The 40723-nt window shown below is 32.1% G+C and carries 34 protein-coding genes; 12 read left to right on the top strand and 22 right to left on the bottom strand.

The features are described 5' to 3' along the window. Nucleotides 1-87: 87 nt before the first annotated feature. From ACVC08_RS13345 to ACVC08_RS13265, 17 genes are all read right to left on the bottom strand, one after another. A complete protein-coding gene (locus tag ACVC08_RS13345; protein ID WP_452602383.1) occupies nt 88-3018 on the bottom strand; it encodes a DEAD/DEAH box helicase family protein in 2931 nt (976 codons plus the stop codon). A gap of 466 nt (nt 3019-3484) precedes the next feature. After that, on the bottom strand, nt 3485-4696 hold the full coding sequence (locus ACVC08_RS13340) for a hypothetical protein (protein WP_452602382.1): 1212 nt from the start codon (nt 4694-4696) through the stop codon (nt 3485-3487). Nucleotides 4697-4739: 43 nt separating this feature from the next. Then, entirely contained in the window at nt 4740-5171 is a 432-nt protein-coding gene (locus ACVC08_RS13335) for a hypothetical protein (RefSeq protein ID WP_452602381.1), read from the bottom strand. Between the two features lie 183 nt (nt 5172-5354). Further along, entirely contained in the window at nt 5355-5777 is a 423-nt protein-coding gene (locus ACVC08_RS13330) for a hypothetical protein (RefSeq protein ID WP_452602380.1), read from the bottom strand. Between the two features lie 4 nt (nt 5778-5781). Then, a complete protein-coding gene (locus tag ACVC08_RS13325) occupies nt 5782-6177 on the bottom strand; it encodes a hypothetical protein (protein WP_452602379.1) in 396 nt (131 codons plus the stop codon). A gap of 323 nt (nt 6178-6500) precedes the next feature. After that, nucleotides 6501-8966: a galactose oxidase-like domain-containing protein gene (locus ACVC08_RS13320; RefSeq protein ID WP_452602378.1), complete on the bottom strand. Its 2466-nt coding sequence runs from the start codon at nt 8964-8966 to the stop codon at nt 6501-6503. Between the two features lie 242 nt (nt 8967-9208). Continuing rightward, nucleotides 9209-9760: a hypothetical protein gene (locus tag ACVC08_RS13315; RefSeq protein WP_452602377.1), complete on the bottom strand. Its 552-nt coding sequence runs from the start codon at nt 9758-9760 to the stop codon at nt 9209-9211. A gap of 13 nt (nt 9761-9773) precedes the next feature. Continuing rightward, complete coding sequence (locus ACVC08_RS13310; protein WP_452602376.1) at nt 9774-10205, bottom strand: hypothetical protein; 432 nt, start codon at nt 10203-10205, stop codon at nt 9774-9776. A 25-nt stretch (nt 10206-10230) separates the two neighbouring features. Further along, nucleotides 10231-11307, bottom strand: a complete 1077-nt coding sequence (locus ACVC08_RS13305) for a M15 family metallopeptidase (RefSeq protein ID WP_452602375.1) — start codon at nt 11305-11307, stop codon at nt 10231-10233. 305 nt (nt 11308-11612) lie between these two features. Further along, nucleotides 11613-13445, bottom strand: a complete 1833-nt coding sequence (locus ACVC08_RS13300) for a Xaa-Pro dipeptidyl-peptidase (RefSeq protein ID WP_452602374.1) — start codon at nt 13443-13445, stop codon at nt 11613-11615. Nucleotides 13446-13538: 93 nt separating this feature from the next. Continuing rightward, nucleotides 13539-14231: a helix-turn-helix transcriptional regulator gene (locus ACVC08_RS13295; RefSeq protein WP_452602373.1), complete on the bottom strand. Its 693-nt coding sequence runs from the start codon at nt 14229-14231 to the stop codon at nt 13539-13541. Between the two features lie 183 nt (nt 14232-14414). After that, nucleotides 14415-14792, bottom strand: coding sequence for a VOC family protein (locus ACVC08_RS13290; RefSeq protein WP_452598411.1), 378 nt, complete (start codon nt 14790-14792; stop codon nt 14415-14417). A 166-nt stretch (nt 14793-14958) separates the two neighbouring features. Beyond that, complete coding sequence (locus ACVC08_RS13285; protein WP_452602372.1) at nt 14959-15429, bottom strand: ASCH domain-containing protein; 471 nt, start codon at nt 15427-15429, stop codon at nt 14959-14961. After that, nucleotides 15429-15863, bottom strand: a complete 435-nt coding sequence (locus ACVC08_RS13280; RefSeq protein WP_452602371.1) for a hypothetical protein — start codon at nt 15861-15863, stop codon at nt 15429-15431. Before ACVC08_RS13280 ends, ACVC08_RS13285 begins: the two co-directional genes overlap by 1 nt. After that, nucleotides 15860-16198 carry a PadR family transcriptional regulator gene (locus tag ACVC08_RS13275; protein WP_452598408.1) on the bottom strand — a complete coding sequence of 113 codons (339 nt, stop codon included), beginning with the start codon at nt 16196-16198 and terminating at the stop codon, nt 15860-15862. Before ACVC08_RS13275 ends, ACVC08_RS13280 begins: the two co-directional genes overlap by 4 nt. A 120-nt stretch (nt 16199-16318) precedes the next feature. Next, on the bottom strand, nt 16319-17341 hold the full coding sequence (locus tag ACVC08_RS13270; protein WP_452602370.1) for a succinylglutamate desuccinylase/aspartoacylase family protein: 1023 nt from the start codon (nt 17339-17341) through the stop codon (nt 16319-16321). Nucleotides 17342-17346: 5 nt separating this feature from the next. Next, nucleotides 17347-18774 carry a hypothetical protein gene (locus ACVC08_RS13265; RefSeq protein WP_452602369.1) on the bottom strand — a complete coding sequence of 476 codons (1428 nt, stop codon included), beginning with the start codon at nt 18772-18774 and terminating at the stop codon, nt 17347-17349. Nucleotides 18775-19331: 557 nt separating this feature from the next. Between ACVC08_RS13265 and ACVC08_RS13260 the strand changes: the two genes are divergently transcribed. After that, a complete protein-coding gene (locus tag ACVC08_RS13260; protein ID WP_452602368.1) occupies nt 19332-19637 on the top strand; it encodes a hypothetical protein in 306 nt (101 codons plus the stop codon). An 85-nt stretch (nt 19638-19722) separates the two neighbouring features. Here the strand turns inward: ACVC08_RS13260 and ACVC08_RS13255 are convergent, their stop codons facing one another. Together ACVC08_RS13255 and htpG are read right to left on the bottom strand one after the other, a co-directional pair. Beyond that, entirely contained in the window at nt 19723-20184 is a 462-nt protein-coding gene (locus ACVC08_RS13255) for a hypothetical protein (protein WP_452602367.1), read from the bottom strand. A 148-nt stretch (nt 20185-20332) separates the two neighbouring features. Further along, nucleotides 20333-22243, bottom strand: a complete 1911-nt coding sequence (htpG, locus tag ACVC08_RS13250) for a molecular chaperone HtpG (RefSeq protein ID WP_452602366.1) — start codon at nt 22241-22243, stop codon at nt 20333-20335. A 315-nt stretch (nt 22244-22558) separates the two neighbouring features. Here htpG and ACVC08_RS13245 point away from each other — a divergent pair, with 315 nt between their 5' ends. Continuing rightward, nucleotides 22559-23566, top strand: a complete 1008-nt coding sequence (locus ACVC08_RS13245; protein WP_452602365.1) for a 3-oxoacyl-ACP synthase III family protein — start codon at nt 22559-22561, stop codon at nt 23564-23566. A gap of 45 nt (nt 23567-23611) precedes the next feature. Beyond that, nucleotides 23612-23887, top strand: coding sequence for a hypothetical protein (locus tag ACVC08_RS13240; protein ID WP_452602364.1), 276 nt, complete (start codon nt 23612-23614; stop codon nt 23885-23887). 404 nt (nt 23888-24291) lie between these two features. Here ACVC08_RS13240 and ACVC08_RS13235 read toward each other — a convergent pair whose 3' ends face one another. Both ACVC08_RS13235 and ACVC08_RS13230 read right to left on the bottom strand, forming a co-directional pair. Beyond that, a complete protein-coding gene (locus ACVC08_RS13235) occupies nt 24292-26133 on the bottom strand; it encodes a cystathionine beta-synthase (RefSeq protein ID WP_452602363.1) in 1842 nt (613 codons plus the stop codon). A 321-nt stretch (nt 26134-26454) separates the two neighbouring features. Continuing rightward, nucleotides 26455-28926: a TonB-dependent receptor domain-containing protein gene (locus tag ACVC08_RS13230; protein WP_452602362.1), complete on the bottom strand. Its 2472-nt coding sequence runs from the start codon at nt 28924-28926 to the stop codon at nt 26455-26457. A gap of 111 nt (nt 28927-29037) precedes the next feature. Between ACVC08_RS13230 and ACVC08_RS13225 the strand changes: the two genes are divergently transcribed. Further along, nucleotides 29038-29400 carry a CoA-binding protein gene (locus ACVC08_RS13225; RefSeq protein ID WP_452602361.1) on the top strand — a complete coding sequence of 121 codons (363 nt, stop codon included), beginning with the start codon at nt 29038-29040 and terminating at the stop codon, nt 29398-29400. Here the strand turns inward: ACVC08_RS13225 and ACVC08_RS13220 are convergent. Beyond that, complete coding sequence (locus ACVC08_RS13220; protein WP_452602360.1) at nt 29387-30847, bottom strand: sodium:solute symporter; 1461 nt, start codon at nt 30845-30847, stop codon at nt 29387-29389. The two genes, ACVC08_RS13225 and ACVC08_RS13220, sit on opposite strands and share 14 nt — an antisense overlap. 222 nt (nt 30848-31069) lie before the next feature. Between ACVC08_RS13220 and ACVC08_RS13215 the strand changes: the two genes are divergently transcribed. The 8 genes from ACVC08_RS13215 (at nt 31070) to ACVC08_RS13180 (ending at nt 40674) form a co-directional block, all read left to right on the top strand. Next, a complete protein-coding gene (locus ACVC08_RS13215) occupies nt 31070-34063 on the top strand; it encodes a VPS10 domain-containing protein (protein ID WP_452602359.1) in 2994 nt (997 codons plus the stop codon). A gap of 113 nt (nt 34064-34176) precedes the next feature. Next, on the top strand, nt 34177-34794 hold the full coding sequence (recR, locus tag ACVC08_RS13210; protein WP_452602358.1) for a recombination mediator RecR: 618 nt from the start codon (nt 34177-34179) through the stop codon (nt 34792-34794). A 17-nt stretch (nt 34795-34811) separates the two neighbouring features. Beyond that, nucleotides 34812-35909 (top strand): glycosyltransferase family 2 protein, encoded by a 1098-nt coding sequence (locus ACVC08_RS13205; RefSeq protein ID WP_452602357.1) that lies wholly within the window; start codon nt 34812-34814, stop codon nt 35907-35909. Nucleotides 35910-36023: 114 nt separating this feature from the next. Continuing rightward, nucleotides 36024-37334 (top strand): dihydrolipoamide acetyltransferase family protein, encoded by a 1311-nt coding sequence (locus ACVC08_RS13200; RefSeq protein WP_452602356.1) that lies wholly within the window; start codon nt 36024-36026, stop codon nt 37332-37334. Between the two features lie 361 nt (nt 37335-37695). Next, the gene (locus ACVC08_RS13195) at nt 37696-38469 is read left to right on the top strand and encodes an exonuclease domain-containing protein (protein WP_452597476.1); all 774 of its coding nucleotides are present in this window, start codon (nt 37696-37698) and stop codon (nt 38467-38469) included. 2 nt (nt 38470-38471) lie between these two features. Next, the gene (locus ACVC08_RS13190; RefSeq protein ID WP_452597477.1) at nt 38472-39083 is read left to right on the top strand and encodes a fumarylacetoacetate hydrolase family protein; all 612 of its coding nucleotides are present in this window, start codon (nt 38472-38474) and stop codon (nt 39081-39083) included. Then, the gene (locus ACVC08_RS13185) at nt 39083-39424 is read left to right on the top strand and encodes an Hpt domain-containing protein (RefSeq protein ID WP_452597478.1); all 342 of its coding nucleotides are present in this window, start codon (nt 39083-39085) and stop codon (nt 39422-39424) included. Before ACVC08_RS13190 ends, ACVC08_RS13185 begins: the two co-directional genes overlap by 1 nt. Then, entirely contained in the window at nt 39424-40674 is a 1251-nt protein-coding gene (locus ACVC08_RS13180; protein WP_452602355.1) for a competence/damage-inducible protein A, read from the top strand. Before ACVC08_RS13185 ends, ACVC08_RS13180 begins: the two co-directional genes overlap by 1 nt. Nucleotides 40675-40723 lie beyond the last annotated feature (49 nt).

Below are 40723 nucleotides of genomic sequence, written 5' to 3'. Positions count from 1 at the left end.
CTTTTGCATAACTAAGCTCTACAGCTTTATGTTTAAATTCTTTGGTGTAAAAATTTCGTGGTTTTGACATTGTTATTTTATTAAAGTTTATAAATATATAAACTCGCTTCTTACTGTCCTGTCAAATATAGCATGTCCATTCTGTTTTGTTCTGGTTGGTAGTTTACCGTTTTCTTTAACCCAAGCTTCAACTTTAGCAAACGTCTGTTCCCAAGTTTCAAAGAATCTATCAAGATTTAATTCTCGAACTTTTTTAGATTGATAGTCAGAAAGTTTTCCTTCTTCTAAATCTCTTTTATGACGATAAACCCAGTTATATTCATTCCTGCCAATTTCATCAGCACTTATTGATTCACGACCTTGCAATAAAGCTTGGATTTTATTAAAATATGTTGTCCAAGCATCTGTTTTACCTTCAAAATTGAATTGAAGTTCAGTCATTTTGTCAAACCAATAATTGCCTAAATCATTTTCTCTATATCTTTTTCTAATTGTTTGGCAAAAGTTAGATAGTTTACTTTCTCTTGATTTTTTGTTACTACGGTTATATTGTGGCCAATTATTAGAGTTTTGTGATTTCCAATTTACTAAGTCATCATAAATTGGAATCCATTTTTTTCGACTTGCTGGCCCTTGAAAAAGGTTATCTATTTTTTGGAATTTATTTTTCTGTTCTTGGGAAATTATTTTTTTATCCTTAATACAATTTTGTTGGTATTTATACCATTTTACTAAGCTGTCATCATCAATACCTTTGCAAGGTGGGAAAATATTTTTTTTAGAATATTCTTGAAAAGTCTCAAATGCTTTATCCCATTTGTAATCAATAATGTTCCACGCAAAATTAATTGAGCTTAATTTTTTTATTTCATCAAATTTTAGCTGTCCCTTTTTTCTTTTATTTCGTTGTTGTGATACCCAAGCATATAAGTCTTTATTGTCTTTTTTACTTGGATAGTCATTATTGAGTTCTAAATAGTTTTGTAATTCTAAAAACCATATATCCCAATTATTTGAGGTTTTATAAATTATTTGGTCAAATAATGACTCTCGCAATTTATCTTCAAAACCGATAAGGTGTAAAGAATCAATATCTTCATCAAATGAGGAAATTATGTCAATTTTCTTAGAGCCTTTTTTTCCTTTACCAAATGCAATTGAGTTTATTTCATCTTGTAATCGTTCATCTTGGTCACATAATGAACGAATCACTTGTAATAGGTTTTTAAAAGAACCCTTACTAATAGAGTTCTCAACTTCATCATTGTTTGAGTGATAAATTGGTACCACGATATAGCCTAACTTTTTACCTTTCTTTTTTCTTAAAGCTCTACCAACAGCTTGAATAATATCAACTTTTGAGTTTTTTGGGTCAGAAAAATATACAAGGTCTATTGTAGGTACATCAACACCTTCTGTCAAGCATCTTGCATTGGAAATTATAGCTTTGTTTGAATTCTTGAATTCATTTAGTATTTGATTTCTTATGCTTGTTGCTTGTGTACCATCTACTGAAAATGAAGTAGTCTTATTGAAAAGTTTAGAATGTCTTAAAGCAAATTCTTGCGCTAGTTTAACTCTTGAATGAAATGTTAAAGCGTGATTAGCTAAATATTTATTCATTACATAGTCTAGTGCATAATTATTTGCGACTTCATCAATGGAAATATTGTTGTCAACATATCTTCGTTCTTGAAGATAGTTTGCTAACTGTAGGTCATTTACTCCAATCGCTACTATTTTATAATCTACAAGGATATTTTCATCAATTGCATCTTTAAATGACATTCGATAGAATTCTTCCCCAAAAGTTTCTGGGTCATTCATATCGTGTGTGTACTTTAAATCGTCTCCTAACTTTTTCTTAATTGATTCTTTTACGATTCTAGGTGTAGCTGTAGCGTAAAGCCTTCTTTTTGCAGGGATTTTTGAATTGTTGTGAACAAGACCAAAAACTCCTTTACTTATTCCTGCTGTCTTATGTGCTTCATCACAAAAAACAAAGTCAAATATTATTTCTGTGTTTTCTATCGCTTCTGAAATAGAAGGAAGAGACTGATAAGTTGAAAAAATAACTTTTTCCTCTGTATCGTTTTGCAAAAACGATATAATTTCATTGGGTTCAGTTGTTACGTTTCCACCAATCTCATAGGTATGTGTTACTATTGAATCCGTATTGTCTTTGTCAATATCCTTTTCCGAACAGACACATAGATATTGATATTTGGTTTTACGTTGCTTTGACCATTCATTTTTAATTTGCCTGAGTAAAGCAAGAGAAGGAACTAAAACTAAAGTTTTATTGCATTCTAATTTTTCTTTTATCCAAAGTGAAGTAAATGTTTTCCCTGCTCCACAAGGAAGAATGAGTTGGCCTCTTGTTTCTTCACCTTCTGTAAACCATTGAACACATTCATTGATAGCTTTTTGTTGGTGGTCTAAGGGTTTAAAAAATACTCTTTCTTTAAGTTCTGCATTTTTTAATAGTTGACGAATATTAGTAAAAACAATTGGTTCAATTTCTAATAAATGACCAATACTAAAAAATGAAAAATTGTCCTGTCTTGATAATGAAACCTTGTCTAGTGAAGCACAATTTGAAAAGACTATATAACCATCAGCTTTAGGGCAATAAGCAAATAGATTTGAAATTTTATCTGAAGACCAATTCAGTTTGCTTGTCTCATCATTTTTGAACTTACATTGTACTGCAATGTATTCTTTATTAGTTGTTTTAAGTAGTAAGTCAATTCCGTATTCAACGCTACCAAGGTCTAAACTATTTTTTACATCTAAAGGAATTTCATCATAGAGCCATACTTGAGAGTAAAGTCCATCGACTTCTGGTGCTGTTAGAAAATAGTACTTTGTAAAAACTTCAAATATTTTTCCTGCTGTGGTGTCTTTTATTCCTTTTTCTCTATCATCAACATTATATTTCGAAAGTTCTGCTTTTAATTCAGTCCAACATTTTTTTTCTTCAATTATGTCGGTTAATATTTTCTTGTATTTAATCATCTTTTAGCGTTGGCTAAAAATAGCTCTTTTGGTTTTTTAAGCGTTGGCTTTTGTGTTGGAAAAACCAAATGTGCTATTTGTGCGGTTGGCTTTTCGTGTATGAAACACAACGTTAGTATATAAGTACCTACTCAAAAAAGTACTGATAATCGCCTTAAAATAGGAGGTTATCAGTACTTTTTGTGTTTTTTTAACATAACCAGAAAATGGGTGGTTATACGTACCTTTTAATAATTATTTAAAGGTCTAACTTTTCTTAGACCTATACAATACGTATATCTACGTATATTTTTTAAACGTTGTGCAATATAAGTTGTATGTAAATAATAGCCTTACGGTAATCCGTAAAACAAAAAACACTCTAATGGGCCACTAGCTGCAAGCTAGCGGTAGCGGGGCTTGTAGAAAATTATTTTATGTGAAATTATAGGCTTGTGCAACGGTTACCGGTCTTAGCTGTAGTTTTTTATAATTCGCTAGTTACTTTTATTAATTTCTCATCTTTATATTCTCCAATTCCTTTAAATATCATCGCTTTTCCTTCATCCATACTTTTTGTGAAAGATGTGTTTTTATAATCGTCTTTTCCTCTTGCGTAAACTTTAATATTAGAAATAGAGCCTTCTTTATCTGTGAAATAAGCTGAGCCATTCCCACTATTTGTATTAAATTGATAAACTTGAAATTTATATTCTTTTGGACTGTCATCAATACGTTTAATTGGCTCAGATTCGAATTCGCTTACATCAAACATTTTGCTTTTTATTGATGGAATAAAAGAGTTGTCAATTACTCCAAACGGTATATCTGAATCATCTAAAGTACTTTGTTCAAATTTTAGTTCTTTAAAGCTACCATCATAATTTATTTCTTCAATTTGAGTTGCAGAATAATTTATTAAATCAATAAGTTTTTGCTCAACACCACCTTCGGGAAGAACGTATTTTTCCTGATATATAATTTCTAATTCCTTTTCTAATTTTTGAAAATCTTCGGATTCGACATTTTCAGATTTGAACACAGAATTATCTTCTTGAGGAAGTTTGTTAAAGAAATATTTGAAATAGTTGGAGAGAAAACCGCTTATTTTGTCTGTAGAATTATCAACTATTTTTAACTGTTCAGGTTCATTAATTTCTACACGAAAATTTATTTTAAAACTTCCTGCTTTAAGTGCTTCAACATAGATTTTATTTTCAAGGTCAAAATCATTTAGAAATGATGTAGACGATTTTAAGAAATCTGAAAATTGAGTACTGACATTAGACAACTCTTTAGCTTCTGCTTTATGAGAATCAGCAAGACCTCCTAATAAACTAACAGCATATGAAAAAGAAGATTCTTTTATAAAATCTGGGCAAAATGAATTATCTAATGGTAAAAAATCATTTGGAATTTCATTAATAGAAACTAAATTTTGGTCTATTTCCTTTAGTCCATAATCTAAATCTACTATAAAAACACTTTCGTTAGTGTTTAAAAGACTTCTTAAACTTACTTTCTGATTAATGAAATCACTATACTGTTTTTCAGATACAAGTATATGAATATATCTTAAAAAACCTTCATCATCATCTTCAAACATTATAAAGCACAATAACCTGTTTTGATATTGATTTTTTCCTGTGTAAATAATATCATTATCTCCATCATTGAAAAGCACACGTTTATTTTCCACAACTTTGTGGAAATTTTTTAAGAGTGATTTATGTTTTTTAACTTCAAACATTTTCTAATGGAATTGTATCAGCTACTTCAACTAATTCTTTTGTAAAGATATCAGATTTATAGAAATCGCAATGTAGTGGATTATTATTACTTGGGGTTAATTTTATTTTGCCACTTTTTTCTTTGAAAGTCAATATGGCACAAAAAGGTTTGTATTTGGGTGATATAGGAAAAAGCGATTTATAAATTTTTAATGTTTTCTTTATTTCGACTTCGGTTTTGACTATAGAAATTGATTTAGACTTTAAAGAACAAGCCTCATTACAATCTTTATATTCTGTACGACCTTTTTCCCAATAAGTTTTAAAATCAACATCTCGAATTTTACTTTTATTTATTTTTAGTGCAAATTTTGTTTCATAGTCTTCAAATGTATCTTGAAAACAATCACAAGGTGTTGCATTAGTTATGTTTTTAAATGTCATATTTTCAATGTTGTTGGTCAAATTACAGCTAACGGTCTTGTATATGAAAAGTAGCGGGTTTTTAAGCACTAACTTTTCGATTTATAAGTAACCTTTATTTTATTATTTATCTTTAGTTTAAGCACTTAAACCGCTATTTTTTATATACGTTGTTACCTGTAGTTTTTTTGTATCGCTTTTAAGTCAGAAATCCCTCACAACCAAATTTTTATGGTTATCAATTTTTTCTTCCATTTCTGAAATAAATGCTCTTGCTATTTTTTCTTGTTCGAACAGACTTAAATTTCGAACATTTAAAAAACTCCTTTTATGAATAAGTTCCTTTTGAAAATATTTGTATTTCCAAGTTATTGCTAATACACCTTGGCTATATAAAAATTCTATCATTTGATTTCCAGAAATAGGATGTATAAGGTATATGTGCTTCTTATCATATTCCTTTATCACCCCTTCTTTATTAAAAGCTACATTATTAATTGAATTAATTATTACATTGAATTTTTCTTCTAATTTTCTTCCAGCTAAATCTTGGCTGTCTTTAGAATTTCCTATCAGTGATGAACTAATAAAAACAACAACTATTGCGATTATAATACCCCAAATCATATTATTAAATTTTGTTTAGTACTTCTTTAGGTAATTGATTTTCTAATTCATAAAATGAATTTCCTTTTTCTAAAATATCTTCTACAACACTTTGATAGCCAATATGATTTGCAATTAATTGAATTTGGTCAATTGTTTGGGAATACCCCATAATTAATGGAATTCTTCTCTTTTCAAATGTTGAAACCATTATTTTCATATCCATTGACCAATTGTTTTCCTCTATTAAATCGATTACATTTTTTCTTCCGATGTATGCGAGTATAAAAATATCCTCTTTAAAATCAGAATATTCGTAACTTTTTTCAATTTTTGGAATTATATCTTTAATCATTAAATTTAATCCATCAATGGATTTAGCAACTTTCGATAAATCTTTTCCACTTTTAAATAGTCTCATTTAGTTTGTTTTTCTAATTACAGGTAACGTTAGTATATAAGTACCTACTCAAAAAAGTACTGATAACCGCCTTAAAATAGGAGGTTATCAGTACTTATTGTGTTTTTTTAACATAACCAGTAAATGGGTGGTTATGCGTACCTTTTAATAATTATTTAAAGATCTAACTTTTCTTAGACCTATACAATACGTATATCTACGTATATTTTTTAAACGTTGTGCAATATAAGTTGCTTGTAAATAATATTCTTACGGTAATCCGTAAAACAAAAAACACTCCTGTTACAGAAGTGTTTTTTATACATTTTATAAGTAAAATTAAATCAAGGTTTATCCGCTTTATCATCAAAACGTATCATTTGTGAGTGCGAGGGTTTGCCTTTAGAATCTATAAAAAAGAGCATGTAATACCCAGGAGGAATCAATTCGTCTTTCATATTTGGTGTACTAAAACTTACGGTGTTACCATTGATACTATTAATATCTAGGTTAACATAAAATTGTCCGTTATCCCAGTTATGGGTAAAAGAAGCCAATTTTAATAAGACGACTTCTGGCTTTTTATTGCCTTTTTGCTTCGGTAAACCGTTTACAGTCATACCATAATCTTGTTTACTTGCTAAAAGGTAATACGGTTTGTTACCATACTCGGCTTTAAATTGGGTTCTAGATTGGGTTCTACGTTGCATACCTGTTATTGTTACAATTCTAGTAGAATCTAAATGTGTGTATGGCGGTGAGAATATCTCGGCAGTCCAGTTTTCGGTAGGTGTGGTTTGCATTCCTTTTTGTGCCTTAGCCATTTGTCCATCTCTGTAAAAATAAGTGTCTATATCTATTAAATCTAAATTGGGTTTAGGCTGTCCGTTTCTATGTTGTTGGTCTGGATTTGGGAAAATTTTTTGTACTGATGCTCTGGCGCTATTTCCTCCAGATACCCACACACGTCCATTGGGTAATAATAAAGCTGCATTATGGTATAAACGTGGTTCTACCGCAGTACTCATACGTTTTTTAGTATAGTCTACAAACTTGCCGTTAACATCGTAATTGGGGGTTAATAAAATAGGGTAGAAGACAGGGCCATAAAAATCGTAATTACCACCATTAATAATTAATACTTGTTTGGTTGGTAATATAATAGCGGTAAGCATGGTACGGTCGGCTTCTATTTCTGTTCCAAGAAAATCATCGTCTTGTGTCCATTTTTGCTCTTTTAAAATGCCTTCGTTAAACCAAAATTGCTCACGTTTTCTACTGCCACGTCCACCAGCAAAATGTGTTGGGCTTTTGGCATCTAACGGTAACATGGTTCCTGGTGAAGTTGGTTGCCCGCCATAAATGGTAATATTATCTGTATTGGGGTCGTTGTAAGAGGTGCCGTAAGAGGAAATAAAATCGGTTCTGTCTGGGCCATAATTAAAAGATACTTTTGGGTTTTTTGCATTACCAGCGATATCCATATAATAGGTTTTCTTTGTTTTTCGCATGTATGCAGCATCCGATGTTCGTAAGCTTACCCAATCGCCTTCTCTTGTTAAGTATATTTTATTATCGGATACTAAATAGTTATTTGGATAGAGTTTAAAAGCATCATATTTATTATCTTCTTTACATTCTGGACCACAATCGCAAGGTAATGGAAAGTCGTTGTCACTGGATAGTGATTCCCAATAGGCATGAAATTCGACATCGTCGCACACTGTAGGTACAAAATCTGGATTAATTAAGGTGGTGAACGGACTGTTCTTCATTTTTTCTACGTTAATAGCGGTCCAAGCGTCTTGAGGTTTTTCAAAAGAAAAAGCATAAGGGTTAAAAAACTCTATATATGGATTGATTTGAAAGCGATACATTTTAGGAAAGTCTTTATCGAAACCAACAAAACCACTAAAAATGGTAAAACGGCCATCTAATAACGGTACAATGGTTGGGTACCAACGTCCACGTTTCATAAATCCTGAAAATTTCCAAGGATAATGTTTGTCGTCTACTTTAGGCATAATGCGCCAGTCTACAGTGGTCCAATCGACCTTTAATTCTTGTTTCCAATCAAAAATATACGAACTGTTGGTTCCTGTTCTATATGGGAAATAATATTGTGTACCACCTACAAATAAAGGGTTTCCATCTGGTAATTGTAAGTGTGCGCTACAGAAAAGATCGCTTGGTACAAAGTGCTTTTTACTTTTAGGGTCTTGCATTGGTAATGGGTGTGGTATTCTATAGAAAGAGCTATCAGCGGGGTCGTAAATGGCAGTGTTATTTACGAGGTCGTAATATTGTTTTTTTCTAACGTTTATCCAGTTTTCACGCATTTCTGGAGTCATTTTTTTTGGCTCTACGGTATTCCTAAAAGGATCGTCGTATAAATTGAATAGTCCCATTGCTGGCGCTGGAGGGTCGTAGTTTGGATAATATTCTATGTTTTTAAGATTACGCCAGCTACTTCCGCTAGACATTAATATTTTTCCAGAGGGTAGCATAACATTGTGTACGGTTTGCATACCCAGAATACGACCAATGGCTGCGCCTTTATCGTCTGGAATAACCGTTTTCCAACTGCCATATTCTCTTTCGTCGGCATCGATACTTGTTTTTCTTTGCGACTCCATTTTATTTAAAAAGCTAGAGTCCATTACCATACCATGGTATTTGTCTTTATTGTTATCATCATGGTTGTGATGGTCATGATTCATAATCTGCGCTGTTGCATTATATGCAAATACAAAACAGAATAGCAAAAGAAGGTTAAACTTCATTTTTGGGATGCGTAACATTGTGTCCATAATTGTTGGGTGGTTAGTGGTTTATATAATTGGGTTTAATAAAAAAATGGTGTAGGGTGTTACCAAAACGCCTATAGTTATAGACATAATGGCTGTAGGGAATACAACGAAGTTAGGCGTTTTAATTTATAAAGAAACAGGTAGAATTACCTGTTTTTATAACTAAGGTGTTTTTATTGTGTAATAAAAAAGAAGTCGCTTTAATTAAAGCGACTTCTTTTAAGTAAAGCTAATTTTAACTTTTATTGGTATATACAGTTACGTGTATTGCTTCCTGTAGTAATAATTTCTACAAGGTTGCCCAAGGCATAGGGAACTGCAAAACAGTTGCGAAGTGGATCGCGTTTGTCTTTTTTTGAATGTTTAAAACCAATAGTGTGGGTGTATTCGTGAAATATGTGTGCGGCGAGTTTGCCATGAGACATCTTTAGAAAATCTTTTTTGTAGGTATATATTTTTCCTCCTTTTCTATAGCCAACTACAGAGCCACCAGAGCCTTTTTTTAAAACTAAGTTAAGTTTTATAATGGTGTTTTCTCCTTCTGTTGCATGTCCAGCCATTACTTTATCGTAAATTTCTTTATTGGTATAACGTTTTAATTCTGTTCTTTGTCTCTTTATATATTTTATAAAATGAAAGGTGCCACCTTCTGTTTTATCAGATTTAAAATTAAGAACTTTATTTTTAAATTCTTGTTCATTTAAAGTACTCTCTAAAAGTGTTAACGCTTTTGTTAGCTTTTCTAAATTTTCGCCTTCGTAGCGTTTATGCGATTCTAATTTTATTTTTAACATGATTATATTTATTTTAAGAAGTAAAGTCTAAATCTTTTAATGGTACAGGTTTCCATGTTTCGTTAAGTGAGTCTCTGCATGCCATGGCTAAGTCTAAAGCCATTTTTTGAAGTATATCTTTTGAAAACGTTGCATCGTCAAGCTCCATATTTTTTAATAGGTCGCCGTAATTTATCATTGCATTTACAACGCCTTGATTTTCTATGATAGCCAATTGGCCGTAAAATAATGTCCAGAACGTTCTTCGTTCTTCTACAGAATTATCTATGCTTTCAAGAATAGCAATTTTAGATGCTATTTCTGTAACTTTAAAGTATAGTTGTTTACGTTCTTCCCAAATTTGTTTTCGGTAGTCTTGATTTTTTTTATCCCAGTATTGATATATTCCAATACTTATAGTTACTATGGTAATTATAAAGGGAATAATGGTATATAGTTCTTTCATTATAACTAATTTCTAGACTGTAGTATTATATTTTTCCTAATTGTACAGCTTCTTGCATCGCTTTATAGCGTTTTTCCCATTCAGATCGATTTTTGTTTAAATGGTCATCTATATGTACAGGGTCTTTGGTATTGAATTTTCCTCCCCAACGTAAACCAGCATCATTAATAATTGCAGTAAGAAATTGTTTAACTGGAGCAGGAACATTAGGGTACTTTGTGAGTACTTTAGAGTTTGCTAATTTATTACCATATTTTACATTCATGTCTATACCATGACCCGCTAAATGATTAGAAAAAGTGGCTGGTTTTACAATAGCACCTTGTACGTTTGTTGTAGTCCTAAACGAGCTAGTTACATATATATAAACATCGGCCTGTTTAGCATAGGTATTTACTTTTTCTAAGGCTGTAACAAATTCTACATCTGCACGGCATGGTTTTCCTATAAACCTGGAGCCTTGGTATAATACTAAAGGTGATTTTTTGCTGGGTAAATTATTATTTGCTAAGTCGCTCCATTTACTACCGTAAAACTTATTAATGTCTTTTAGAAATAAATTAATTAATGGGCGAGATAACCAATCGCCATCTGAATCTATATTGTTATCTTTTGCATAAGTAACGACAGCTTTACGCGTGCTATTACCATAAAGACCATCTGCACCAAATTTTAAAAAGTTAAGTTCTTTACCATAACCAATAGTATTTAATAATACTTGTATGGCGCTAATACTCATGCGAGTGCCTTTAGAAATGTATTTTCGAGTTCTTAAATCGGATTTATGAATTGACCATAACACATACATTTCTGGAAGAAAGTCATGACGTTGTAATATTAATTTTGCCAAGGTATTAGATACCGATTTTCCATTACTGGAATGATTATTTTTTTTAGCAAAAGCGGCTACTGCTGCCGCAGTTGCTTTTCCGTAATCGCCATCGGCTTGGTAGTTATCCCATTTTAATTCTTTTCTAAAACCTAGCTCGAATAATGTGCGTTGTAAATCGGTTACTAAAGTTTTATCTGGTGATTTTATAAATAGAGCTCTGCTAATATCACCTTTTTTTACAGCAGCTTCTATAAGATTTGAACATTCCATGTTAACGTATATTGATTTTTAGCACGATTAAATTACGTATTTTTTTTGATGAACTCGTCTTGTCTTTTTCTATTTCCTAAAAAATGACTCAGATTTGCCTATATTTCGTTACTTTTTTCATTTGTAGCTTATGGCTATGACTTTCAAAAAGTGTCTTATTTGTACAAATTTCAACTCATTTTCGGTTAAAAACGGAAAGTCTGGATGTGTTCGATGTTAAAATTATAGAGTAGCGGTATTTAATAATAAAGGGCTACTTAAATACAATGTTTAAGTAGCCCTTTATGTTTGCGGAAAATAGATCTTTAATTTTTTGTCGCTGCTTTATATGCTTCTATACCTCCAACAACAGGTAAGGTAATACTTGTTTTATCTAACTTTAAAGTTAATTCTGTTCCTGGTTTTGGGTGTAGTGTAAAATCTTTATCGCTAGAGAAGACCATAAATCCAATTTTTTGACCTTTAGGAATTATTTGATCGTCTGGATTTAAGTCGAAATTTACAGTATAAAATTTTCCAGGTTTTAAGGGCTCGCTTTCTGTTAACGACTTGTAGTTTTGAGGATCTGCCCATCCACGCGTAATAATATCGTCATTAATTTTTCCATCTGTCCAAGGTAATGCTACCATCCAAACCGATAAGTTTGCTGCTGGTTTACTACTAGATAGTGTAATACTTACTTTAGTAGTCCCCGACAAGTGTAAATCTTCGGTAAGGGTTGGTGTTGCATATATTAACCTGTGATTAGATTGTTTTGCTTTTGCTAATTCCTTTCCAGAAATAGTGTAATCGTCTACTAAGGTTTCTTTGCCTTGTTTAAATGTTTTTTTAGTATTTAAAGTTCCAGCGGTTTGTCCGCCCTTTTTTAAATATAAAGTAACATCCTTAGCTTCAGGATTAGGGTAGTCTGCATAGGCTGTAGGTTCTTTCATGTTGTCATTTTCTCTAACAATCCATGCACGTGCATCTTTCTCTACATTATTTTCTACACCATGTAAGTAACGTGTAAACCAACGGTTCATTAAGGTCATTGGAGGCGGTCCACCATGCCCATGTTGGTGATAATAGATTTGAGAAGGAATTCCTTGTTTTTTTGCTTGTTGGTAGATACGGTTACTATGCTCTGGCATAACATTCCAATCGTTAAATCCATGAGACATTAATAAAGCTGCTTTCATAGGCTTCATTTGTGTTAAGTAATCACGTTTTGCCCAAAAGTCGTTAAGGTCCCCTGTTTGTCTGTCCATACCGTTCTTCATTTCGGTATCTCTTACTCTTTTATTGTTTCCTGGGCGCTTTGCTTCGTCTCCACTGTGTACAAAATCGTATAATACATCGATGTCTTCTCCTAAATAACCTCCTGGAGAACGCACTAATCCGTTAGAACGGTAATAGTGGTAATACGATGTGTTAGGTGCTACAGGAATAATGGCTTCTAAACCTTCTACGCCTGTTGTAGCGGCTGCTAGTGGTAGTGTACCTTCGTAAGATGTTCCTGTCATACCTACTTTTCCTGTAGACCAAAATGCTGTTACAGGCTCGCCACCTTCTCGTTCTGTATAACCTTTTGCTCTACCACATAGCCAATCTATAACTGTTTTTGGGGCTAAGGCTTCGTTAGCGCCTCCAATGGTTGGAGCACCATCTGATAATCCTGTTCCTGGAGATGATGAGTGTACTACAATATAGCCTCTAGGTACCCAGCTTCTAATATGTGCGTTTGATATAATTGGACGTTTACCCCTTCTGGTTACTTCTGGGTGTACGCGTTCTTTTCCTATGTCTCCAAGTTCGTGTTCTACATCCCACATAACACCTGGTAAGTCTCCTGCTACACCAGCAAAATAAGGGCTAGAACCGTAAACTACAGGTAGTTTTAATCCTTCGGTGTCTGTTTGTTTTGGGCGTGTTACTGCTACATGCATACGGTCTGGTTTACCGTCTTTGTCTGAGTCGAAGGTTGTCTCTACCCAAAGGTCATGCCTTATCCAATCTTTTGGGTTACTAAAACCTTCAACAATTTGTGCTTCTCCGTTTTCAAAAACGGGTACTGTTTTTGCCGTTTCTTGTGCAGAAACAGTAGTTATTAGAGTTGTTAATACTACAGCACTAAAAACTGATTTTAAAGATGTTATCATAAAATATTAAATTCTATTTTAGTTTGAAGGGAAAGTTAATGGTTTTTTACAATACTTTCAATAGAATGATTGGCTTTAATAAAGTGTTAACATTTATTTGTCGTTATATGGGCAGGATTGAAAATAAGTTTGAAGGTTAAATTTACGGTCTTCAAATTGCTTTTCTAGTATTTTAAATTGTTTAATACGGTCTATTCTAAAGGCCCTGTAATCTCCTCTTAAATGACACCATGCTATTAAAATCCATTTGTTTTGAGTGGCGTATAAGGCATAGGGTTCTATAGTTCTAAATGTAATTACAGTATCATTTACTTTTTGGTAATTAATTTCTGTATAATTAAGGTTTGTTATGGCTAATTGAATTTCGGATAATGCATTACTTTGAATGTTTTCGTAGTTACTATTAAAGACAACGATATTATTGTCTAAACGCTCGCTCTTTTCTTGAATATAAGATTTAAACACCGATTTTATTTTAGTAAAAGCATCGTCGAAATCTTTTGAAAATGAGGTGTCGTTGGTTTGGTTTACTAGGTTTTGTGCTGTAATTAAAGCATTGGCTTCCTTCTCGGTAAATTGTACAGGAGATACCGTATAACCTTCCATAAGCGAATAGCCTCGTCCTTCTATTGTAACAACGGGAACACCTGCTTCTTCTAATTTTCTTATATCTCTATATATGGTACGAACGCTTACGTTAAATTTTTCGGCAAGTGTTGTGGCTGTTAATAGTCGCTTAGACTTTAGCAGTGTTAAAATGGATATTAATCGAGATAATTGCGACATAATTGTAAACAAAGATAGCGAACCGTTTAAAGGATTCACTATCTCTTTATATTTAACGGGAACGAGACATATGAAGAATTGACGTTAATCTGAGTAATTTTCATCCGTTTTACTACGAAAAACCACTCCATTTGAAGGTTTTTTATAACTAAATCCTTTATGCGGAGTCCACGTTATTTTAGATTATTCCATAGAATGAAGCGCTACACGGTTTCCTTCTGTATCTATAAATTGAGCGATGAATCCATCTTCTCCAATATCTGTTTTTGGCATTAGTATTTTACCACCTGAAGCTTCTACACGATTTAAAGGTTCACTTAAATTATCTCCACCATTTAAATAAATGGTACTACCTTCTGTTGTTGGAATTTGTCCTTCGGCTTCAATAATAGCGCCTCCAATGCCGTTTTTATCTTCTTTATGTGAAAACACACCATATTTAGTATTTTGTTCTGGCATGTGGTGATCTGTAATTTTAGAGTCTAAAACAGACATGTAAAATTGCTTTGCTCTTTCGTAATTGGTTACTGGAATTTCGAACCAGTTAATTGCATTTGTCATTGTAATTGATTTTTTATTTGTTGAACATGATGAACTCGTTTAAACTTTTTCAATTTGCTAAAAAAGTCTTTAATTTTCGCTTAAACTCAAAAAGCTTAAACGAGTTCAATGCAAAATTATAAGCCGAAGTGTCTAAGTATGTCAGGGGTGAAAAATAATCTCTATTTTATTTCCAAAGGATTTTAAATTGCTCGCAAACTATAATCATGTCTTGGGTTGGCGATTCGCCTTCTGGAGCCATTTCTCTAGTGTAATAGTCCCAATGTACGCGTTTCCAATAGGCTAAAGATTTATCGCCTTCTCCTTCTATAGCTGCAAATTCTTCGGTGACCTCATTATAAGGGACTAAATCTATTTGTGTGGTTTCAATAATGGCTTTTGCTTTGCCTTCCCAATTGGTTACTATATATATGTTGCCTTTTTTTGGTAAGGCTTCATTATGTTTTTTAAACCACCATAAAGATGTTGCTGTTGCTCTTTTAATACCGTTTACAACTAAATTAGCACAGTAGTCCGCATCTTTTTTGTTATCACAAAAATACCAAGATTCTGGTAGACTTTCTTGCTTGTATTTTGGATGTTTTTGTGAAAAGGCCTTCCATATAGCTGTAACCGATTGGTCTACAGTTGTTGTCATTATTTAGATTGTATTTGTAAAATAGATTTTAGATGTGATTGATAGATGAATAATGGTAAGCTAATAAGTATTAATGACCCTAACGCAGTAACACAGAAAATGTTTGCCAGCGGCCAATGCATTATTTTAAATAATATACCTATTAATAATAGTGCTATCATAGCAAATGTGATAACAAAAGATGCTTTTCTTGCTTTTAGCATTTTTTTTGCTCTTAGTGTATATTCTGTTTCTTTTTGAATTTGCTTCATTTTAGCATAACCTCCAAATTCATTAACTATTTTTTTATAGACTATTTTAAAATCTTGTGAGTTATCTGCTTCAAAGGCTGAGCATATATGGTCTATAATATCGTCTTTTAATTCTATGGAAGTAATCCCATTTGCTGTAAGATTTTTAGAAATATAGTCAATTTGTTTATCTGTTATATTCATTTTGCTAAAGCTTGAGGATTAAATATTAAGGTTAATGTTTCTATGAAATCATTAATTTCATTGGTCTTTTCTGTAATAACTTCTTTTCCTGTTGCGGTTACTGAGTAGTATTTTCTAACCCGTTTGCCTATGTATACTTTCTCGGTTTCTAAAACGCCTTGGTGTTCTAGACGATGCAAAATAGGGTAGAGAGCGCCTTCCGAAATGTCTATTTTACCTTCGGTTAATGCTTTTACTTTTTGTGTTATTTCGTAACCATACATTTTATCGCTCTCACTTAACAGCTTTAATATAATGGGTTGTAACGTACCTTTTGTTAATTCTTTACTATACATACTGTAAATATACATTTTATTAAAATGTATTAAAAATTAAAAATGATTTTTTTTAGATGTAGGTAAACAATAAAAAAACCACTCTATTATAGAGTGGTTTTTGTTATCTCTTTATCTTATTTATTGAGGGTCAAAGTCTTTATGCCCTGGAATTGTTTCTGGAAGAGGTTTTTTTATGTCTACCCCTAAATGCAATATTCTTGTGCCAGCTTCGCAGTTAGGTCTAATATTTTTACCTATTACTATACCGTCTTTATCGGCTATTACTTTGTCTCTAATTTCTCCAAAAACATTATATATAATAGCAATAACTTGTCCTTTTTTAACTGTATCTGTAAGCTTAGGTAATACATCTACTATACCACCACTTTTAGAATATATCCAATAAGAGCTATCGCAAACAGTAACATCTCTAGTAACTAAGTCTTTAACTTTACCTTCTAGCATCTCTAGGTAGACTAGTGTATTTTTTATGCCTTCTAAAGTAGCATCTATTAAAGTATGTTGAAAAACATTAGGGTTACCTATTTCTATGGTAATCGATGGAATGTTATTAGTATTTGCCCAGGCTCTTAAAGTGCCTTGTTCGTCGTATTTATTTACAATAATTTGTGTTTTTTGAAGATAGGCTAGTGCTCTTGTTTGTTCGTTATCGATATCTGAACGTATATAAAGGCTATTTACTCTTCCATGACTTGCGGTGTGTAAGTCTAATAAATAATCAAACTTACTAACTATTTTATTTACAAAATGATGGGCGTAAATTTGACTTGATGCTCCTTTGGGTTTGCCTGGCATAATTCTATTTAAATCTACATTATCTAAAAAATAACGTTGATTTGCTAAATAGCCAGGAATGTTAGTTATGGGTACGAGTACAATATTTCCTTTTAATTGTAATGGATTAATGTCTTCCATTAGTTTAAAAATTGTAGAAATACCATTTAATTCGTCTCCATGTAAAGCAGCAGTTAAGCCTACGGTGGGACCTTTTTTTATACCTCTAATTACAATTAAAGGTACTCTCCAAGGAATACCTAGAGCGTTTTCGGAAATATGAATAAAAAGTTTATGTATTTGCCCTCTTTTTAGAGATGAAAACTTTAGGTCTTCTTTAGATTTTATAATTAAAACGTTACTCATAATACTTAAGTTGTTATTTCACTTAATAATGCGGCATCATTATCTAAAGATTTAAAAAGCTTTAGTCTAAATTGTCCTTTTTTGTTGATGAGTGTATTAGCCATTTTATCTATAGATACTATAGTTAAAATTGTTTGAATATAGGCTTCTATTAAATCATCTAAACCAAGACCTAGCATATTAAAATCTTTTCTATCCATTAGCATTAATCTAGAAGTATCTGAATCCCATTGGTTTTCGGCTACTTTCATAGATAAGTTGGTTCCTAAAACTTCCCAGCTATTTTCTGGTGCTTGAGCTTCTAAAGGTTTTCTAGCTCTTCTTGCATATATGGCACAAGGAGCAAAACCTTTTGGTGAGGAGTATACCATCATCCTTAAATCTGCAATAAAAATGTTGCCTTTTCTGTTTGGTACTGTTCCTATATGAAAGAATTTACCATGTTCGCTTGTAGAGCTCCAATTGTAATGACCTATTAAACTTTGTACAATAAATTGATCGTAATCATAATTTTCAGCCATAAAATTATCTAACTCTTCATCTGTAGTAATTGTAAAAACACCTTGACCTGCATTAGAGTATGGGTTTTTTATAACGGCTTTTCCTCCAAACTTTTTTACCCATAGTGGAATTTCATTTTTATTAACATCTTTTATCGTTTCTGGAACATTTATTTTTAAACCAGATTCTGCTAATTCCGAATTGTAAAGTTCGTATGCTTTGTTGGCTAATAGTTTATTTCTTCCACCAGCTAGACAGACTAGGGTAGAATTGTAAACAAAAGTTTTAGAGGTTGGTGGAATACGGTTCCATGGTTTTTGCGTAACATACCTAAAAGCGGCTCGAATGGGTATTTTTGTTTGGTCTTCTAATGTTAACATCATCACTCCATTTTCAAAAGAGATGTGTTGCTCTTCTCCGTTATAATGGGGAATTAAATAGACTTTTTCTCCTGTTAAGTCTGCAATAGTCGCTGCATAACCCGAAGTTTCTAAATAGTTTTTATCGTAAATAACAGCAAGACTTCCTTTAGGCAACCGTTTTCTTTTTATAGCAGGTATAAAAGAGTTTTCTATAAGATATTTATAGCCTCTATGCTCGTCTGAGTCTGATCTTGGAGGCATAGATTTTTGACCAGAAGGACAAGAGTTTGTTTCTAAAATAACCATTTTCCTGTTTCCTTTTTCTGTAGTTACATAAAATAAATCTGAGCCTCCCCAATGAAAATGTTTGCATTGGTAATTTAAAACAGATTTTAATATGGTTTTATCTACTTGAGGATTTAAGTGAGAATAACGTGCTATGATACGTTCTTGGTCTAGATTAAAAAAGTGGCTTATCATTGAGTGCAACTGCGAATTCAATGCTTTGGGATAAAAATGATTTTCTGGTTCAAAATTATCCGGTTCAATAATCTCAATATGTTTTTTCATTAAGTAATAGACTCTAAAGTTTGGATTTTGTGTATAAACGAAGTTCGGTTATTTTTTTTAAAGTTTTATAAAAAAATATATAAAGTACCTCTTGTCTATATTTTACTGTAATGCGTTGCTTCTGTAAACAAAACGTTAGCGTATTCGAGGGACTTTAGGCGTAATAAAATCTTTATTTTTGGTACAAGCTTCGCTTTACGGTTTACCGTAAGTTTAATAGTAATGGACACTTTATATTGTGGGTGTTTTAAAGTTCTAAAAATATACGTAGATATACGTATTGTATATGTGTAAGAAAAACTTGAACTTTAATATTATTAAATAAATCGTCTAGAATCAATTTTTAACTAGAATTCAAAAAAGTAGAAAAAGATAAAGCTTATATAAATGAATCCGCAAACAATAATCACTATTCTAACAATAACTCTACCAATTTTTGGAGCGGTGTTGGTTATCTAATCAAACAAAGCATTGAAAAGAAAAAGGCATTAACTAATGAGGTAACTAAAGAAAGACGTGAGATTTATCAACAATATGTAAATTTAATTATTGATTTATTGGGAAACTCTAAAGTTAATAAAAAGAGTTCTACGAACCATATGTTGAAAGAATTGTATGCTTTTTATAAAAAATATGTTCTCTACGCTTCACCAAAAGTAATTAAAGCTTTTTCCAACTACTTTCAATTAATGTATAATCGAAATGAGGAAGAAGAAATAGACACAAAGCTACATTTACAATCTATGACCAAAATTATGATAGAAATGAGAAAAGATCTTGGGTTAAAAAATAAAGGACTTGGGAGAAATGGAGAAATGTTGATGAGAGCATTAATTAAAGATTATGATTCCATCTGGAAATAAAAAAAAAACAATAAATAACTAAAGCGAAAGATTTTTGCTCTAAATACTTTCATTAGTACTAGTAACTTTTTGAATGTATTTAATTCTAAACCCACAAATAAATCAAATTACCAATATTAAGCACTGCCAATACAAAAGTTGCAATAGTAATTCTATCAGGAAACTTATAGTTTACTCCAATAGCTATTAAAAGTAGTAATGGTATTATCAAGCCAGAATATAAACGCAGCGAATAGGTTTCCTTAGTGTTAGACTTTACATGCGTAGCACTATTAATTTCATTAAATATAAGTGAGGTCTTTAATTGTAACGTATCGTTTTCTTTTACTTGGAATTGAAAATCTTCGGAAGCATAAAAATCATAACTTTTAGTGTGTATGCTGTGCGATGTATGCGAATTGCCACCAGCATTATAATAGCGTTCAAACTTTGCTTTAGAGCTTAATGCCGTTTCTGTAATGGTCTGTCCTGTAAAGCTAAAATCTATAATGGCTACTACTGCAATTATTGCAGCAATGGCTAAAAGTATGGTTTGTAATTTTTTCATGATACTAGATTGGTAGCTTTTGTTTGAGGTTTGTTACAAAACCTAAGTTACGTTTATTTAATAAAAAACCACTTTACTTGCGCAAAGTGGTTTTGATTATCATGAAACATTGCGTTTCAATTTATGAGATTCCCGTTTTCACGGGAATTTATTTTATCATCTCGTAGCTACGCTTAATAAAGTTGGTTAACTCTTCTCCTTTTAAAAGGCCTTGAGATAAACGTGCTAAATCTAAACTTTGGTTTATTAAACGTTCTTGTTTCTTTTTCGTTTTCGTGTTAATAATTTCTCCAACAAGGTCAGAGTTTGTATTAACCACTAAGTTGTACATTTCTGGCATATTACCAAACATATTCATACCACCTCCACCAGTCGCTTGCATCTCTTTCATACGACGCATAAACTCAGGTTGTGTAATCATAAACGGAGAGGCAGCACTATCCATAGCTTCTAACTGTACCGTGAATTTTTCTGAAGGAATTACTTCTTTTAATAATTCGTCTAAAGCTTTCGTTTGGTCTTCATCTAATTTAGAAATCGTTGTATCGTCTTTCTTAATTAAATTATCTACGTGATCTGCATCTACACGTGTAAACGTGATGTTTTCTTTTGTGCTTTCTAATTTCTGAATTAAGTGTGATACAATAGGTGAATCTAATAATAAAACCTCGTAACCTTTTGCTTTTGCTGCTTCAATATAACTGTGTTGCTCGTCTTTATTAGAAGCATAAAGAATGACTAATTTGTCGTCTTTGTCTGTTTGGTTCGCTTTAATTTTATCGTATAACTCTTGGTATGTATGGTATGTGCCATCTACTGTTGGGTATAATGCAAATGCATCTGCTTTTTCGAAGAATTTTTCTTCAGATAGCATACCGTATTCAATAACAATTTTAATGTCATCCCATTTTGCTTCAAAATCCTCACGGCTATTGTTAAATAACGATTTTAATTTATCGGCAACTTTACGTGTAATGTAAGATGATATCTTTTTTACAGCGCCATCGGCTTGTAAGTATGAACGCGACACGTTTAATGGAATGTCTGGCGAATCAATAACACCGCGTAGCATAGTTAAAAACTCTGGTACAATACCTTCTACATTATCGGTTACAAAAACTTGGTTTTGGTATAACTGAATTTTATCCTTCTGCATGCTCATGTCCTGAGACATTTTTGGGAAGTATAATATACCAGTTAAGTTAAAAGGGTAATCTACATTTAAGTGAATGTGAAATAACGGTTCTTCGAATTGCATTGGATACAATTCTCTGTAGAAATTTTTATAATCGTCGTCTTCTAATTCTGTTGGTTGTTTTGTCCAAGCAGGATTAGGATTGTTAATAATATCGTCTACTGTAATTTTACGTTGTGGCTCTGTTGTTTCTTTACCCTCGGCATCCTTAGTTGTTTCTGGAGTATGTGTTGGGTCGTCTATTTCCTTTGTACCAAATTTAATTGGCACAGGCATAAACTTATTGTACTTGTTTAATAAGGTTTTTATTCTAGACTCTTCAAGGAACTCTGTAGAATCTTCAGCAATATGTAAAATAATTTCTGTACCTCTGTCTGTTTTGTCGTGTGCTTCTAAAGTAAATTCTGGAGAACCATCACACGTCCAATGTGCTGCTGGTTCATCTTTATGAGATTTAGTAATAATTTCTACTTTTTCGGCAACCATAAATGCAGAATAGAATCCTAAACCAAAGTGTCCTATAATTCCAGAATCTTTAGCAGAATCTTTATACTTATCTAAAAACTCTTCAGCTCCAGAAAAAGCTACTTGGTTAATGTATTTTTCAACTTCTTCAGCTGTCATCCCTAAACCTTGATCGATTATATGAAGTTTCTTTCCTTCTTTATCGATTTTAATTTCAATTTTTGGATCCCCATATTCAACTTTAGATTCCCCAATATTTGTTAGGTGCTTTAATTTTAAAGTTGCATCTGTAGCATTACTAATTAACTCACGTAAAAAGATTTCGTGGTCGCTGTATAAGAATTTTTTAATAAGCGGGAAAATGTTTTCAACGGATACGTTAATACTTCCTTTAGCCATAATTGATTAATTTTTATTTATCATTCTTGTATAGACAAGAACTTGTTTATATTTTTTATTGTCTTGTAACCAATAGTCAACAAAAATGCCAATTCCTAAAATATGACAAACTGACATTTTTAGTTGCAATAGTAAATTAGTTACATAAAAGAGGCGTAATGACATGGAAAATAATTTTCTTTAATATTTAGGTTTAATCTTGAAGTTAATATTGTTAAATTGCGACACTGTTTATTTCGAGTAGAAAGAAGTATAAGAGTAGTAATAAGGTAAATAAGATTTCCTTTTTTTAAGGAAATAAAAAACATAGTTTTTATGTATAATTCTAAAATAATAGGTTTAGGTCGTTTTGTTCCAGAGAACATAGTTACTAACGATGAGTTGTCTACCATGATGGATACTAACGATGCGTGGATACAGGAACGTACGGGTATTAAAGAAAGACGTTGGGTTAAAGATTCTGGAGATACTACTGCAACTATGGGTGTAAAAGCTGCCAAAATTGCGATTGAGCGTTCTGGGTTGGATAAAGATGATATCGACTTTATTATTTTTGCTACCTTAAGTCCAGATATGTATTTTCCTGGGCCAGGAGTACAAGTACAAGAGGCTTTAAATATTAAAACGGTTGGAGCTTTAGATGTTAGAAACCAATGTTCTGGTTTTGTTTATGCTATTTCTGTAGCTGACCAGTTTATTAAAACGGGGATGTATAAAAATGTTTTAGTAATTGGGTCAGAGCTACATTCCCATGGATTGGATAAAACGACTAGAGGTCGTGGTGTTTCTGTAATATTTGGAGATGGAGCAGGAGCAGCAGTTTTAACTAGAGAAGTAGATACTACAAAAGGTATTTTATCTACACACTTACACTCGCAAGGCGAGCATGCAAAAGAATTAGTGTTAGAAGCACCAGGAATGGGAACACGTTGGGTTACCGATATTATAGATGATAATAATGCCAATGATGAAAGTTACTTCCCGCACATGAATGGTCAATTTGTATTTAAAAATGCTGTGGTGCGTTTTAGTGAAGTAATTATGGAAGGGCTTACTAAAAACAAATTAGAGGTCTCAGATATAGATATGTTAATTCCGCACCAAGCGAATTTAAGAATCTCTCAATTTATACAGCGTAAATTTCAATTAGAAGACAACCAAGTTTATAATAATATACAACGTTATGGTAACACTACCGCAGCATCTATTCCTATTGCTTTAACTGAGGCTTGGGAAGAAGGCAAAGTAAAAGAAGGAGATACAGTGGTATTAGCTGCTTTTGGTAGCGGTTTTACTTGGGGAAGTATTATTATTAAGTGGTAACAAAATTCCTGTGTATACAGGAATCTCATTAATAAAACCCTTTAAATGAAAGTTATTTTAAAGAAAATATTAGGCGTATTATTTATATTAATAGGTGGCTTTTTATCGCTATCGTTATTAATACAAGCACCAAATACGGTAATAAACTCACTTGAAAGAAAAGAAGTTTCTGGATATGGAATGGCTTATGTATTTGGTATAATTATAGGTTTTCTTATTTTTTTAATCCCTATATACTTTCTATTTAAATTTGGTTTTAAATGGGTGTCTAATAAAAAGAAATCTAGAATAGAAGATGTTGGTAGTATTGGTGAAAATTAACATTAATAGAAATAAAAAAAGTCCTAAAACTCGAGTTTTAGGACTTTTTTACTAATTAACCAATATAAACTAAACTTTTGTTTACGAATGCTTTTCTAGGAAGACTAATTCAAATAAAATATATCGTATTCTGTTGTTGTTCTACTTATAAGACGAATATTTTTATGTTTTATTACATTGATTATCAATATTTAATGAAAAATTAACAAATAAGAGCTATTTTGTTAAGGTCCTGCTAAATTTTATATAGAATTTGCCATTGTGTAATATTTTGATACACTGTAATTAAATTTTTTTGTTTTATACATTAACAATATGTTATAAATACAGAAAACCAGTAAGCTAAAATATTAGCATCACTGGTTTTCTGCACTTTAAAATTACTTTGTGTAGAGCGTTTATAATTATATGCTATCTACAAAGTTTTTAAAGACTTCTTTATGGCGTTCTAAATCTAAATGAGAAGAAAGTGCTACACGTACAATGTAATCTTTATCTCCTTCCTTTGTTGTTCCTTGGGTAGATGTTGCAGGAATTGTCCAATAACATCCTTTTAATTGTCCGTAACTTACACAGAATTTACTTTCATTAGGGATTTCGGTAATCATTAAATTAATTAATTTAAGATTTAACGCTCTCTTGTATGTTTCTTTTTCTTCTTCGGTATTGCCTTTAGTTGGTAAGTCTAATGAAAAAACGGAAGGTGTAAACCCTTGCTCAGCTAATGTTTCAGACACAAAATTAATTTTTGCTTCGGGTAAAGTTTTATAAATAAAGTTTACAAACTCACGTGTGTTTTTATAGGCGTCATGAATTCTTTGATTCATAGATGGTAATTGCTTTGCTAGTATTTGGTACTGTAAGGCTGTTGCTTCGTTATCGCAAAGGTCTAGGTGTAATTCTATGTTTTCCATTAAGGCCTCTGCTTTTTTATTTGCTGTAGCATAGCCAGCTGTACACTGTCCACCGCTAGGAAACTTAGAGCCACTAACATAGGATATTGCTCTTACTGATGATAAGATGTCGTTTTCTCTCAAAAAGTGAACGTTGGGGCAAAAGGTTTGGTCTAAAATAAAAACAGGGTCGATAGCAATATCTCCGTTACTGGTTTTACGTTCTTTACTTAAAACGACTTTTAGTTTTAAAAGATCTGGAACTTCTACTCTAGGATTTGTTGGTATTTCTGCAATAATGTATGGTACAGCATCTTCTTTAGCAATTTTATCGAGTACCACATCAATGCTTTGTACCATATCTTGACCTCCATCTACCGGTAAGTCCATGACTTCTATATTATTATTACATGCCGCTACACGTCTTGCTTGGTCATTGGTGCCTCCATAACAATTTGGTGGTACAACAAACTTGATTTTTTTTCCTTGATGGTTTTCTATGGCATCATGAATTAATCCCATTGCAATTGCATATTGTATAGATAAACCACTAGAGCCAACAACAGCTTTAGTGGTTGTACCAGTAATTTGTTTAATAGAATTTAAAACACTTGTTTTATTGACTTCAATATCATTTTTTATGTTATCTGCAGTGTTTCTAACCAATTCATTTAATACTGTAAGGCAATTTGCCGGTGTCATGGCAATGGTTTCTCTTCTTCTTACATGTTGAATTTCTGAAATGTATTTTTCGTTTTCTTCGCCATTGGCTACTAAAATACTTCCGTAATGAGGATGAGAACTTACAAAGAAGTCTATATTTGGTGTTAGGTTAAAGTTACAAATATTGTCTTGTTCTGTAATGAAAACTGTGCTTCCGTTAAACTGAGGTATAGCATTAATATTTTCAACCTTTTTTAATTCAAAATTATAACCATAAACACGTTGTATTAGGTCTGCTTCAAAAATGGCAGGTAATTTATCGGTGTAAACGATTTGAGTATTTTTATTATCAAATAAATTTTTTCTTAGAATAGCTAAAATAGGTGTTGTTTTTGATGAAAAACTAATTACATTTTGTGGCTTTTGGTTGTTTAGTTTGGCAATTGCCCATTCTAATACGCAAGATAATGGGTGCCCTAGTCTAATATAATCGTAAGCTGTAGGAAGTTCTCTTAATGTTGAAGCATCAGCATTGTTAGTGTTAAATAAGTTTTCAAATTGCTCTAAAAATTCAACTTTAGCTTGTGCTTCATTATAAATATCTAATCGGTGCGTTGTTAGATTAAGCCAGTCTTTTGGCATGTTATCTAATACCGCTTTTATATAGTTTTGTATTGTATTGTCCTGCATTATTATTGTCTTTCAAAATAGTATTGCAAGATACTATTAATTAGTTTTTTTTTAATGTTTCAAAGTGGTTTTGTTGTATTGTATTACTAAAATTGAAACTTCAATTAATACAAGAGTCATTTGAATGCTTTTTAGAACAATTCCTTTTAAATTCCTAAAATGTAATATTAATAAGTTGTCGTTATAAGTACTTATTTAAAGCGTAATAATTAATAGTTTATAATAAAACAAAAGCCCAAAGTGTACGGCTTTGGGCTTTCTTAATTTAATAACCAGATATAACACTAACCATCAACTATTATGTTGGTTATTAAATATGTTTTAAAGGAATCCTCCTCCAGATTTTTCGTTATCATCTCTGTTTTTACGAGATTTAGCTCTGTATTTTCCGCCGCCAAAACGGTAGGTTAAGCTTCCTTGTATGGTATTGCTTTCCCAGTTGAATCCACCAACTTGTCTAAATGGCCTTGTACCATTAAAAGCAAATTCCATAGTGTCGAAAATATCATTGTAATTTAAACTAAATGACCCTTTGCCTTGAGCAAAACTTATACGAGCACCAAGGTTTACAAAATACATAGGTTCTAAATCGAATTGTAAGGTTTTGTTTTTTCCTCTGTAAAAACCAAAAGCTGTAAATGATAATGTTTTAGTGGCTTTAAAATTGTTAAACATTCTAAAGTTCCATGCAACATTAGTTACTTCAGAAACATCTGTAATAATATCATTAACTGTTGCTGTTTCTATAGGTGCATTTAAACGCTCGGAAATTCCTTTTTGTTTTTGTGAGTACAAATCGAAACTACCATTAATACTCCACCAAGTTGTAGGGCGGTAATTGCTAGATAATTCAAACCCATAAGCTGCTGTATCATCAAAATTGTCATGTGTTAAAATTAATCGGCCAGAGTTTACATCGGTTCTGTCTACAAATAAGGCCCTGTTTATTTCGTCTGATATTAAACGGTAGAATACGCCAGCAGTAACACTTCCTTTTTTTAATTGTCTTGTGTAATTAACTTCTAGAGAGTTGGTAAATTGTGGCTCTAAATTAATGTTACCAAAAGAGGATAGTAATGGTGTAGCCCATTCTCTAATAGGGTTTACTTGCCCAATACCAGGTCTGTCTACTCTACGACTATAGCTTAATTGGTAAGAGTTTTTTTCAGAAGGTGTATACGTAAAAAAGGCTGAAGGGTACACTTCAAAATAATCATTATTAAAGGTTATTGTGTTTATGTCGTTAGAGTTAACCTCTCTTTCTATAGCTATAGCATCTACATTAACACTTTCTAATCTGGCTCCTATTTGGTAAGTCCATTTTTCAAACTTTTTACTAAAGCTAGCATATGCAGAATAAATATCTCTTGTGTAATCGAAATCTGTACTTGGTGTAGGTCTTAAATCACCCGAAGCATTAAACGATTCTCCAGTAGATGCATAACTAATGTCTGTGTTAAATAAACGTGCTTGTAAGCCTAATTCTAATTTGGTTGTTTCAGATAACGGATTTACATAGTCTAAATTAATCGTGGTACGTTCTCTATCTGTTTCATTAAAATCTCTAAAGTCGTTGGTGTTTCCTAATTGAAATTTATAGTTTAACGGGTTTTTACTATCGTAAATATTATAATCTGCTTCTAGTTCTATATTATGGCCTTCTTTTTCGAAATCTAATTTGTAATCGAAATTGTATTGAGAAGAGCTATTATCATCTTTAGATACAAAGGTTTGGCTTTGATTGAAATTACTATCATCAAAAAAGAATGCTTTTGTAGAGCCTAAAGTACTATTATCTGAAACATTTTGATTAGTGAAAAATGAGATCGTATTTTTATCATTTAAATAAAAATCTAAACCTACTTTATATAAATGCGATTTTCTGCTATCTAAAAACGAAAACAATTGTTCTGAGTTATTGTCTGGTCTTGAAATATTTCCACGATTTTGATTTTTTGAAATATTGTTGCTGTAATTTCCGTAGAGATTAAATTTTCCGTTACGGTAGTTTAAACCTAAAGCACTATTAAATTTGGCTTGTTCCTCGTGTGCTAACCCAATACTAAAGTTACCATTAAAACCTATTAAGGTATTTTTGTGTAGCACAATATTTATAATACCACTCATGCCTTCAGGATTATATTTTGCTGATGGGTTTGTTATTAATTCAATAGATTTAATAGCTGTTGAAGGAATTTGTCTTAATAATTGAGCTGTAGGAATATTAGATAATTTGCCGTCTACCATAACACGTACATTCTGGTTGCCACGAAGGCTAATGTCTCCAGTTTGTTGGTCTATACTTACAGAAGGAATACCAACCATAAGTTCTGAAGCCGTTCCTGTAGCTGCTAAATCTTTACCAATAGTTATAACCTTTCTATCTACTTTTTGTTGTATCGTAGAGGTTTCTGCAACAATTGTAACTTCGTCCAGTCCGGTGGCTGTTTCTTCAATTTTAATAACGCCTAAATTTACTGTTGTATTTTTTTTATCTATTGTAGCCTCTAAAGTTATGGTTTTATAACCTACATATTGAATGCTTACACTATGTTTACCAACTGGAATAGATTCAATTTTAAATATTCCATTATCGTTTGTAATACCTCCAGTAATGATTTCTCCTTTTGTATTTTTTACTACAATACTAACATAAGGTAAGGGTTCGTTTAATGTTGCGTCTAAAACTTTACCAGTAATAGTTCCAGATTTTAGAAACTCTTTTTTTACTGAAGTTTGTGCTTGGATTGTTAGTGTGATTAGAAAAGCACCTAACAAGAGTAGTTTTTTCATCTTGATTGATTGTGTTTATGATTGATTGATGTAATTTAGTAATACAGTTAAGACTCCTATTTTTTTATTCTGTTACTAGTTTTAACAATACTTAACATATTTTAACATTTTATGACTAAAAAAACATTGGTGCTCGGCGCCTCTTTAAAACCCAATCGCTATTCTAATATGGCTATACGTAAATTAGTAAATTACAATCATGATGTTGTTGCTCTTGGTTTAAGGGCAGGTGAAGTTGCCGGCGTATTTATAGATACCGAGTTAAAAGAGTATAATGCTGTAGATACAATAACATTGTACTTAAACCCTAAACGTCAAGAACAGTATTACGATTATATTGTATCCTTAAAACCAAAGCGTGTTATTTTTAATCCAGGAACAGAAAATTCAATATTGTATACTATTCTAAAAGAGCATAATATTGAGTTTGAGATTGCGTGTACGCTGGTATTACTATCTTCTAACCAATATTAGTTGTCGTTTTTTTAGAAATAAATAAAAGACCAATAAAAGTTAATAAGCCATTAACTATTAATATTTCGAACCCAAACTCGTAACCAAACAGGAGTTCCTTAGAGAACATGTTCATAATATATGATACTATAGGAGCAATTAAAGCAATGAGCCAGACCCATTGGTCTTTTATATACTTTTTAGTTAAAATACCAAAAGCAAATAGACCTAATAAAGGGCCGTAAGTATAGCCTGCAGCTTTAAATAACTCCCAAATAACAGAGACATCTGTAAAAATATAATGGAAAATAACAATAACAACAACAAGTATAATGCTAAATAAAACGTGTACTTGCTTACGTATTGTTTTTTGTTTAGACTTCGCTTTTTTATCTAATTCAATAATATCAATACAAAAAGAAGTAGTTAAAGAGGTTAAAGCAGAATCTGCACTAGAGTATGCCGCAGCTATTAAACCAAGAAGGAAAAATGCAGAAGTAATAATGCCTATTTCTGGTAACATAGCTATGGTAGGGAATAAATCATCTTTTGTAGCAGTAATTCCATTTTGAGTAGCATATTGAGTTAACATAAGGCCTAATGCTAAAAATAATAAATTAACAAAAACGAGGACAATGCTAAAAGATACCATGTTTTTTTGAGCCTCTTTTATATTCTTACAGGTTAAGTTTTTTTGCATCATGTCTTGATCTAGTCCAGTCATAGTAATAGTAATAAATATACCAGCAAGAAAACTTTTAATAAAGTATTGAGGATTGTTAGAGTCTCCAAAAAAGAAAACTTTACTCATGGCGCTATCTTTTACATTTGTATAGACTTCAGAGATGCTATTTAAATCCAAAGCCTGAGCCAAAAATACAATAGCTACAATTACAGAAATAAGCATAAATAAGGTTTGTAGCGTATCTGTAAAAATAATAGTTTTTATTCCGCCTTTAAATGTATATAGCCAAATTAAGGCAATGGTAATTATTACAGTTATAGGAAAAGGTATAGAAAATTGATTAAAAACCAATAACTGTAACACTTTTGCTACTAAAAATAAACGAAAAGCAGCACCAATTGTTCTAGAAATTAAAAAGGCAATAGAGCCTGTTTTGTAGCTTGTTTTACCAAAACGATCTTTTAAATAAGTATAAATAGACGTTAAATTTAATTTATAATATAATGGTAATAAGACATAAGCAATAACCAAATACCCAACAAAATAGCCTAAAACAACCTGAAAATAACCAAACTGTTTAGTTTCTACAGCTCCAGGAACAGATATAAAAGTAACACCAGAAAGAGAAGCACCTATCATACCAAAAGCGACCAGATACCATGGGGCAGATTTGTTAGCTTTAAAAAAAGCATTGTTAGAATCTTCTTTACCAGTAAAGTAGGAAATTATAACAAGTACAGCAAAGTAAGAGATTATTAAAAGTAATATGTGTAATGGTTTCATGAATTGTTTTATTTTTCAATGCTAAAATAGTATTTTTACATTCTAAACACTTCGTTTTTTAAATGAAACACATTTATTTGTAAGGCATAAGTGTTATCAATAAAAAAAATATTAAGTAATGGTTTTTTTATTAGGGTAAACTATGCATAAACTGTTTACTTAGTTATAATTAAGTATTAATAAAAAAGACTCCTCATAATCTATAAAACAAAATTATTTTAAATGAAACATTTTATCAATTTATTCTTTATTATCGCTTTTGCATCTACGGCTTGGTCTCAAGACTACAAAGAAATGATATTAAAAGGAACTTACACTGTACAAGAAATTCAAGTAAAAGCAGAAGCTTATTTTGCTAAAGTAGGAAAAGAGAGAGGTAAAGGTTATAAACCATATAAAAGATGGGAGTATAATGCTTTAAGAAATATGGATGAAAATGGCTACCTTAAATCTGCCGATTTTTATTATAATGAATTAGAAAAGTACAATAAAAATAAAAATAGTAATATAAGTGGTTTGGCTAGAACAACTGAGGGGGCTTGGGAGCAATTAGGACCAACATATTGGAATGCAACAAGTGGCTGGAATCCAGGAGTTGGTAGAATAACATCTATTAGCGTAGAAACAGCAAATACAAACCATATTATTGTTGGAGGAGCTTCTGGAGGTGTTTGGAGAACAACAGATGGAGGTGCAACTTGGGCGGTGTTAACAGACAATTTATCTAACTTAAGAGTTTCTGCTTTAACAATAAACCCATTAGATAATACTAACTACTTTTGGGGATCATCTGGAGGGAATATATTCAGTTCTACAGATTCTGGAAATACATGGAATTTGCTAGCAGACACAGGTGATGGAAGTGTAAATAAAATTTTAATAGATCCTACAGATGCAACCAAAATGTATTGTAGTGTTCAAGGTGGCGGAATATATAAGTCTACAGATTCTGGAGCTAGTTGGAACATTATTCACCCTTTAGCTACAAATGGATATGATATAGAGTTTAAACCAGGAACTACAAGTACAATCTATGCTACAGGTAATAAGTTTTTTAAATCTACAGATGGAGGTGTTACATTTACAACAGACGATCCATTAAATGCTTACAGTCAAGAATACGTATCTGGAACAACAAATTGGCAAACTGCTGGAACAAACCAAAATGGAACAGTATCAGCAAAAACAGGAAGCAATTTAGGAATCTTTTATGTAGGTAATTTTAGTCACCCAGTAACACGATTAATAGCTCCAGTACAAAACTTAACAGGTGCTACAAACCCACAACTTAAATTCTCGTACACAAATGTTAATTGGTCAGGAGATATAGACGAGTTAAAAATAGTATATAAAACATCTGCAGCAGGAGCATGGACAGAATTAGCAAACTATACAACAGAGAAAAATGCTTGGGAAGACATTACAATTAATTTACCAAACCCTTCAGCAGAATATTACATTGCATTCGAAGGGAAATCTAACTACGGAAGAGGTTTAACACTAGACGATATTAGTATAGAAGACCCTACATTAGGTGTGCTTTTTGAAAATGGATTTGAATCTAATTCAAATTCTCCTTTAAGTAGTGGGCCAAAAATGATGGGAGTATCAGTAGATAATGATCAGGTTGTTTACATTTTAGAAGCCTCTAATAGTGTGTTTGGAGGGTTTTACAAATCTGAAGATAGTGGAGAAACCTTCGTGAAATTAGACCACGGAACCAATAACTACTTTGGCTACAGTTCTACAGCAAATGATAACAGTGGGCAAGCACCAAGAGATATGGACATTGCAGTAAATCCTAATAATGTAAACGATGTACACATCGCAGGAATTTTATCTTGGAGATCTACAAATGGAGGTGTAAGTTTTAATATTACCTCTCAATGGATACCAGGAAATGCAGCAAGTGAAAATATAGGATATTGCCATGCAGATATAGATATTTTAGAATACGTAGGAGGGAAACTTTACGTAGGAAGTGATGGCGGAATATTTGTCGCAGACAATCCATTAGTAGTTAATAGTACTTACTATAGAGATCTTACAAATGGTTTAGGAATTAGACAGTTTTATAAAATAGGAGTGAGCCAAACAGATCCAGAGGTAGTAACCGGAGGTTCTCAAGATAACGGAACATCTGTGTATAACGATACAGGTAACTGGAACGATTGGTTAGGAGCAGATGGAATGGAAACCTTTGTAGATAAAAATAATAGGAATATTTTATATGGAACGGTTCAGTTTGGATCGCTAAATAAATCTACAAACCAAGGACAAACTAGATTTGGTTTACCATCACCAGATGGTAAATCGGGGAATTGGATAACTCCTTTTGAGCAAGACCCTACAGTACAAAATACAATATATTCTGGTTACGATCAAGTATATAAATCTACAAATGGAGGGAATAACTGGACAGCAATATCTCAAGTATTTATACCAGGTACTAACCCAACAAACTTAAATCACCTTAAAATAGCACCATCTAACAACAACATTATGTATGCTGCAATAGGAAGTAACTTGTATAAAACAAGTAATGGAGGAAACACTAATTGGGTAGCAGTAACAGGTTTTACAGGTAGCATTAATTCTATAGCAATACACCCAACAGATGCTAATAAAATAGCAATAGCAACAACTGGAAACCAAAAAGTATATGTAAGTACAGATGGAGGAACAACTTGGACTTCTTATTTAAAAAACTTACCAGATTTTAATGCATTAGCATTAGTGTGGTCAGATTACTTACAAGAAGGATTGTATGTAGGAATGAACTATGGTGTATTCTATATTGATACTTCAAATGCACTTGCAGATTGGCAATCGTTTAGTAATAATTTGCCTAATGTAGAAATTAGTGAGTTAGAAATTAATACAGCAAATAATAAATTATATGCAGGTACATATGGGCGTGGATTATGGAGAACAAATTTATACGAATCACAATTAAGTGTAGATGAAGTTACGGTATTAAATACTTTAACAATATATCCAAACCCGGCAACTAACGCTGTTAACCTATCATGGGATAAAAATGAAAAGGTGTCTGTAAAACTATATAACACTTTGGGGAAACTGGTATATTATACAAAAAATAAAGATTTAACTAATAATTTAAAAATAAACACTTCTAATTATGCTGCAGGTTTATACTTTGTAAGTGTAAATACAGTAAAAGGATTAATTACTAAAAAAATAATTATAAAATAATTAGAGATACAATAGTTTTAATTAAATAACACAACATATAAGCCCAAAACAAGATTCTTGTTTTGGGCTTTTTTACATAATAGAAATGGTTAAAAAATTGTAATTTCGCAACTATGGAATTTTCATCTAAACTATTATCAAATGCTGTAAACGAAGTATCGCAATTACCAGGAATAGGTAAACGTACAGCTTTACGTTTGGTATTGCATTTATTGCGCCAGCCAAAAGAACAAACAACAGCATTAGCAGGAGCATTGCAACTTATGCGTAACGATTTAAAATTCTGTAAATCTTGCTACAACCTTAGTGATGTAGAAATCTGCGAGATTTGCTCTAATCCTATGCGTAAAAAGGAAATTATATGTGTGGTTGAAGATATTAGAGACGTTATGGCTATAGAAAATACAGCATCTCATAAAGGATTGTATCACGTTTTAGGCGGGAAAATATCTCCTATAGATGGTGTTGGTCCTCATGATTTAAACATAACTAGTTTAGTAGAAAAAGTGAAGGCAGGAGAAGTAAAAGAACTAATCTTTGCATTAAGTCCTACAATGGAAGGCGATACTACCAATTTTTATATTTATAAACAAATACAAGGGTTAGAAGTAGAAATGTCTACAATTGCAAGAGGAATCTCGGTAGGAGATGAATTGGAGTATGCAGATGAAATTACGTTAGGGCGAAGCATTTTAAACCGTATTCCGTTTGAAGCCTCTTTAAAGCATTAAACTTTAATTCTTATTTTTTGAAACTTTCGGTAATCATACTAAATTATAATGTCTGCAACTTTTTAGAGCTGTGTCTACAAAGTGTAGAAGCCGCAATAGTTGGTTTAGATGCAGAAATTATAGTCGTAGATAATAACTCTAAAGATGAGAGTTGTAGTATGGTTAAAACTAAGTTTCCTAATGTAAAATTGATAGAGAATAAAGAAAACTTTGGCTTTTCTAAAGGGAACAATATTGGTATTGCAGAAGCTAAAGGCGAATATTTATGTATTTTAAACCCAGATACCGTAGTTGCAGAAGATACATTTAAAAAAGTATTAAATTTTGCAGATAGTAAAACGAATGTAGGCATAGTAGGTTGCAAATTAGTAGATGGTAATGGCGATTTTTTACCAGAAAGTAAACGAAACATCCCTACGCCAAGCATAGCAATTAAAAAAATATTAGGAAACGCTAATAGTTACTATGTAAATACACTTGATGAGAATGCTATTGGGCAAACAGCTATTTTTGTAGGCGCTTTTATGCTAATAAAAACAAAAGTATATAAAGAAGTAAATGGTCTAGATGAAGATTACTTTATGTATGGGGAGGATATCGATCTGTCCTATAAAATTATTAAAGCGGGTTACACGAGTTACTACTATGGCGAAACCACAATCATTCATTATAAAGGAGAGAGTACGTTAAAAGATAAGACCTATGCTAAACGCTTTTATGGAGCCATGCAGATTTTTTATAAAAAGCATTTTAAAAACAATCTACTATTTGATGCTTTAGTTTGGTTGGGTATCCAATCGGCAAGGTTTATAAGTAATAATACAGAAGAAGTATTACCAGTAGTAAAACAATATGCATTTATTTCTAATGCAAATAATAACGCGTTAGAGTCTAAATTATCAAAACCAGTTATTTTAGCTTCAGTTGAAACACCAATTACAGAAAATACACAAGTAATCTTTAATGCAAATACGGTGAGTTACAAGGCTATAATTGAACAAATAACAAATTCAGAAAAAAATAAAGGCATCACATTTAAAATACTTCCAAAAAGTAGTAATTTTATCCTTGGAAGTCACTCCTCTAAAAGTAGAGGAGAAGTGATAACCTTTTAAGAATCATTTTATTAAAATTTAGAAACTCAAAATTGTATTGAATAGATAAAGAAATAAGCTATTTTTTATTAATTTTGCAATCTGAAACAAAAAAAACAGCTTTAGATTATTAATATGGCAAGATTTGAACTTAAATTACCAAAAATGGGAGAAAGCGTTGCAGAAGCAACGATTACCTCTTGGCTAAAAGAAGTTGGAGAAACTATTGAAGCAGATGAAGCAGTCTTAGAGATTGCTACAGACAAAGTTGATAGCGAAGTACCAAGTGAAGTAGACGGTGTTTTAGTTGAAATCCTCTTTAATGTAGATGATGTTGTACAAGTAGGACAAACAATAGCTGTTATAGAAACAGAAGGAGAAGGTAATGCTACCGCAGAAGTGCCTAAAGCAGAAGCAGCTCCTGTAGCTGCTGTACAAGAAGTTGAAAAAGCAGTAAACGTAGCTAAAGAAACTGCAGCAGCTGTTGTGTCTAGTGGCGATCGTTTCTACTCGCCATTAGTTAAAAATATGGCTAAGCAAGAAGGTATTGGTCAAGCAGAGTTAGATGCTATTGCTGGAACAGGCAAAGATGGCCGTGTTACCAAGGCAGATATGTTAGCCTATTTAAAAAACAGAGAAAGTCAACCAGCAGCACAATCTGCCGCACCAGTTGCTCCTGCAAAACCATCTGCACCAAAACAAGCGAAAACAGAAACGGCTCCAGTTATAGCGAGTGGAGGTGATGAGATTATAGAAATGACTAGAATGGGCAAATTGATTGCGCATCATATGGTAGAATCTGTACAAACAAGTGCACACGTACAAAGTTTTATAGAAGCAGATGTTACTAAAATCTGGAACTGGAGAAAGAAAGTAAAAGCAGATTTTGCAAAACGTGAAGGAGAAAACTTAACGTTTACACCAATATTTATGGAAGCAGTTGCAAAAGCATTACGCGATTTCCCTATGATGAATATCTCTGTGCAAGGCAACACTATTATAAAAAAGAAAAATATTAACCTTGGTATGGCGGCAGCCTTACCAGATGGAAACTTAATTGTTCCTGTTATTAAAAATGCAGATCAGCTTAATTTAGTTGGTATGACTAAAGCTGTTAATGATTTAGCAAGCAGAGCTCGTGACAATAAATTAAAACCAGACGATATACAAGGCGGAACTTACACTGTTACTAATGTAGGAACGTTTGGGAGTATTATGGGAACACCTATAATAAACCAACCACAAGTAGGTATATTAGCTTTAGGAGCAATACGTAAAGTACCAGCAGTTATAGAAACACCAGAAGGAGATTTTATAGGTATTCGTTACAAGATGTTTATGTCTCACTCTTACGACCATCGTGTTGTAAACGGAGCACTTGGAGGACAATTTGTAAAAGCTGTTAAAGATTATTTAGAAGCTTGGGACAGTAATAGAGAGTTATAACAAACCCCCTGTGTACACAGGAATTCATAATAATATAGAAAAGCACAGTTTTAGGACTGTGCTTTTTTTGTTAATATGTCACGTACTAAAATAAGCTAACCAGAATTTAAATTTTTTAATAAAAAAGTCAGGTAATTTATAATCATTTTTAAAACGAAGTAATTATATAATTAACAATATCATAATTAATAAAAAAATCCCTTCATATGGCAAGTAATGCTATATTCTTGAATAAATTAGAAAAGGCTAATCGTTACAAAATATTAGATGTAAAGCAATAAAACAACTTCTTAAAATGTGCTATTTTAAAAGTGAAAATAACATAATAGAATTATATTTGCATAACACATACACTAATTACATGGAATTAAACTTAAGGAAACCTATTTGTTTTTTTGATTTAGAAACAACAGGAGTTAATATATCTAAAGACAGAGTGGTAGAAATATCAATACTAAAAGTCTACCCAAACGGGAATAAAGAAAGTAAAACATGGTTAGTAAACCCAGAAATGCCTATACCGCCAGAAGTGTCCTTAATACATGGTGTAACAGATGAGCGTGTTGCAAACGAACCAACATTTAAAGAACTCTCGAAAGAGATACATGCCATGATTAAAGATTCGGATTTGGCAGGATTTAACTCTAATCGATTTGATATCCCTTTATTAGCAGAAGAAATGTTACGTGCCGATGTAGATTTCGATATGAAAAATCGTGTAGCCATAGATGTACAAACTATTTTTCATAAAATGGAAAAAAGAACACTAGGAGCAGCCTATAAGTTTTATTGTGATAAAGATTTAGAAAATGCACATACAGCCGAAGCAGATACACTAGCAACGTACGAAGTATTAAAAGCGCAAATAGAACGCTACGATGAGGTAGAAAATGACACTAAGTTTTTAGCAGAATTTAGCTCTCACAAAAAGTTTGCTGATTTTGCGGGATTTATAAGTTTTAATAAAGAGGGAGAAGAATGTTTCTCTTTTGGTAAGCATAAAGGAAAGCGAGTGTTAGATGTGTTAGATAAAGAACCAGGGTATTTTGGTTGGTTGCTAAATGCAGATTTTCCATTATATACAAAAAAGGTACTAACAAGTATAAAATTAAGAGCCTTTAATAATAAGCTGTAATTATGAAGCTAATATGCATAGGTAGAAACTATACCGAACACATTAAAGAATTAGAAAACGAAAAACCAACAGATCCCGTTGTGTTTTTAAAACCAGATACGGCAATATTACTTAAAAAACAGCCTTTTTTTATACCAGAATTTTCTAACGATGTTCACCACGAAGTGGAAATTTTAGTAAAAATAAATAGAGTAGGTAAGTATATAGATAAAAAATTTGCTCATAAATATTACAACGAAATAGGCATAGGTATAGACTTTACAGCAAGAGATTTACAAGCTAAACTAAAAGCAAAAGGATTGCCTTGGGAAAAAGCAAAAGCCTTTGATGGAGCAGCTGTAATAGGTGAGTGGTTGCCTAAAAACGATTTTGAAGACCTTGATAATATTAATTTTTCTCTAAAAAAGAATGATGTTACTGTACAACAAGGAAATACAAGTTTAATGTTATGGAAAATTGATGAGTTAATCGAATATGTGTCAAAATATTTTACTTTAAAGATTGGAGATATTATCTTTACAGGAACACCAGCCGGAGTTGGCAAGGTGAGCCCCAATGATAAACTAAAAGGATATATCGAGGATAAAGAATTATTTTCGATTACAGTAAAATAATGGAACAACACTACAAACTACATCGATTAAGGGAATTAGCAGATAATGACGAAAGTTTTATTTTAGCATTAGCACAAACTTTTTTAGAAGAAGTACCAGCAGATGCAGAAATACTAAAACAAGCCGTAACAGATAAAAACTATTTAGCAACTTACCAAACTGCGCATAAAATGAAACCAACTATAGATATGTTCGAGTTAGGGGTTTTAGACTTATTAATAGAAGTGCAAGATTGGGGTAAGTTTGAAAAAGCTGAAGACGATGTTACCGAACAATTAAATACAGTGTTAAATGCAATAAATAATGCTTCAGAAGAACTAAAATCTGATTTTAATATATAATGCAAGCAGAAATAATTACTATTGGCGATGAAATTCTCATTGGGCAAATAGTAGACACAAATTCAGCATATATAGGTAAGGCTCTCAATAGTATAGGCGTTTCGGTATACCAAATAACATCTATACAAGATGAAAAGGCGCACATATTAAAAGCCTTAGCAGAAGCAGAAACAAATGCAGATATCATTATTATAACAGGAGGCTTAGGCCCAACCAAAGATGATATAACTAAACACACTATAGCAGAATATTTTGATGATACCTTAGTTAGAGATGACGCTGTATTAAAAAATATTGAGTGGCTTTGGAAAACCTATATAAAAAAGCCATTACAACAAGTTAATAAAGATCAAGCATTAATACCTAGCAAATCTATAGCGCTAATGAATACCGTTGGAAGCGCACCAGGAATGTGGATTGAAAAAGAGAATAAAGTCTTTGTATCCATGCCAGGCGTGCCTTTTGAGATGAAAAAGCTAATGGAGGATGCGGTATTACCAAAGCTAAAAGTAAAATACAAACGACCGTATATATTACACAAAACCTTATTAACGTATGGTTTAGGAGAAAGTATTTTGGCAGAACGTATTAGTGATTGGGAAGATGCCTTGCCAAATTATATAAAGTTAGCTTACCTACCAAACTTAGGTAAAGTAAGACTACGCCTATCTGCAAAAGGAGACGACGAAACAAAGGTTAATGCAGAAGTAGAACGGCAAATAGAAGCCGTTTTACCATTAATACAAGATGTCTTTGTAGGTTTTGAAGAAAAAAATGAAACACTAGAAGTTTTATTAGGAAAAGAATTAACCAAGCGTAATTTAACCTTAGCAACAGCAGAAAGTTGCACAGGAGGAAAAATAGCAGAAGTATTTACAGCAAATGCAGGAGCCTCTGCTTTTTTTAAAGGCGGGTTAGTTACTTATGCTACACAATCTAAAATAGAAGTGCTAGACGTACCCGAAGACATTATAAAAACACATTCAGTAGTTAGTGCTCAAGTTGCTGAAGTCATGGCAAAAAATGTAAGAACACTATACAAATCAGATTATGCAATAGCAACAACAGGAAATGCAGGACCAGAAAAAGGAGACTCAGATGCAGAAGTAGGAACTGTTTTTATAGCTTTAGCAACTAAAAAAGGTGTTATTTCACATAAATTTGAATTAGGAAACCATCGCATTAAGGTTATAAATAAAGCGGTAAACAAGGCTTTAGAGACCCTTCAAAAAGAAATTTTTAAAAATTGATAAAAAATTGATTGTCATAACTTAAAGATTTCATATATTTGCACCTCGA

The organism is Pontimicrobium sp. MEBiC06410, assembly GCF_053601615.1.
The sequence above is the reverse complement of the archived record's forward strand: the minus strand, read 5'-3'. Positions and strand labels throughout refer to the sequence as shown.

Bases quoted from the DNA above. Each gene is read 5' to 3' on its own strand.
- ACVC08_RS13230 (WP_452602362.1), bottom strand. From the start codon at position 28,926: ATGAAAAAACTACTCTTGTTAGGTGCTTTTCTAATCACACTAACAATC.
- htpG (WP_452602366.1), bottom strand. From the start codon at position 22,243: ATGGCTAAAGGAAGTATTAACGTATCCGTTGAAAACATTTTCCCGCTT.
- ACVC08_RS13310 (WP_452602376.1), bottom strand. From the start codon at position 10,205: ATGAAAGAACTATATACCATTATTCCCTTTATAATTACCATAGTAACT.
- ACVC08_RS13200 (WP_452602356.1), top strand. From the start codon at position 36,024: ATGGCAAGATTTGAACTTAAATTACCAAAAATGGGAGAAAGCGTTGCA.
- recR (WP_452602358.1), top strand. From the start codon at position 34,177: ATGGAATTTTCATCTAAACTATTATCAAATGCTGTAAACGAAGTATCG.
- ACVC08_RS13190 (WP_452597477.1), top strand. From the start codon at position 38,472: ATGAAGCTAATATGCATAGGTAGAAACTATACCGAACACATTAAAGAA.
- ACVC08_RS13270 (WP_452602370.1), bottom strand. From the start codon at position 17,341: ATGAGTAACGTTTTAATTATAAAATCTAAAGAAGACCTAAAGTTTTCA.
- ACVC08_RS13290 (WP_452598411.1), bottom strand. From the start codon at position 14,792: ATGACAAATGCAATTAACTGGTTCGAAATTCCAGTAACCAATTACGAA.
- ACVC08_RS13255 (WP_452602367.1), bottom strand. From the start codon at position 20,184: ATGAAAAAATTACAAACCATACTTTTAGCCATTGCTGCAATAATTGCA.
- ACVC08_RS13245 (WP_452602365.1), top strand. From the start codon at position 22,559: ATGTATAATTCTAAAATAATAGGTTTAGGTCGTTTTGTTCCAGAGAAC.
- ACVC08_RS13240 (WP_452602364.1), top strand. From the start codon at position 23,612: ATGAAAGTTATTTTAAAGAAAATATTAGGCGTATTATTTATATTAATA.
- ACVC08_RS13235 (WP_452602363.1), bottom strand. From the start codon at position 26,133: ATGCAGGACAATACAATACAAAACTATATAAAAGCGGTATTAGATAAC.
- ACVC08_RS13280 (WP_452602371.1), bottom strand. From the start codon at position 15,863: ATGAATATAACAGATAAACAAATTGACTATATTTCTAAAAATCTTACA.
- ACVC08_RS13265 (WP_452602369.1), bottom strand. From the start codon at position 18,774: ATGAAAAAACATATTGAGATTATTGAACCGGATAATTTTGAACCAGAA.
- ACVC08_RS13225 (WP_452602361.1), top strand. From the start codon at position 29,038: ATGACTAAAAAAACATTGGTGCTCGGCGCCTCTTTAAAACCCAATCGC.
- ACVC08_RS13345 (WP_452602383.1), bottom strand. From the start codon at position 3,018: ATGATTAAATACAAGAAAATATTAACCGACATAATTGAAGAAAAAAAA.
- ACVC08_RS13185 (WP_452597478.1), top strand. From the start codon at position 39,083: ATGGAACAACACTACAAACTACATCGATTAAGGGAATTAGCAGATAAT.
- ACVC08_RS13325 (WP_452602379.1), bottom strand. From the start codon at position 6,177: ATGAGACTATTTAAAAGTGGAAAAGATTTATCGAAAGTTGCTAAATCC.
- ACVC08_RS13335 (WP_452602381.1), bottom strand. From the start codon at position 5,171: ATGACATTTAAAAACATAACTAATGCAACACCTTGTGATTGTTTTCAA.
- ACVC08_RS13320 (WP_452602378.1), bottom strand. From the start codon at position 8,966: ATGGACACAATGTTACGCATCCCAAAAATGAAGTTTAACCTTCTTTTG.
- ACVC08_RS13220 (WP_452602360.1), bottom strand. From the start codon at position 30,847: ATGAAACCATTACACATATTACTTTTAATAATCTCTTACTTTGCTGTA.
- ACVC08_RS13295 (WP_452602373.1), bottom strand. From the start codon at position 14,231: ATGTCGCAATTATCTCGATTAATATCCATTTTAACACTGCTAAAGTCT.
- ACVC08_RS13315 (WP_452602377.1), bottom strand. From the start codon at position 9,760: ATGTTAAAAATAAAATTAGAATCGCATAAACGCTACGAAGGCGAAAAT.
- ACVC08_RS13215 (WP_452602359.1), top strand. From the start codon at position 31,070: ATGAAACATTTTATCAATTTATTCTTTATTATCGCTTTTGCATCTACG.
- ACVC08_RS13300 (WP_452602374.1), bottom strand. From the start codon at position 13,445: ATGATAACATCTTTAAAATCAGTTTTTAGTGCTGTAGTATTAACAACT.
- ACVC08_RS13275 (WP_452598408.1), bottom strand. From the start codon at position 16,198: ATGTATAGTAAAGAATTAACAAAAGGTACGTTACAACCCATTATATTA.
- ACVC08_RS13180 (WP_452602355.1), top strand. From the start codon at position 39,424: ATGCAAGCAGAAATAATTACTATTGGCGATGAAATTCTCATTGGGCAA.
- ACVC08_RS13285 (WP_452602372.1), bottom strand. From the start codon at position 15,429: ATGACAACAACTGTAGACCAATCGGTTACAGCTATATGGAAGGCCTTT.
- ACVC08_RS13330 (WP_452602380.1), bottom strand. From the start codon at position 5,777: ATGATTTGGGGTATTATAATCGCAATAGTTGTTGTTTTTATTAGTTCA.
- ACVC08_RS13195 (WP_452597476.1), top strand. From the start codon at position 37,696: ATGGAATTAAACTTAAGGAAACCTATTTGTTTTTTTGATTTAGAAACA.
- ACVC08_RS13305 (WP_452602375.1), bottom strand. From the start codon at position 11,307: ATGGAATGTTCAAATCTTATAGAAGCTGCTGTAAAAAAAGGTGATATT.